Here is a 57671-nt window from a genome sequence, read left to right as displayed (position 1 = left end):
ATTTCCTCCCGGCAGATATCCAAGGTTAAAAATAGCAGCTGAAATTTCCTCATTTAAATATTGATCAAGCTCAGCGTGACTGTCTTTAATTAATTCAACATTCTCTTCCAATTCAGCTTCCTGCAGCAGTTTTTTTGTATTAGCAATGGCTTCTTTTTGAATATCAAAAGAAAAAACTCTCCCCTCTGCCCCAACCAGCTCAGCTAAAAACTTTGTATCATGACCATTGCCAGCTGTAGCATCAAGAGCTTTATCCCCAGATTTAAGTGCTTCCCTTAATAAAAAATGTGAAAAATCAACTGCATTAAATAAATTGTTTGACATAAAAATCACTCTCTCTCATAAAATTTTATTTAAAGCTTTATAAGTCCGAAAAGACTTAAAAAAAATAGTATTCACTACTTAATTTACTATCAAAGTCAATAATCAGCATCAAATTAAATTGACCATCTGCTGAAGTTACTATATACTATTAATTGTGCTTGTGAAAAAGCTATCTGCCCTCATCGTCTAGGGGTCCAGGACACCAGGTTTTCATCCTGGCGGCAGGGGTTCGAATCCCCTTGAGGGTACCATTTAATAACTAAGAAGTAAGATGTCAGAAGTAAGATAGAATTATATTGTTTTCCTATCTCCGACTTCCTAACTCTTATTTCTAATATGGAGGGGTGCCCGAGTGGTTAAAGGGAGCAGACTGTAAATCTGCCGGCGATGCCTACAAAGGTTCAAATCCTTTCCCCTCCACCATTACTTTGAATATTTAAAACACCCGTAAAAACGGGTGTTTTTTTATTTGCTATTTAATTTTACAAAATAAAGAGAAATACTTAATCTCTAAGATTATTAATTCTAATTTCCTGATCTTGATTAATAAACTCTACTTCTGCTATTTCTCCATTTCCAGCCCAGGGACCATAAATTTCTCCATTTATTTCAGCGGTAATGGCATTTCCGTTTCCTATTTTTATATAAAGTCTCTCATCTACTTCAAATTCGCGCTGATCTCCATCCTCTAAAATTCCGCTAAACACGTTTTCTCCATCAAGATCTACAGTAACCCAAACTGTGTCAGTTGCTGAAAAGGCCAGAGTGTTGTCAAAATCAGCATCAGCAGCTTCCTCAACAGAATTGACTGCGTTTTCAGCTTCAGCTATTTCTGCTTCTGTTTGAGAACTTTCTGCTGAAGATTCAGCTTCCATACCAGTGTCAGCATCCTCATTATCTGCTGGAGTTTCCACTTTCGGTTCACTCTCTTCAATATCTGATTCTTCCGAAATGATTATTTCATTGATCTGATTCTGTTCCTGAGAGTTTAAGCCATTCATTTCCTGAAAATTATTCTGGTCAATTATTTCCGTGTTTTCTTCGGTAAGTACTTCTGAGTCAAATGAATCAAACAAATTATCAGTCAGTTCATTTTCAAATGAATCATCATTAAAGATTTCTAATTCAGAAGCTGATTCGTTTTCAGAATTAGCTGCTGACTCCTCTAAATCCTCTTCTTCAGCTGCTGAGGCTGAACCATTATTATTTTCCACTTCTAAAAGTTCTGATTCTTCTTCTATATTCTCCTGAGTTCTGTTCTGCTGGTTAAGTAATCTTATTTCGGAGTTATTAACATACTGATAAGTATAAACTGCCGCAGCACCTAAAAATAATATTAAAAGAATAATAAAAATAATTTTTAATGGATTTTTTTTGTTTTTCTTCTGATTATTACTGGAAACTTTAGTTCCGTTTAAATAATCTTTTTGTAGATTGCTTTCCTTTTCTTCTTTAATATTTAAAATTGGATAATTTTCAAGCAAAGCCTGGTAATTAATATCCACTTCTCTAGCATAACCTTTTATAAAAACTTTTAAATAAACATTTCCAGGAAGTATATCAAAATTATTTTCTTCAATTGCTTCCAGATATTTTTTTCTGATTTTGGTTTCTTCCTGAATATCATCTAAGCTTAAGCCCTTTTCCTGTCTGGCTTTCTTTAACAATGTACCCAGTTCGAGTTCCATTTCTTCCAATTTATTGTCCTCCTTATGCACTAATTGCACTGCTGCAGCTTTTAATATTTATTGGTTAATTTACTTAAAATTCAAAGTAGATAAACACTATTTATTATTATAACATACTTTAGTAATTAATTTAATCTTTTTTAGTGTATTTTTTATTTTATAGCGTAAAAAAACAGAGACAGCATTAGAATACTGTCCCTGTTGAAAGATCACATTTTTTATTTTATTATTTTTCACCTTTATAATATGGCTCACCAGAAGCTGCAGGTGGAATAGATTTACCGAAAAATCCAGCCAGTACAACTAGAGTAAGCACATATGGTATCGCACTAATTAATTCAGATGGGATGAAGGCAAAATCAACTCTAACCGCAATCGCTTCAGCAAAACCAAAGAGCATAGCTGCCCCAAAGGCTCCAAAGGGATGCCATTTACCAAAGATCATTGCTGCCAGAGCAATAAAACCACGGCCAGCTGACATCTCTCTGACAAAGGCACTACCATCACCTATTGAGAGGTGGGCTCCAGCTAAACCGGCTAAAACACCACTAATTAAAACACTAATGAATCTCCATTTATTGACACTGATCCCTAAAGTATCTGCCGCTGCTGGATGTTCTCCAATTGAGCGAATCCTTAAGCCCCAGTGGGTCTTAAAGAAGATAAACCAGACTACTGGTACTAAAATTAAAGCAATATAAGTTATTGGATTAAAGCGAACTCCAAAAAGTCTATAGGCCGGTAATCTGCCAACCATTGGTGAAGTACCTTTAACACCAAATAAGACCTGTAATAAGAAAATTGTAATCCCGGAAGCAAAAATATTAATACCGGTACCAACAACAATCTGATTGGCCTTAAAAGTTACACAGACAAGTGCCAGAATCGCTGCAAAAGCTAGACCAGCTATCATCGAATAAAGCACACCAATCCAGGGGCTGCCAGTGCTGGCACTACCATAAACAGCAGCAAAAGCTCCAATTAATATCATACCTTCTAAAGCAATGTTAACAACTCCGGATCTTTCAGAGAAAATACCTCCCAAAGCAGCCAGAATCAAAGGAGTAGCAAAGCGAAAACTGGCTAAAAATAATGATAGAGAAAATATCTGTTTTAATGTATCCATTATTCAACCCCTCCTTTTGCTTTTCTTTTTGCAAGATAAACTTTAAATACCTGGAGGGCTGCAACAAAGAAAATTACCAGTGCCTGTATCAGCATTACAATTTCAGATGGAATACCTGAAAACTGCATTTCCAGACCACCCTGTGCCAGTGCTCCAAATAAAATACCACCTAAGATGACTCCAATTGGGTGAGTCTGACCGATTAGGGCAACAGCGATTCCTGTGAAACCATAACCAGCGTCCATACCCTGCATAAAACTTAAATGAGTTCCTAAAACTTCTCCGACACCAGCCAGACCTGCAACAGCACCACTGATGAACATAGCAGTAATAATACCTTTACTGGCATTAATCCCACCATATTCTGCTCCATCTGGGTTAAAACCAACTGCTCTCATCTCATAACCGAGAGTTGTTTTAAATAATAAATACCATAAAATAACGGCTGCTATCAATGCCAGAAAAAAGTTAATATGAAGCCTGATTGCAGGCTGAGCAAATAATTCTGCAAATGGCAAATTAGATAACAGTGGATAATCCATAATATTTTTAAAGTTAAACATCGAAGCCGATTCCATTATTCTCGGAGTAGCTGGTCGACCTGTATCTCTAAAAATATTAATACCATAATTAATAGTTAGAGCAATTGCAATGTGATTTAACATAATCGTTGCAATAACCTCGTGAACATCCATTTTAGCCTTTAAAAAGCCCGGCAGACCTCCCCAGAGACCTCCAACAAGCATCCCGGCAATAATAGCAAACGGTAAATGAATAAAAGCCGGTAAAGAAGTAAAATAAAAACCGACAACTCCAGCAGTAAATCCCCCCATTAACAGCTGTCCCTCAGCTCCAATATTAAAGAGTCCAGCTCTAAAAGGAAGAGCTACAGCAAGTCCAGTTAAAATCAGTGGAGTTGAGCGCCATAATGTATTCGCTATTGCACTAAAATTACCAAAAGCCCCTATGTAAAGAGCTGAATAGGCGTCCAGAGGAGATTTATCAGTTAAGAAAATAAATAAAGTACCTACAATTAATGCAATTACTATTGATAATAAAGATAAACCTAAATCAGTTAAAACAGATTTTATTTTTTCTGAATAGTTATTCATTACTCTCACCTCCCGCTTCAGCTTTAGAACCGGTCATTAATTTACCGAGTTCTCTTTCATTTGTCTCTGAAGCTTTTAAAACATCAACAATTTCTCCTTCAAAAATTACTGCAATTCGATCACTTAATGATAATACCTCACTTAATTCTGCTGAAACTAATAAAACTCCGGCTCCATTATCACGCCTGTCTATAATTTGTTTGTGGATAAATTCAATTGAACCAACATCTACTCCGCGAGTAGGCTGAGAAGCAATTAAAAACTCAGGGTCATGTGAAAATTCTCGAGCTACAATCAATTTCTGCTGATTACCACCAGATAGATTTTTAGCCTGGGCTTCCATCCCACCACCGCGAACATCATACTTTTCAATTAAATCCTGTGTATATTGAGCCACATTATCATAATTCATAATTCCGTTTTTAGAAAATGGTTCTAAATCATGATAGCCTAAAATAATATTTTCTTTTAAATCAAAATCCATGATTAGGCCGCGTTTCTGTCTATCTTCCGGAATATGAGCCACTTTTTCCCTTTTAATCTCACGGGCATTATATTTTGTAATATCCTTACCGCGCAGTTCAACTTTACCACTTTCAATTTTTCTAAGCCCGGTTATAGCTTCTACTAATTCTGACTGGCCGTTACCCTCAACACCAGCAATACCTAAAATTTCACCCTTGCGAACTGAAAGTGATATATCCTTAACAACAGGGATATCTCTATTGTCTTTTACATTTAAATTCTCAACATTAAAAATTTCATCACCAGGTTTTGCTTCAGTTTTTTCAACTTCTAATAAAACCTGACGTCCAACCATGAGTTCAGCCACATCTTCCTTTGTGACATCAGCTGTATTTACAGTATCAATACTTTTTCCACTTCTTAAAACAGTAATCCGATCAGAAATGGTTTTAACCTCTTTTAATTTGTGGGTAATAAAAATTATTGTCTTACCCTGCTCTTTTAAAGATCTAAAAATTTCAAATAATTCATCAATTTCCTGAGGAGTTAAAACAGCAGTTGGCTCATCAAAAATTAAAAGCTCTGCTCCCCGATATAAGGTTTTAATAATCTCGACACGCTGCTGCATCCCAACAGAAATATCCTGAATTTTAGCATCAGGGTCAACAAAAAGACCGTATTTATTTGAAATATCCTGAACTTCTTTTTTGGCGGTTTTTTGATCCAACATTAAGCCGCTGCGGGGTTCATTACCGAGGACAATATTTTCTGTTACCGTCAGGGGATCTACCAGCATAAAATGCTGATGGACCATTCCAATTCCTAATTCAATTGCATCCTGAGGCCCGTCTAAATTAATTTTATTACCTTCATAATAAACCTGACCACCATCTGGGTCATAAAGTCCATACAAAACATTCATCAAAGTTGTTTTACCTGCACCATTTTCTCCAACAAGGGCATGGATTTCTCCCTTTTTAATTGATAAATTTACATTATCATTTGCTTTGACACCTGGAAATATTTTAGTTATATTCTGCATATCTAAAATATAATTATCTTCCCTGGCCATGATTATTCCTCCCTAAAATATACTAAAAATTAATTGGGCTCTGCTAGAAAGCAGAGCCCTTTAAGTTAAATATAATTTGTACTAATTATTAAAGGTTATCAGGTCTGCCAGTTTCTCCCCAGTTTTCTACTTCAATTTCGCCATTGATGATCATTTCTTTAATTTCAGCAATGCGATCAGCATAAGGAGAAGTTACATTTTCTTTCATTTCTCTGATAGTTTCTAATCCTTCATCAGTAATAGTTCCATTCTCATGAGCATCTAATACTGGCTGACCAACCTCTGTTAAACTGGTCAGATCAACACCACCATCAGCTAAGGTGAAGTATAAATTGTTGCCACCCTGATAGTTACCTTCTACAACAGACTTTACTGTATCAAATACAGCATTATCTACTTTTTTAAGCATACTTGCTATTACATAACCTGGAGCAACATAGTTCTGATTGGAGTCTACACCAATTGCATAAATATCTTCCTCTTCAGCTGCCTGGAAGACACCAGAACCTGTACCACCAGCAGCGTGATAGATTACATCTGCACCATCATCAATCATACCAAGTGCAATTTCTCTACCTCTTGCTGGATCACCAAAGTCATCAGCATATCTGCTCTGAATTTCGATATCAGGATTAATATATCTTGCTCCCTGATAAAATCCGCCTTCAAAACGATGGATTAGAGCAAAGTCAACTCCACCAACAAAACCAACATTACCACTTTCACTGGTCAGTGCTGCTAGAGCACCAGCTAGGAATGAACCTTCCCACTCAGCAAAGTTAAGGCTTACAATATTTTCAGGAATGTCTTCAAAGAACTGATCAACATGAGCAAATTTTGTGTCAGGATACTCACCAGCAACAGTTGTTAAACTATCTGCCATCTGGAATCCTACACCAATAACCAGATCATAACCTCTGGAAGCAAAACGGCGCAGAGCTGTCTGATCTTCAGAAGGATCTGCTGGCTCAATGTAATCAAAAGAAATTCCTAATTCTTCTTCTGCTCTCTGCAGACCGCGGTAGGCTGCATCGTTGAAAGATAGATCTCCAAGTCCACCGGTAGATAAAACAATACCTACTCTAGTGTCCTGGGCAGCTGCGGGAACCGCTGCAAAGACCACCATCATAACAAAGGCAAAAACAATAGCTAAACTTAAAACTTTTTTCAAAATAATGACCCCCTCATATATTTTTTTAATGGTACCAAAATTTGTGAATTGCAATTATAATATAACATTTTTATCTTATATTTGCAACATAAAACACTTCAATTTTAGTCAATTGTTCCAAAATTAACTATATTAAAAAATTAAATATTTATCTGCTTCTTAAGACTTTAAACTGGAACTGATCACTTCTAAAATAATTTTTAGAATAAAGAAACAATCTTTCCTGATTATCATAATGCATCTGTTCTAAAAGCAGAATCGGACTGTGTTTTTTTACATTTAATTTTTCCATTAATTTATCTTTGGCAGTAACCGGAATGATTTCTGCTACAGCGTATTTGATTTGTAAGTCATATTTATTTTCCAGCAGATCAAATAAAGAATGACTAAAATCATCATCAATATTAATTGGAAAAAGATTGGTATTTAAATAATCAATACAAAAAACAACCGGCTTCTGATCTGCAGTTCTGACCCGCTGCAGTTTTAAAATTTCTTCGTTTTCTTTAATGTTCATTTTAAGAGCAAGATGTTTCTCAATCTTTTCCTTTGAGATCTCTAGAGCTCTTGTTCCCGGGGTGAATCCCTCATTTTTAATTGTATCAGTTACACTAAATAATTCCTCAATACCTCTTTTAAAACGGGGAATCGGTTTAGAAACAAAGGTTCCTACACCCTGACTTTTGATGATTTTTCCTTCCTTTTCCAGAACTCTCAGCGCTTCTCTTAAACTTGCCCTGCTGACATCCAGCTCTTTTGCAAAAGCCGTTTCTGAAGGAAGTTTATCACCTGCCTCATAAATTTCCTGATCAATTAAGTTTTCAATGTGTTCTTTAATTTTTAAATAAAGCGGTCTCTTATCATGTTTTAGTATATCCAAATTCCCAGTCCACCCCTCCTTTCTTCAGACGTCTTACCTGTCTGACAACTAACTAAATAGTATCACAATTCAATTTTTTTGTCAAGATTTTAACTTTTTTGATCTTCGCTTTCAGTTTCTTGATCTTCGTATTCACCATTTAAGATTGCTTCCAGATCATCCTCTTCTACCAGGACCTCACGCGGCTTGCTGCCTGCATAAGGACCAACAATTCCATCTTCTTCCATAGAGTCAATTAGGCGAGCAGCCCTTGAATGGCCGATGTGCAGCCTTCTCTGCAGCATAGAGATTGAAGCTCTGTATTTAACCACCAGTTTAACCGCTTCTTCGTACAATTCATCCTGCTCATCATCAATTGACAATTCAACTTCTTTGATATCATCTTTTTCAATTTTATATTCTGCAGTTGCCTGATTTTTTACAAAAGAAGTGATTTCCGAAATCTCCTGATCCGTCAAGAAAGCACCCTGAATCCTCTGCGGCTTCTGCATTCCCACAGGTGCAAATAACATATCTCCTTTACCGAGCAGTTTTTCTGCCCCTCCCATATCCAAAATCGTCCGGGAATCTGTGGCTGAAGAAACTGCAAATGAGATTCGGCTTGGAATATTAGCTTTAATTAAGCCGGTAATTACATCAACCGAAGGCCTCTGAGTCGCAATTATCAAATGAATCCCGGCTGCTCTTGACATTTGAGCTAAACGGCAGATGTTATCCTCTACCTCATTAGCCGCCACCATCATTAAATCGGAAAGCTCATCAATAATTACTACAATATAGGGCATCTTATCATCCGGATCATCAACCTGCTTATTATAGGACTCAATTCCCCGGCTGCCAGTTTCAGAAAAAAGATCATAGCGATTTTCCATTTCTTCAACTACCAGTTTTAATACATTGGCTGCTTTTTTTGGATCAGTAACAACTGGAGTAATTAAATGAGGCAGTCCCTGATAGATATTTAATTCAACTTTTTTGGGATCAACAAGCAGCAGTTTAACCTCTTCCGGGGTTGCCCGATAGAGAATACTGCTGATCAGGGTATTGATACAGACACTTTTACCGGAACCAGTAGCTCCAGCAACTAATAAATGAGGCATCTTGGCCAGGTTAAAGACAGCTGTATCGCCATCAATTCCCTTACCTAAAGCAAGGGTCAGCTTATCTTCAGCTTTTTGAAATTCTTCGGAGACAATTACATCCCGAAAAGACACAGTAATATCATTGCCGTGAGGGACCTCAATCCCCACTGCTGCTTTACCAGGAATAGGTGCTTCAATCCTGACGTCTCGGGCTGCTAAAGCGAGTGCAATATCATCAGATAAATTAACAATTTTGCTGACCTTTACCCCGGTAGCTGGCTGGATCTCATAGCGGGTAATTGTTGGTCCGTGATTAACATTAATTACTTTAGCTTCAACTCCAAAACTGCTTAAAGTTTCTTCTAATAACTCACTTTTATTTGCCAGTTTAACCTTCTTCTTTCCCGAATCATTTAATAAAGAGATTCCAGGCAGTGTATAATCACCGTGTTTTTCTCCCTGATCTTTAACATCTTTAGATTGATCTTTGGTAATATCAAAATCCTCAGTAATTTCCTTTTCTTCTGCTGAGGCTGCTGTTTTTTCTTTTTGTTTATTTTTGGATTTTTTAGCTTTAGGATTTTGCTTCTTTTCAGCTTTAGTATTACTTTGAGTCATACTGGGACTAAGAGAGGCCGATTCTGCTAATTCTTTATCTTCATTTTCTTCTGCAAGAGTTTCTGCTGCAGCAGCTGAGCGTTTTTTCTCTTTTCTTTTCTTGTTTTTTCTTTCAGCTTTTTTAGCTCTGGCTTCTTTGATTCTGGCAAAAAGATTCAATCTGCCAAAAGAAAGATTACTAAAAAAACTTTTAATTTTTTCATTTAAATTTAAAACTGCTTCTTTAAAAGCAAAAATCTGAGCTTTTGTTTTTTGAAAAATATTATGTAAAAATAAATCAAATAACAAAAGAATTCCAATTAACAATAAAACGGATAAAATGATATAGCTGCCCCGGACAGCAAATAATTCAGTTAAAAGATAACTGATAGCACTGCCGATGATACCGCCAGCTGCATTCTGAGGTGTATTAAGAAAAAATCCTCCGCCTTCACTTAAGTTAATAATAGAAATAATTGCAATAAATGAAATAAGAAGGCCTAAAAATCTACCGGAAAATTTAATCTTTTTTGATCTAATCAGCTGAATCCCCCAGTAAACAAATAAAAGAGGCAGAATATAACTGCCGCTTCCCACCATAAAATAATAGGCGCTGCTGATATAATTGCCGAGCAAACCCGCTGATCTGCTGAAAATAGCAAAATAGCTGATCGCAGCAAAGGTAATTAAAAAGAGACCCAGAATTTCATTTTTTCTTTTTTCAATTCTAGAATCATTTTTTTGCTTACTCATCTCTGCCCCTCCTTAAGTCTAAGAAATAAAATTGATAATAATAACTGCTGCAGCTGCCAGCCAGCAATAATAACTAAAATAATCCAGCTTTTTTTCTGCCAGCACCTTCAGTAAAATTTTGATTGCCAGATAACCTGAAATCACTGCGGAGAAAAACCCAAGTAAAACTATCTTTAGCTCAAGCTTAAAACTACCGCTTTCTACTACATTTAAAAACTGTAAAAAGCCGGCACCACCTATGACGGGAATCGACATCAAAAATGAAAATCTGGCTGCTGCTTCTCGATTTAAACCCTGAAATAAAGAAGCTGCAATTGTTGTCCCGGAGCGAGAAATACCGGGGATAATTGCACCGCCCTGTGCCAGGCCAACTAATAAGGGCTGCCAGAACTTCAGCTCTTCCACTTCTTTTTCTCCTCCATCAATTTTTTCAGTGACATATAAAATAAGACCGGTCACAATTAACATCAAAGCCGTTAAATAAGCATTTGAAAAGAGTCTTTCAAAAAAATCTTCAAATAAAACTCCGATGATACCAGTCGGTATAATTGCCAGAAGTATGTAAAAAGTTTCTTTTCGCTTTTCTTTTTTTAATAACAGCATATCTTTAATATCCTGCCAGAAAATAATAAAAATTGGGATCAGGGTCCCGATATGTAAAATTACATTAAATAAAATTTGTTCTTCCTGAATCTCAAAAAAATGCTGCGCAATTACTAAATGTCCGGAACTGCTGACCGGAATGAATTCTGTTAAACCCTGGATTAGACCCAGGAAAACTGCCTGAAAACTATTCAATTTTTATTCCTCCTCTTCTATTTCTATATTATAGCACATTTAGAAACATATGTTCAAATTTAAAACCAGCTGTTTTTACACAGCTGGTTAATTTAATCTTAGTTTCTATACTTCCATAATTACAGGTAAAATCATTGGATTTCTTTTTATTTTCTGATAGATATAATTGTTTAATGAATTGCGGATTGTATTTTTGAGCACTGACCATTCTGTTACATTATTTTCTTCACAGTCTTTTAGTGCATCCTCAACTCTCTTAGTTGCAGCTTCAATCAATTCTTCTGATTCTCTGATATAAACAAAGCCTCTGGTAATAATATCTGGACCTACCAGGATATTGCCGTGTTTATCAATAGTTACAACTACAATTATTATCCCATCTTCAGACAATAACTTTCTATCTCTTAAGACAATATTACCGACATCTCCAATACCCAGGCCATCAATTAATACATCACCTGACTGAACATTGTAGTCTTTTTCGACCTTATCTTCAGTGAATTTAATCTTATCCCCAATATCGGAAATATAGATATTATCACGTGGTATGCCAACTTTTTCTGCCAGATCTGCATGTTTGTATAGATGTCTGTATTCACCGTGTACCGGCACAAAATATTTCGGTTTAACCAGATTAAGCATTAACTTCAACTCTTCCTGACTGGCATGACCGGAAACATGAACACCAGAAACATCTTCATAAATTACATTAGCTCCACGGCGGTAAAGTTTGTTGATAGTTTGACCAACAAATTTTTCATTACCGGGAATTGCAGAAGCAGAAATCATAACTGTATCTCCTTCTTTGATGTTGATGTGGTAATGGTCACCACGAGACATTCTGGTTAGAGCTGCATAAGGCTCACCCTGACTTCCTGTTGTTAATAAAGTTACTTTATTGTCAGGAAGATCTCCAATATCTCTAATATCAACTATCATATCCTCAGGTATCTGTAAATAACCAAGTCTGCGGGCTATATCAACATTATTCAGCATACTGCGGCCGGAAAAAGCAATTTTTCGATTATATTTAAAAGCTGCGTCAACCACCTGCTGAACCCGGTGAATATTGGAAGCGAAGGTAGCAATAATTATTCTTTCGCGCGAACCTCTAAATATTTCATCAATTGTTTCTCCAACAACTTTTTCGGAAAGAGTATAGCCTTCACGCTCAACATTAGTACTATCAGAAAATAGAGCTAATACTCCTTCTTTACTGTCACCAAGTTCCGCCAGTCTGTGAAAATCTGCAACTTCTCCATCAATAGGAGTCTGATCAAATTTGAAATCACTGGCATAAACAATTGATCCCAGCGGAGTTTCGATAGCAAGTGCACAGGTATCAGCGATACTGTGATTTACTCTTACAAATTCCACACCAAAATTACCAACCTGATACTGTTTACCTGGATGAACAACCTTTAGTCTTGTATCTTTTAAAAGTCTGTGCTCCTTTAAATTACCTTCTAAAAGACCAAGAGTTAACTTTGTACCATAAATAGGAACATTAATCTCCTTTAATAAATACGGCAGTCCACCTATATGATCTAAATGTCCATGTGTTAAAACAATTCCATTAATCTTATCTTTATTCTTAATCACATAGTCATAATCAGGAATCACCAGGTCTATTCCAAGTAAGTCATTTTCTGGAAATTTAACACCCGAATCAATTATCAACATTTCATCGTCAATTTCCAGAACCCACATATTCTTTCCAATTTCTCCGACTCCACCTAAGTTGGTCATTGAAACATTATTTATTTTATTGTTATCACTCATTTAAAAAACAAAACACCTCCATAGTATTTTAAAACAAATCAAAAACTAAATTCTACAACAACTCTAAACATTTGACTTCTTAACTTACATATTTATTTTTTTATTAATCATACTCAACTAAATTTACACAAAAAAAATACTTAATTCTGCCTGTAACTTAAAATATAATAGAAACCCGTCCAAAGCGTTAATACTATTATACATAGAATTTTAATAAAAAACAAGCAGAATTAAGCTTTTATAATTTTAAGAAAATCTCTTTATATTCTAAACCAGATCATTTTCCACTAAATATTCAGCAATCTGGACAGCATTTAAAGCAGCACCTTTGCGCAGATTATTTGCTGTCAGCCAGAGGTTGATCCCATTCTCTACAGAATTATCTCTTCTAATTCTGCCGACTAATACATTATCATTATTTTCAGTATCAATCTGCAGTGGATACTCTTCTTTTGCAGGATTATCAATTACGTCTACATTTTTTGTCTGACTAAATAATTCTTTAACAGCTTCTATTTTGAAATCATTCTGCAGTTCAATATTTAAAGACTCTCCGTGACCAAAAATTACAGGTATGCGAACACAGGTCGCTGTTACCGGTAAATCAGGGTCATGTAAAATTTTATGGGTCTCATTTACCATCTTCATCTCTTCTTTGGTATAGTCATTATCTAAAAAGACATCAATCTGGGGAATCGCATTAAAGGCAATCTGATGGTTAAACTTTTCATTTTTTATTTCTTCCTGATTTAAATAAGCCTTGGTCTGTTCTATCAGCTCATCAACTGCTTTTTTTCCGGCTCCAGACACCGCCTGATAGGTATTAATAACCAGCCTTTTTAAGCCATATTTTTCAGCAAGCGGCTTTAAGAGCATTACCATCTGAATTGTAGAACAGTTTGGATTGGCAATAATCTGCTGATGGTCCTTTAAATCCTCTCCGTTAACTTCCGGTACAACTAGAGGAGAGTCTGGGTCCATTCTAAAGGCATTACTGTTATCGACCACAATCCCTCCTGCCTTTTTTACCTGAGGAGCTACCTCTTTAGAAACCCCACTCCCGGCAGAAAATAGGGCAATATCTATTCCCTCAAAAGTACCTTCTTTTACAGATTCTACAGTTAATTCTCTATCTTCAAATTGGATTTTTTTACCCTCTGAACGCTCAGATGCAATCACCTTTAGCTGATCAATTGGAAAATTTCGCTGACTTAAAGTCTTAAGCATTTCTCTACCTACTAAACCTGTTGCTCCTACTACTGCTACATTATACTTTCTCATAAATTTCTTCTCCTTTCTCTACTACGGGGCGCCCAAAGTAATTTGTACCCCAGACACCAATTATGATTAAAACTGCTCCCACTACTTGAAATTTAAAAAACGGCTCATTTCTAAATACAACTCCGGCAATAATAGAAACAACTGTGGTCAGATTGGCAAATACAGCTGATTCTGCTGCCGTGATTTTAGAAAGAGTGTAATTCATCATAAAAAACGCAACTACCGAAGAAAATACACCTAAATAAACAACTGCAATTAAAACATCAGTATTTGTCAGCAGATTTAAATAACTGCCCAGGGCAAAGTCTTTTCTAAAAATTGCAATTAAGTTAAAAAACAGAGCGCCAAAACCCATCATTACATATGTAATTTCTACCGGCTTAAACTCCAGCGAAAGCTGTCTGGAAATAATATTATAAAAACCAGCAGCTATAACTGCTCCACCCAGAAGAACTAAACCTAAATAATTACCGTCAATTGGTGCTGTACCTCGATTAAAGATAATAAAAAAGACTCCCCCAACTGAGAGGGCTACAAATAAGCTCTGAATCAGGGTAGGCCTTTCATTGAGAAATACTGCCGCCAGAATTGTAACAGCTACTGGAATTAAGGCAATCATCATTCCAGCTTCAGATGAAGTTGTATAAAGCATACCTGTGGTTTCACAGATAAAATAAATTCCGGGCTGAAATAAGGCCAGTAAAAATAATTTCTTTAAGTTTTTACCCCTCAAATTGATATTTATTATACCAGCAATTCTCAAAATACTCAAGGTAATAAAGGCAATTGCAAAACGAAAACCAAGTAAGTGGAATGGAGACATCAGCTCCAGTCCCTCCTTGGTAAACAAAAATGAGAAGCCAAATATTGAACTAAAGACCAGACCGGCAAGATGAGGAAAATATTTTCTCAATTTGATCATTTAATTGCCTCAGTTCTTCGGCGGCCAGGGACCATAGTACTGATAATACTGAGTCTCTACCCCACCATTATATAATTTTCTTCTTTTGCTGGCCTCTTTACCAAATAATTCTTCAAATTTAGAATGAGAGGTGATTATATAATAGGACCAGGTCTCTAAAGCTCTAAACTTTTCTCCCATTTCTCGATAAAGCTCTTCGACTTCTTCTTTTTCTCCCATTCTTTCTCCATAGGGAGGGTTAGTAATTACATAACCATATTTACGGTTGGTAGAAAAGTCCGCAAACTTTTGTTCCTGGAAGTGAATTATATCTTCTACCCCTGCCTGTTTGGCATGATAGCGGGCAATACTGATTGCTTCCGGGTCCTGATCATAACCCATAATCAACCGTGGCTCTACATTGATCTTTTTAGCTTTTTTAGCTTCAACACGAGCCCGGGGCCATTCAAAGTCCTCAAAAACAGGCCACTTTTCGGAATTAAATTTCCTTTTTAAGCCTGGAGCCTGATTTTTGGCCATCATAGCTGCTTCGATTAAAATTGTTCCTGAACCACAGAAGGGATCAATTAAAATTCTATCTTTATCCCAGCGGCTTAAATAAACCATCCCGGCAGCAATAGTCTCCTGAATCGGAGCTTTAACTGAAAGCTCACGATAACCTCTTTTGTGCAGTCCGGTACCTGAAGTATCAATTGTTAAAATTGCTCGATCTTTATATAAAGCCAGCTCAATCGGATAAAGCGGACCATCTTCATCAAACCATTCTCTTTGGTATTCCGCTTTCAGCCTGTCTACTACAGCTTTTTTTGTAACTGACTGACAGGTAGGAACACTGCTCAACTGTGAATCAATGGACTTGGCACTGACAGGGAATTCTGCATTTTCAGGCAGCCACCCGGGCCAGTCCAAACTTCTGACACCATCATAAAGTTCATCAAAGTCACGGGCTTTAAAATCTCCTACTTTCAAAAGAACTCTTTCCGCAGTTCGCAGCCATAAATTGGCTCTGGGAATTGCCTGCAGATCGGCCTCAAAAGTGATTCTTCCATTTTTAACTTCTGTAATCTCATAACCTAAATCATTTATTTCTTTTTTTACCAGGGCTTCCATTCCAAAAGTACTGGTCGCCATAAGTTCTATTTTATCCAAAAAAATTCTCTCCTTTTTTAACCACTATTTACTTCTATTAACCTCTTTATTTACTTTAAATTGTTTTAAAAAATCTTATTTACTTTAAATTTACTCCTGCCTTTTTTAATTCTTTTTTTAGCTTCTGCAGCTCTTCTGGATTTACTGCTCTAGTACCAGCCAGAATAATATTGGTTTTAAAACCATTTTTAACACTATCCTGAGCAGTATATTTAACACAGTAATCAAAGGCTAAGCCTACTATATCAACTTCATCTATCTCAAGTGATTTTAATAGTCCGGCCAGTCCCAGGTCTGTACCATCATTATCCTGAAAGGCTGAATAACTATCAACCTCTTTATCTGTACCCTTGCGCAGTATATAGTCAAAGTTGACTGTTTTAATTTCAGAATTAAATTCTGCTCCCTCAGTCTGCTGTACACAGTGATCCGGCCATAAGACAGGACCCAGTCCCTGCTCATCACTATAAGGAGTAAATGGATCCTTTCCATGATTGGAAGCAAAGCTGAGGTGTGAAGTGGGGTGCCAGTCCTGTGAGCCAACAATTAGCTGATATTTATCTGACTCTAAAAGTTCATTGACTTTGGGATTAATCTCAGAAGCATTAGGCACAGCCAGAGCACCATCTTCATAAAAGTCATTCTGCAAATCAACAGCCAGTAATGCTTTAGCCATTTTAATCACCTCTTTACAGATTTTCCAGCTTAAGCTTAAAATTTTGCTTAGCTTAAATTCATCTTTAAATAAATTAATTAGAAACGTATTTCAAAATCACTAAAATCATCAGCTTTTTCTGTTTCAGCTTCAAAATTATCAACCCGAGCAAATGAAGGACCTTTTTTTAATTTAGCGAGCATTTGATCAACATTACTCTCTTTTCCCTGGACTTTAGCTTCTACTCTACCATCTGCCAGGTTTTTAACCCAGCCTTTTATATTCAAAGCAGCTGCCTGACTGCGGGTAAAAGCTCTAAAACCAACTCCCTGAACTCTACCTGAAATAAATACATGTTTTTGAATTTTTTCTGCAGCCATCTTAATCCACCTCCATTTGTTTATATTATACATAGTATTATAATATCTGGCAAATTTCTTTTTCTTAAAAAAACGGGCCACCTCTCTTATAAAGAAATGACCCGCCTCTTATTTGATATATATTATTAAATTAACTCATAGTTAAATTAATAATATCAGCTATTTCTTAACCTAAATACTGATTGACCCTCAAGGCTGCTTTAGAACCCTCAGCTGCTGAAATAATAATCTGCTTATCTATAATATTTGTTACATCACCTGCAGCCCAGATACCTTCAACACCTGTTTCATTTCTCTCATTGATTATAATTTCTTTCTGTTTATTGGTTTCTACTCGACTGCTGACAAAATCACTGTTGGCTACCAGTCCTATTTCTATAAACAGACCATTAACATCCAGCTCTTTGGTTGACTCATTACTTATATTTTTAATTACAATAGATTCCAGTTTATCCTCGCCAATGATCTGATCGACGGTAGTTGAAGTGTGGACAGTAATCTTCTCACTGGCATTTACTCTATCCTGCAGGTATTCATCCCCCATCAATTTATCCTGAAGCTCAATCAAATCAACCTCACAGCCAATTTTGGCAAGATCTAAAGCAGCTTCCAGGCCGGAATTTCCTCCACCAACAACTGCCACTGGCTGACCTTTGTAAAGAAAAGCATCACAGCTGGCACAGTAGTGGACTCCCTTACCTGTTAGTACATATTCCTGCTTCATACCTAAATGTCTCTTCTGAGCTCCAGTAGCAACAATCACAGATTTAGTTGCATATTCTTTGCCGTTATCTGTTTTAACAATTTTACCAGGCTGACCGTCTGCTACCTCAACTGCTTCTTCACCAATAACTGTCTCTACCTCGTATTTTGCTATATGGTCCCAAAAATCATAAATCAGCTCAGCTCCAGTTGTATCTGCTTTACCAAGATAATTATCAATTTCATTAGTAGTAATTACCTGACCACCTATATCCTTGGTTAATAAAAGTAGATCTATACCTTTGCGGGCTGCGTATAATGCTGCATTTAAAGCTGCCGGGCCTGCTCCCAGAATAATCAGTTCCCATTCTTTTTGAGAAAGATCTTTAGTATCTTTTCCGATCAAGGCATTAAATTCACCCTTATTTTCCAGAGCAATTATATCATCATAGCCCCCCAGGCTCTGATCATTGATTATAATTTGAGGTACAGTTTTATTTCCAGTTCTCTCCTGCATCACCTCATAGTTGTTCCCTTCATTAATATCAATCTCAGTAAAACTTAAGCCCTTACTTTTTAAAAAAGCTTTGGCCTTTTTGCAGTATGGACACCAATCTTTAGAATAAACTTCAATTTTTAACTCATTTGACATAATAAATTCCCCCTAATGCTATTCTTATTTGACATAAGTTGTAGTGGATGTTAACATAAATATGGTTGTTAAACGAAAAAGAAATTAAATATTTAATTTGAGGTGAATATTAATGGCAACAGTAATGGAACATGCAGAAGAACTTGCAGAGGCAATTGTAGGCTCACAGGAATTTCAGGATTTAAAAGAGAAAGAAGAAGTTATGGTTGAAGATGAAGATGCAAAGTCAATGCTCGATAATTTAAACGCTAAGTACCAGCAGGTGCAGATGATGCAGCAGAATGGTCAGGAAGTTAGCGATGAGCAGAAGCAGGAATTACAGATGATGGAACAAAAAATGAAGCAGAATGATAAAATCTCTGAATTCTATGAAGCTCAAAATCACTTTAATCAGCTGATGAACTCTGTTAATCAGGTAATCACTCAAAAACTTCAGGGTAATGAAGAAGACGCTGAGTAAAAAAACATTTTAGAAAAAGTGCAATTTAATTTGCAAATTAGAACCGCAGTCAGCTGGCTGCGGTTTTTTTCTGTTTAATTTATACTATTTCCTGCCTTATAAGCTGTTGAAAATGCAATCTGCAGGTTATACCCTCCGGTCATTGCTGCCAGATCTATAACCTCTCCTGCAAAATATAAACCATCAATCAACCTGGATTCCATTGTTTTCGGATCAATCTCTTCGGTGCTAATTCCACCTCTTGTAACTATTGCCCGTTCAAATCCCTTTTTTGCTTTAATATTTAATTTTAAATTCTTCAATAATTGTATCAGTTCTTCCCGTTCAGCTGCAGTAATCTGGTTTACTGTTTTCTTATAATCTATTGAAGACCGCTCAATAATTAAAGGAATCATTTTTTGGGGCAGCAGATCTCCCAGACTGTTGCCGAAATATTTATTGGCATATTTGTCAAAGTCTCTAAGAATTCTCTGATCCAGTGTCTGATAATCAAGTGCTGGTTTTAAATCAATTGCCAGCTGGTATTTTTCAGGATCATCATCTATAAGCATTGAGGCTGAAATAACAATTGGCCCATCTAAGTAGCTGCTTCTGATTTCTAAATCTCCAAACTGGCTGAAGATTTCTTTGCCTGCTTTTAGTAGTTTGAGCTCTACATACTTTAATTTTAGACCTTTAGCCTGATAAATCCAGTCTTCCTTTGTTTTTAAACCACAGAGTCCGGGCTCCGGTTTAATAATCTGGTGGCCTAAAGCTTGAGCCAGTTTAAATCCGCTGCCGTCAGAGCCAGTCTGAGGATAGGAACTGCCGCCTGCTGCTAAAATCACTCTGTCAGCTTTAAGCTGGCCCTGATATTTTAACTTTACTCCCTGAACTCTTTTGTCTTTTGTTAAGATCGCCTGTACTTCATCCTGAATTATTTCAACCTCAGCTTTAAATAACTCTTTCTGCAGAACTTTTAAAACATCCTGTGAGCGGTTCGACTCTGGAAAAACTCTATCTCCTCTTTCTATCTTTAAAGGCAGTCCCAGACCTTCAAAAAAATAATAGAGTCTGTAGGCATCAAATTCAGCCAGAGAGCTGTACATAAATTCCGGATTATCAATTATATTCTTAATATGCTGATTTAAATCCGAATAATTTGTCAGGTTACAACGGCCTTTACCGGTAATCAAAAGTTTTTTACCCAAATTTTTATTTTTTTCAATTAAGCTAACTTTATTTCCTTTTCTGGCAGCCTGCAGTGCAGCCATCATTCCTGCCGGGCCACCTCCAATTACAATAAGATCTGTCAAAACAAAACTTCCTTTCCCTTCTTAAAGATTATTTTTAACCGCTTCTTTGATTCTATCCAGTCCTTCTTTTAATCTCTCGCGGGGACAGGCAAGATTTAAGCGCATATGCATTGAGCCTGCATCTCCAAACCAGCGGCCTGGATTAAGCCCCACCTTTGCCTTTTTATTCATAAATTCAATTAGCTGCTCATCATTTTCAAAACCAAGTTCTGAACAGTCCAGCCAGACTAAATAAGTACCTTCCGCCTCAACAGCTTTAATTTGAGGCAGCCTTTCCTGAAGATATTCCTTTAAGAAATTATAATTTGACTCTAAATACTTAAGCTGTGCTTCCAGCCACTCTTCCCCCTGATTATAGGCAGTTTTTAAAGCAAGTAGACCAAAGGGGCTGTTGCCGGTTCCAAAACCTTCTTTTGCCTTATTATAGGCCTGACGCAGCTTTTTAGATTCAATGATCGTATAAGATGTATGCAGACCTGCAATATTAAAAGTTTTGCTGGCAGCCATAAAAGAAACAACCTTCTGTCGGTAGTCTTTAAACTCTTCCCGGGCCAGCAGCAGTTTAAGTACCGGCTGATGCTTATAGCCTGGATAAATAAGGTCAGAATGAATTTCATCACTTAAAAGATAAATATCTTCTTTTTTAAGCAGACGCAGCAGTTTAAGCAGCTCATCTTCCTGCCAGACCCGACCAACTGGATTGTGAGGGCTGCAGAAGATCATTGCTCTTACCCGCTCTCCCTTTTCTTTTGCTTTTTTAATTTCAAGTTTTAAGTTAGCTAAGTCCATCTGATAATGATTATCTTCTTTTATTAATTCATTTTTAATAGGTCGGCAGTTATTGGCCTTTACGGCTCCAAAAAAGGGCCTGTATACAGGCGGCTGAATAATTACAGCATCGTTTTCTTCTGTAATAGCCTTTAAAGTAAAGTTAATTGCAGGTACTACTCCTGTATCAAAGAGCAGCCACTCTCTGTCGATTTTGAGCTCAAATCTTTTTTGCAGCCAGTCTTCTACTGCCTGGTAGATGCTCTGATCAGCAAAACTGTAGCCGAAAATTCCCGCTTCAGCTCGCTCAATTAATTTCTGCTTAACTGCCGGAGCTGTCTGCCAGTCAGAATCTGCCACCCAGAGTGGTAAAACATCTTCGCTGCCAAAAATTTCTGCTCGCTTATCCCATTTGGCAGCCATAGTATTTTCTCTATTTTCTAATTTTGAAAAGTTAAAGTTTTGCAAAGTAACTCCTCCTGTCTAATTTTCCTGATAAAATAAAGTCATTACTTTTATCATCTCTTTCTGATCATTACTGCCGCCCAGCTCGCGACTGGAGTGCATTGCCAGCAGGGGATTTCCTAAATCTATACTCTTTATTCCCAGCTGAGTTGCTGCTATAGGTCCAATTGTTGAGCCTCCGCGCTTATCACTGCGGTTGGTATAAAGCTGATAGGGAATCTCATTTTTCTCCATCAGATCAATTAAAACTCCAGCTGTACTGGCATTAGTTGTATATTTCAAATTAGCATTATATTTAATTACCGGCCCCTGATTAAGTAAAGTTCTGTTATTTTGATCATATTCTTCACTGAAGTTAGGATGAACTGCATGGGCCATATCAGCAGAGATTAAAAAGGACTTTTCGATAATCCTGTAATAATCTTCTCTTTTAGCTCCCAGATTATAGATTACCCGCTCAATCAAATTGCCGGCAAAGGGAGAATCAGCTCCCTGGGGTGTATGACTGCCTATTTCCTCATTATCATAAAAAACAGCCATCTGTGTCCAGTCCTCTGTTTTAGAGCTTAAGAGGGCCTCTAAGGAAGCATGAACCATTGCCAGATTGTCCTGGCGGCCGGCAGCAATAAATTCATCTTTAGGACCTAAAAACTGCGCTTTTTGGGTTGGATAAAGATAGAGCTCAGCTTCCAGGATTTCTTCTGCCCTGTAATCGGATAATTGGGCTATTAAATCCTTCAGCTTTAATTCAGCTTCTGAATCAGAATCTCCTCCACTCTCCTTAGAGTCTAAATTTTGAGTAATTAGTGCCCGCAGACCTTTCTTTTTATCAATTTTCCCTTTTTGATTAACATCTTTATTAAGGTGAATTGGCAGATTGGGAACCACAGCCAGATTTTTTTCCAGGTCAATTAATTCTTCTTTCAGTTCAAAAGAATCTTTGGATTTGAGCACAATTTTTCCAGCCAGAGACAGTTCTCTATCATACCAGGTATTTAAAATGGGGCCTCCATAAATTTCAGTATTTAAAACATACTGCCCCTCACTGTTAATTATCGGGTCTGGTTTAACTTTTAAAGTCGGACTGTCAGTGTGAGAAGAAATAATTCTGAAACCCTGATTCAGGAAGTCTTTTCCGGTTATAAATGCTATTAGAGCAGAGTCATTACGGCTGACAAAATATTTTTCTCCCTCTTTTAATTTCCATTTCTGAGCCGGATCAAGCTGCTTAAAGCCTGCCCCTTTTAGTCTTTTCTCCACTTCAGCTGCTGCATGAAAAGCAGTCGGTGAATTATTAATAAATTCTATCAGTTCTACTGCATCTTTATTCATCTCTTTTCACCCCGGCAATATCAATAATTGCCTTAGCATAAATAGCAGCACTTTTAACCAGATCATCAATACCAATATGTTCATCTTTTTGATGTGCCAGCTCAGGCTGTCCCGGAAATAGCGGACCAAAAGCTACTCCTTTTTTAACTTTACGGGCATAGGTTCCACCACCAATTGCTATTGGCTCACTGTCATCACCGGTAAATTCCTGATAGGCTGCCATTAGCTTTTTAATAAAAGGATCATCTTTGGCTACAAACAGAGGTTTAGCATCTCGCAGTAATTCAACAGCAATTAAATCAGTGAGCTCAGTTTTGATATCACTGACTACTTTCTCAGCACTTGATTTAACCGGGTAGCGGATATTGACTATAAATTGGATTTTACTCTGATCACCTTTAATAATTCCGGTATTAAAAGTTAAAGCTGTCGGGACATCATCCTGATCTTTACAGCCAATTGAAGCACCATCATATTCCAGACCTATTTTATTTTTATAGAAACTGAAAAAGTCTCTAACACCAGCAGCCACAAAGGGAAGTTCAGCTAAGATATCAATTAAATAAGAAATCGCATTTTTGCCATCTTCTGGCATACTGCCGTGAGCAGAAATACCGTGATAGCCCAGTATTATATTATTATTTTCTGCTTTAATTTCCAATTCATCCTGATCATATTCAAGCTCCTTCAGCAGCTCCTTAAGTTCTTCCTTTTCGATACCGCTAATAACTGCTTCTGCATAATCGGGAACCATATTGGTTGCATTGCCGCCCTTAATTTCTATTAACTTTATTCCTTCTTTAGCCGCTTTTTCCTCGATTTCTGCTGAAAATTTAAGATCCAAAATTCCTTTTTCAGCATGAATGGCCGGAAAAGTGGCATCGGGACTGAAGGCCAGATCTGGCATTTTTTCCTTCTTAAAATAGTAATCAAGAGAAGCCATACCGGATTCCTCATTTGTACCGAGAATTAATCTTACTTTTTTATTTAATTTAACTCCCAGCTCCTGCACAATTTTCATTCCATAAAGCGCAGCTACTGCCGGTCCCTTGTCATCAATAGTTCCTCTTCCATAAATTTTACCATCGTGAATTTCGGCAGCATAAGGTGGGTAGGTCCAGTCACTACCCTCTGGTACCACATCTAAGTGGCAGAGCAGGCCAAGAATTTCCTCTCCCTCACCCATCTCTACATGAGCTGCCTGATTGTCGATGTTTTTTGTCTTAAAACCTAAGTTCTCAGAAATCTCTACTGCTTTAGCCAGAGCCTGATAGACATTCTTACCATAAGGGAAGTCTCCTTCGGCTTCTGCCTCAACACTCGGTATTCTAACCAGCTCCTGAGTACTTAATATCATATTATCTCTTAAAAATTCTGCTCTTTCTCTAATTTTATCTTTCATATTTGAGTTTAATAGTCTTAACTATTAAACTTTCACCTCCTGCAGTTTAAATTTATTTTCTAAATAATATTCTATCACTTTTATTTATGAATTTAAAATAATATTCTTTGAAATTCAATGTCTGGTGTAATATGATGAAAGAAAAGACAATAATGGGGGTCGTAAAATTGAAATTAGATAAAATCAAAAAATCAACCACAATTAATCCTCTGGGAAGAGAAATTAAATATGGTTTTAATAATCAAGAAGAAAGTACAGCCGTACTTTTGCTCCACGGTTTTGGGGGTAAAAGCAGCAACTGGAATTATATCGCCAAAAAAATTTATCAGGAACTTGACTTACCAGTCTATGTTCCGAGACTACCCGGACACGCAACCAATAGATCAGATTTTTTAAACAGCAGTGCCGAGCAGTGGCTCCGTAAGTCTGTAGACAGCTATTTTTATCTAAAAAGTGATTATCAAAATATCTACCTGGCTGGTCTTTCCATGGGTGGACTGCTGGCAGCACTTGTAGCTTCAAATTTTGAAGTGGAAAAATTATCACTGGTAGCTCCAGCCTTTTATACAGCCAATAAAAATATTGCCTTTGCTCCATACCTTAAATATTTTGTTAAAAAACTGGATAATGATTTTCAAATTAATCAGGCTGATTTATCAGCAGAAGAAATTGACTACCACAACAATTACAGCTTTAATTACTATCCTGAGGCTCTGGCTGAATTATATAAGTTAATGAAAAAGGGAAGAAAGGCTGTTCCTAAAATTAAATCTCCAACCCAGCTGATCCTTTCCAGTAATGATGAACAGGTAGCCACTGATCAGATCAAGGATTTTTTAAATAAAAAAATGGGACAATTTTTAGTAGACCAAAAGATCTATCAAAAATCACCCCATGTAATAACCAACGATCTTGAAAAAGAAAGATGTGCCAGTGATATTATAAATTTCTTCAGCAAATAAAAATTTCTTTTACTTGAAGTTGATAATCATAAATGAATAATTCTGTTAAAATTGACTGAGCATTAAACTAATTCCTGCAGCTGTTTTAAGTACTTTTTAAACTTAGCAGCTGCATTTTCTATAGCAGTTGATTTTTCCATATCAACTCCAGCTTTTTTCAGGATGTTGAGAGGATAGTCACTGCCTCCTGCCTTTAAAAACTCTAAATAATTAGCCGCTGCCTCTGGCCCTTCAGTCTGAATCTTTTCGGCCAGAGCTGCTGCTGCGGAATAACCGGTAGCATATTTATAGACATAGAAATTATAGTAGAAATGAGGGATTCTGGCCCACTCATAATCCAGCTTTTCGTCAATAACCAGCGCTTCACCAAAATATTTCTGGTTTAAATTCCTGTACATTCCCTTCATTGTCTGGGAGGTTAAACTTTCTCCTGCCTCTACCCTTTCGTGAATCTTCTTTTCAAACTCAGCAAACATGGTCTGTCTGTAGACTGTACCTCTAAAGCCTTCTAAAAAGTAGTTTAATAGATAGAGTTTTTCCTCGCTGCTTTCTGCGTTTTCCAGCATATAATCTAAAAGCAGATTCTCATTTAAAGTTGAAGCTACTTCAGCTACAAAAATCTTATAATCAGCATATAAATAGGGCTGGTTTTTATTAGAGTAGTAGCTGTGCATGGCATGTCCCATCTCATGAATTAAAGTAAAGAGATTGCTGATATCCTGAGTATAGTTCATCAGAATATAGGGGTGAACTCCATAACAGCCGCTGGAATAGGCTCCTGAGCGCTTACCCTTATTTTCATAGACATCAATCCAGCCTGAGTTAAAGCCCTCTTCGACTGTTTTAATATAATTCTCACCAAGTGGCTTTACCGCTTTTTTAATAATGTCTTTTGTTTCTTCATATTTAAATTTGAGATCAATTTCTTTGATTAAAGGAGTATAAGTGTCATAAATATGGAGCTCATCCAGCTCCAGCAGATCTTTTTTCAGCTCCATGTACTGATGCAGCGGCTTCAGATTATTAGAAACAGTATCGATTAAATTATTATAGACATCTGTACTTATATTATCACTATCAAGAGCAGATTCTAAGGCACTGTCATATTTTCTGGCCCGGGCATAAAAAATATCTCCCTTAACCGAGCTGTCAAGCACTGCTGCAAAAGTGTTTTCCAGTTTTTGATATTCCCCGTGCATTCCTTCAAAGGCGTCTTCTCTAACTCTTCGATCTTCATTTTTTAATAGATCTATATATCTGCCGTGAGTCAGACGCAGCTCTTCCCCGTTTTCATCTTTAATCAGTGGGAATTGAAGATCTGCATTATTCAGCATGCTGAATATATTTTCTGAACTCTGAGTAACCTCACCGGCTAAAGCCAGAATCTTTTCCTCTTTGGCAGAAAGATAATGTTCTTTCTGTCTTAAAATATTATCAAAAAAGTGATTAAAAAATTCAAGCTCCTGATTTTCTTTTTTATACTGTGCAAGTTTTTCTTCTCCCAGCTGAATAATTGCAGGCACCATAAATGAAGTTGAATTCGATAATTTGTTATAGCACATCATTGCCTTATTTTTATAATTTTGATATTTTTCCTGCTGGGTGTTTTGATCATATTTCATATGTGCATAAGCATATAACCGGGCAGTTTTTTCTTCAATTTTGATAATTTTATTTAAGGCAGCAAGTAACTTATCTGCACTATCTGTAAAATCTGCTTTTAATTTTTCAATATTTTTAACTTCTGCAAGCACTTTTTCCAGTTCGTTTTCAAAACTCTGATCGTCAGCATAAATATCATTTAAATTCCATTTGTATTTATCATCAATTTCTTCTCTTTGCTTTAATTCTTTAGACAAAAGAAATCTTCCTTTCTAAATGTTTACTTTTATTATTTTCGTGTTTCAAAAGCCATTCTTTGCGCCAGACTCCACCGCGATAACCTTTAGTGCCTCCGTTTAAAGCAACTACTCGATGGCAGGGGATAATTACTGCAATCGGGTTTCGCGAACTGGCATGTCTAACTGCTTTTGCTGCTCCAGGATTTCCGATTGCTGCAGCCAGTTCTTGATAAGAAAAAGTTTTGCCGTAGGGAATTTTTTGAATAAACTTCCAGACCTTCAGTTCAAAATGACTTCCGTTGAGCTGAATAGGAATATCAAATACATTCCTCTGACCCATAAAATATTGATTTAACTGGTCAAAAATCAGATTGTAAATCTTTAAAATTTCCGGATCTTCATAAAAATTCTTCTGACAGTTGTTTTTTACTTCTCTCAGGTGGTCATCAAACTCAATTTTTAATAAAGCCTGATTATTAAATTCTATTTTTAAAATACCTATTGGCGAGGGATAATATGTATGGTAGCTGTCTTTAGTCAAAATATTCACCCCTTATATATTTCAAATCAGATGGAGTCTTAAAGCGCTCTAGATAATCTGCTGCCAGAATAATCATCTCTTTCCGACTCATTATTCTATCTTCAACAAAAATTTCTTTTAAAGCAGCGGGTATTAATTCCAATTCTTCAGCTCTCTTTAAATAATTTTCCTGGTCCATTTCTAGAACCCGCTGACTTTCAGCTGCCAGCAGCAGTTTTAAAGCAGCGGTTGTACTTAGCTTCTGCTTTTTACTTAAGGTTTCTAAACTGCCGGGCACCCATTCATAAAGAATTTCTGCCTCTTTTTTTTGCATAATTTTTAAAACAATAGCTGTAAATTCTTTTTCGGTTGGTGGGATATTCAGTTTGAAATTATTATTATAACCACCAATGGTAATTCCCCAGGAAAGAAGTTTTTCCAGACTCTGAAGGAGCTTTTTATCTTTGATAATTGGAGCTTCTGCAGGATAATTACTAAGTTCAATATTCAACCGAGACCGAATCTTATCCAGACTTGCTTGATCTTCAGCAAGTTCAAGCAGAGATTTATCTTTATTTAAAGCTTCTGCAGCAGTAACTGCAGCTGCTTCAGCAGTGTTCATCCCTACTGGTAAAACTCTACTGCTGGCTGCTGCCAGTGAACTATAACCACTGCTCCGCCCAACTATCATTAAATTTTTGTTTTTACGGGCAATTAATGACCTGAGAGGTATCCCGTAATACTCAGGGTTAAAAAGTACAAAGCCAGGATAATCATGAGCAGCTGCCTGATAATCAAGTGGATAAGAAGCTAAAGTAATGGTATCAGGAAAAATTTTCTGCCGGAATAAGTCTCCTGCTTTTAACTGATATTCTGTTAAAAAATGTCTGCTTTCTCTTCGATAGAGTTCTGGTGGTAGTTTATCTAAACTGGCTCCCGAAAACCCCTCTAGATTTCGCTGAAGATAGGACAAAATCAATTCCGCTTCTTCTGCAGCCTTCTTCTTTGCCTGCTGGAGAGAAGACTCCGAAAGGGGATCAACATTAAAAAGCAGCAGAGCATTGATATAGGCGTCATAGCCACCATTATTCTCGATAAAAACTATATTTAAGCCCCGCAGTCTTAAATTATCAGCCTGAGGCCGATAGCTTTTGCCAAAGTTAGAAAAGCCCCAGGCATGATCATCTCGAAAATGACTTGCCTGATATTTATTATTTCTAACAGCCTGCTTTAATAGAGCCGGTTTAACATCTGAAAATCTTAAAATCTGAGTAGAAGCCATCCAGCTATTTTTTAAATTCATATCAGCTGTACCCAGAAAAAATTCCTCACCAGCTGCAGCTGCCAGGTCACCATCCTGAGAGGCGTCAATATAATAATCAGCAGTTAAGTTATATAGTTGATTATCTTTTTTTACTTTTATAGATTCAATATTTTTATTTTTGGTTTTAACCTGCTGCAGCTCGACAGAATTTATAACCTGTATATTTTCTTCTGCAGCCAGCATTTCCGAAAATGCTGTTTCTGCTTTTTGAGGAGAAAAAGAGATAGCTGAACCAACTTTTTGATGCCAGCGGTTAAATAAACCCTGATTTATATTATTAGATTTCTGATCATAATTTAAATCAAGGAAATTTAAGGCGGCATAAGTCATCAGGCCGCCTGGTTTTTCTCTGGTCATTACCAGAGTGACTTTTTTACCTTCTTCTGCAGCAGCAACAGCTGCAATTACTCCTTCTGGTTCAGCTGAATAAATCAAAATTTCACTGTTGATTTCTTCTGCGGCAGAGTTCACAGGCAGAAAAGTTACCGCCAGTATTAGGATAATAAATATATTCAAAAATATTTTTCGCTTTTTCAGCATCTCTTTTCTCCTCTATTGATTGCTCAATTAATTAGAATTTAGCATTACCTGGTGTACGAGGGAATGAAATAACATCTCTAATATTCTGCATTCCAGATAAATACATCAGCAGTCTTTCAAAACCAAGGCCAAAACCAGAATGGGGAACTGAACCATATTTTCTGATATCTAAAAACCAATCATATTTTTCCAGGTCCATGTTCATCTCTTCCATTCTACTTTTTAACTTATCGTATCTTTCTTCCCGCTGACTGCCCCCAACAATCTCGCCGACTCCTGGCACCAGACAGTCCACTGCAGCAACTGTTTTACCATCATCATTCTGACGCATATAAAAAGCTTTAATTTCTTTTGGATAATCTTTAACCATTATTGGCTTTTTAAAATGTTCTTCTGTCAGGTATCTTTCGTGCTCAGACTGCAGATCGACACCCCAGCTGACCGGATATTCAAAATCCTGATCACTGTTTTCTAAAATTTCAATTGCCTCAGTATAAGTGATCCGGCCAAAATCAGCCTCAATAATATTTTCGATCATTTCGCGGCGGCCCTCATCAATCCACTGGTTAAAGAAGTCCATTTCTTCCTCGGCTTCTTCCAGGGCAAATTTAAATAAATTTTTAATAAAATCTTCCATTAAAGTCATCATCTCATCTAAATTACAGAAAGCCATCTCCGGCTCAATCATCCAGAATTCGGAAGCGTGGCGGGATGTATTAGAATTTTCTGCTCTAAAAGTTGGTCCAAAAGTATAAACATCTCCCAGAGCTGTAGCCAGAAGTTCTGCCTCCAGCTGCCCACTAACCGTAAGACCGGTCTCCTGAGTAAAGAAATCCTGAGAATAATCAATTTCACCTTTTTCGGTGCGGGGAAGATTTTCAAAATCAAGTGTGGATACCTTAAAAACTTCTCCTGCCCCTTCTGCATCTCCGGAGGTGATAATTGGAGTATGGATGTATTTAAAGTCTTTATTATAAAAATAGTTATGAACTGCATAAGACATTTTGCTGCGGAAGCGGTTAACCACACCAAAAGTATTAGTTCTTGCCCGCAGATGAGCAATTTCTCTTAAAAATTCAAAGCTGTGTCTTTTTTTCTGTAGAATAAAATCTTCCGGTGCTTCACCAATAACTTCAATTTCTTCGGCCTTCATCTCTACATCCTGTTCTCTACCTTCAACTTTATCTATATAACCTTTTACTTTAATGCTGGCACCAGTATTTATCTCAGCCAGCGGATGAGCATCAGGATCTAAAATAACTAACTGCAGATTCTTAAGTGCACTTCCATCATTAATCTCTATAAAGGCAATATTTTTTGAAACTCTTTTAGTTCTCACCCAGCCCATGACAATAACATCCTGGTAGCTGTCGATCTTATCTTCAAGTATATCTTTTATTTTTTTTCTTTCAAAATAATTCATTTTAAAAATTTCCTCCCCAATATTCTATTAAAACTATTTGATTTAAAATCCACATCTTTTTTGATTAATTTCTATTATTATAACTTCTCGCAAGCAGAGCGAAATCCTTTAAGAAATAATTAAAAATTATTTTAATTTCAAACTAAAAGCACTTAAAAGCCCGGAGTATAAACCCCGGGCCCTAATTATTTTTTAATTATTCTTCTAATTTCATTGGCTCACCACAGCATACTAGTTCGCCTCCACCAGCTTCTTTAACCTCAACCACATTACCACAAATTTCACAGCGATAAACTTCGCCTTTTTTCTTTACATTCATCTTTTAGCCTCCTCACAGTATAATTAGAATAATAAAATTTGAGCAGTAAGTAAATTCTATCTTAAAAACTGCCTGTTTTAATTATACGCGAAAATTTAAGTTTTTGCAATATTTAATTATTTATCTGATCCAGCTTAAATTCCTTATGTAAAACATTTAAAGCCCTATCTGCTTCTTCTTTTTTTATTAAACAGGAAATTTTAATCTCAGAGGTTGTAATCATCTCAATATTAATATTATTTTCCCCAAATGAGCTGAACATTCTGGCTGCTATCCCTGGAGTTGACTGCATTCCTGCTCCAACAATAGAAATTTTTGCAACATCTCTATCGATTGTATAGTTATCAAATTTAAGTTTTTCCTTTATTTTTTCCAGGACCTTAACTGCCAATTTTTCCTGCTCCTGATTAATAGTAAAGGTAATATCATTTAGTTCATCCCGCTGCAGGTTCTGAATAATCATATCAACATTGACTCCTGCATCAGCTAAAGCCTTAAACATTTTACCTGCTATCCCCGGCTCATCCGGTACTCTCTCAACTGTAATTTTTATTTCTCCTAAATCACTCGCTGCTCCAACTACATTTTTTTTACCTTCCATACTCTCATCTCCTCTAACAATTGTCCCCATGGTTTTATTAAAACTTGAGGCAATATATAAGTCTAAATTATAATTATTTGCCAGCTCAACTGCTCTTGGATGAAGGACATTAGCACCCAAATTTGCAAGTTCCAGCATTTCTTCATATGAAATCGAGTCGAGCTTACTGGCATTTTCTACTATTCTGGGGTCAGCAGTATAAACTCCATCAACATCAGAATAAATTTCACAGCGGTCAGCATTCATAGCTGCTGCCACAGCTACAGTTGTAGTATCGGAACCTCCTCGACCTAAGGTTGTAAAATCCTGATTATCATTTACCCCCTGAAAACCAGCAACAATTACAATTTTATTTTCTGCTAGTTCTTTTCTCAAACGAGTGGTATCTACATCTGTAATCATCGCCTGATTATGTTTTTCATTAGTTTTAATTTTCATCTGACTGCCGGTTAAAGAGATTGCCGGGTAACCAAGAGAATGAATTGCCATGGTTAATAGGGCAATTGAAACCTGCTCCCCTGTAGTTAAAAGCATATCTACTTCTCTTGGGTCAGGGTCATCAGTGATGTCTCCCATTAGATCTATTAAATGGTCTGTAGTATCTCCCATTGCTGAAACCACTACTACCATTTGATTGCCTTCCTCATACCCCTCGATTACTCTTCTGGCAACATTTTTAATTAATTCAGGATTTGCTACTGAACTTCCTCCATATTTTTGTACAATTAATGACAACTGTTTCACCTTCCTATTGTTAATGATAAAATTATTATTCTGTTTTAACTGCTATTACATTATTAACAGTTAGAACTCCTTCTAGATTCTCGACTTCTTTTAGTAGTTCTTCTAAATCTTTTTCTTTGATTTTTTTAGTAATGATTATGACGGGCAGCAGTGGAGTTTCAGTTAAATTATCATGTAAAATTAAATCTGCCAGATTTTTTTCTGAAAAAATATCTTTGATTTTTTCAATTATCTGTTTATCTTTTTCAAGCTGCAGTCTGACATAAAAGTTGTTTGCCTGCTGCTGATAAAGGTCATCTAGATTAATTTTATTTGCTCTTAAGGCTTCTAAATCAAAATTAATATCATTTTGAGAGCTGATGATTTCGGCAGCACTTATTAAATCCTGGCTGAATAGATTGGAAGCAGCTGACTCATTATTTTCGGCTTTAATAAAGGTTCTAGAATTATAATTAGAAAACAACTCTATTCCATTACTGTTATCATTTAACGAAGAGAAAAAAGAGTTCTCAGGAACTAAATTTGGTCTAACTCCAAAATATATTTTCTCATCCTGCTTCTTAATAGTAGAAATTAATTTTATTTTATAACCGAGCTCTGCTGCATAGATCAGGTCATAACTTGTAATACCTTTTATCCCTTTGGCTTGAACCTGAGAAGGATCAAGAGCTGTGTTGTAAATCAAATCTGCCAGCAAAATACTTTTATTTAAACTATCCCGACCGCTTAAATCAAATTCAGGATTTTCTTCAGTATAGCTCAATTCCTTTGCCTGTTCAACTGTTTCTTTCATGCTTACAGTATTTTTTTCCATCTCAGATAAAATGAAATTGGTAGTTGCATTTAAAACCCCATTGATTTCTTTAACTTCATCCAGAGAATAGAAATTATTGAGCAGAGTTTTTAAAGGTAGGGGCGAAAATACGGCAGAAAAAAACACCCTGGTTCTAAACTTCTTCTCAGCCTCTTTGATCAACAGATAATTTTCTGCCAGAACCTTATGGTTACTTGTAATTACCTGTTTTTTATTTTTTAAGGCCTGAAGCAGATAATCCGCAGTTTCAAATTTACGGCTTAATTCTATGATTATATCAACTTCTTTGTTTTTTACCAGCTGCTGATAATTATCAGTAACTTTTAAATCGACATCCCGGGCTGCCAAAAAAGCTTTGACTTCATTTTCTGGAGAATCATTAAAAATATATGTAATTTCAAACTTCTGAGCAGCCTTTTTTTCTATTTTATTTTTATTTTCTATGAAAAAATCAAAAAAACCCTCTAAAGAGTCTGTTTGATTGGCGATCAGGGCCAGTTTAAGCATTCTGAGATATCTCCTCTTTTAAATACTGATATAAACTCTGATTACAGGCTTTTACTATAAAAGAATCTGTTCTGATAGAATTGGACTCAAATACCTTTTTCATGTTTTCGGCAATCTGAGCAGAATTCTGCCGGGCACAGGCTAAAATTGTTGGTCCAGCACCACTCAGCGCTGCTCCATAAGCACCACTGCTGTAGGCTGCTTCAAGTACCTGGTCAAAGCCTTTAATTAGTTTTTTTCTGTACGGCTGATGCAGTTGATCCTCCATCGCAGTTTTTAAAAGCTTATAATCTCTATTAATAAAGGCTGCTGTCAGCAGACCAACTCGGCTGAGGTTATTAATTGCACTCGGATAATCTATTTCTGCTGGTAAAACCTGCCTCAAATTTTCAGTTTTCAGCTCAAAGTCCGGTACTACCAGAATAAAATCAAGTTCCTGCTCCACATCTATTTTATAATAATCATAGTTATTATTGCAATAAAAATTTACTGTTAGCCCACCAACCAGAGCCGGAACAACATTATCTGGATGTTTTTCTAACTCAACAGCAAGCTGGATAAAATCATTTTCACTGATTAATTTACCTGATACTACTGCTGCTGCAGCCAGGCCTCCAATAATAGCCGAAGAACTGCTGCCGAGACCTCTGGCCAGGGGAGTATGCATTTTCTCAACTATTTCAGCACCTCTTAAATCCTCAGCAATAAAGTTAAAATATTTTTTATAGGCCAGGGCTATCAGATTATCTTCAGCGGCAATTTTTATTTCTTTATTTTTATTTTGATCGATAATTTTAATTTTTAACTGCTCGTCTTCTCTTTTTTCAATCTCAAAATCATTATATAAACTTAAAGCAAGCCCCAGAGTATCATAACCGGGGCCTAAGTTTGCTGTAGTTGCCGGCACTTTTATTTTAGGCATATTAATTATCCTTTCCTAATTCTTTTTGATCCCGGTATGGCCAAAGCCGCCTTCTCCTCGCTGACTTTCACTTAAACTCTCTACTTCATTCCACTCTATTGTATTAACCTGCTGAATTATCAGCTGGGCTATTCTATCATTAAAATTGACATTAAAGTCTTCAGTCCCATGGTTAATTAAAATAACTCCAACTTCTCCGCGATAACCGGAATCAATTACTCCATCAGCATTTAAAACTGTAACACCTTTTTTTAAAGCTAGACCACTGCGCGGATATACAAAAGCTGCATAACCTCTGGGAACAGCAATTTTAAGACCTGTTTTTATTAATTTGTATTCTCCACTTTTGATTGTTAGTTCTTCTGCTGCATGCAGATCCAGACCGGCATCTTCGCCAAAATGCTGGTATTTTGGTAATTCAATATCCTTATTGACCTTTTCTACTTTAATTTCCATTAGCATCATCCTTTATTTTGTATTGTAAACCAGTTTGAGAACTTATCTGATAGTTATCATTATAAATTAGATCTTCTATTTTGACAAATTGATAATCCTGCTTTAGAGTTGGAATGATTTCACTTAGTATCTCTACAATATTCTCTGAATTATTATGAAAAAGTAGGATATCTCCTGAGTTAATATTCTTTATAACCCGCTCAACTATATATTCTCGGCCGGGATCCATCCAGTCATGAGAATCAAGGCTCCACTGAACCACCTGATAGCCAAGTTCTCTTGCTGTTTTGATTACTAAGTCATTATACTCACCATAGGGTGGTCTAAAAAGTTTAAGTCCAGTTTCAGAGTTTTGATACTGCTTAATTATTGCCTCAGTTTTCTGAAGCTCTTCTATTATTTCATTTTTAGTTAAATTATTAAAATGAGAATGGCTGTAGGAATGATTATAAATCTGATGTCCAGCAGCTAAAATTTTCTGAACTAGATCTGGATTATTCTGCAGCCAGATGCCGGCAAAGAAAAATGAAACACTAATATCTTCTTTTTTAAACAGTTCCAGCAGAGCTTCAGTCTGATTGCTGCCCCAGGCTCCATCAACTGTGAGAGTAATTTTATGATCATTTCTATCTACCTGATAAATTGGAACCAGTCTTCGGGAGCTGTAATTGCTCCTAAAGTTATTTTGAGCCAGAACAGAACTACTGGAAAATATTATTATTATTATTATAAAAAAATAAGCCAGCTTCTTTTTAAAAAGCTGGAAAGTTTCGGCTGAACAAGATAGCAAAATCTTCACCCCTATTCTACAAAAACATGATCGCCAATTTTAGTTATTACTCTTCTACCTTCAAAAAAACTAACTCGAGTAGCTGTTCGAGGGTTGTAAAAATAAAGAGCTCCATTTGTTGGATCACTGCCGTTTAGTGCCTCTCTTGCTGCTCTATAAGCAGTCTGATTTGGTGTCAGATTAATCTGACCATCGCTAACTGCCGAAAACTGCCCTCCCTGATATATAACCTGGGCAAAGGTATTTGGGAATTGACGGCTTAAGACTCGATTAATGATTACAGCAGCCACAGCAACCTGACCAACATAGGGTTCTCCCCTGGATTCACCATAGATAGCTCGAGCTAAAAGATCAAGCTCCTGTTTGCTGACCCTGTGGTTCAATATCTGATGAGAAGTTAAATTATGAATCGGAAGTCTAATTTTTTCTCCACTGCGCAAATAACTATTATCTTTATCGTTAAGGGCTAAAATTGTCCCAATGGTAGTACTAAAATCTCTCGCCAGATCATAAAGAGTGTCACCGGGTCCAACATAATAATCTATAATTTTATCCTCTGGTATCTTGTCAATATCAGGGGCCTGATGACCGGGGTTAATTCTGGCAGCATAGTGAGTATTAATCGAAAAAGAAAGTTCTTCTTTGCGAGTTTTGAAATCACTAAATAGTGTCTCTGTTTCTTTTTGATCCTTCTTAACTAGCTTCTTAGGGATAACCAGTTCATCACCCATTTTAATATCTGCCAGATTAGAAATGTTATTTTCAGCTTTTAACTGCTCTATCTCAACATCATAATCAGCAGCAATCTCAGAAAGTGTATCACCCTGCTGAATGACATAGATTAAACTTAGACTGGGAGCAGCATTAACAGCAGTAGAAAATATAAGGATAGCGGCTAAAATTAAAAAGTATTTTGTAAATATTTTTGTATTAGTCATATTTTAAACTCCATTATTCTCTAATTTTTTTATAATTTCTTTTTGATTGATTTCGAAGACCGGACATCCTGTCGGAATTGAATCTAAAAACTTCTGTCCATAAGATCTACTTTTAACTCTCCGGTCAAATAGAATAATATAACCAGAATCTTTTTTGGAGCGGATTAATCTTCCAAAACCCTGCCTGAACTTAATTACCGCCTGAGGTAGAGCAAGATTATAGAAAGGGTTAAGACCTTTTGCTTTTAAGAGATCTTCTTTTGCCTGATACAGCGGCTCACCAGGAACAGGAAATGGAAGTTTAACCATCACCAGATATTTCAGCAGATCCCCAGGTAAATCTACTCCTTCCCAGAAGCTTGAAGTCCCAAAAATTATTGTTTTATATTCACTGTGAAATTCCTGCATAATATAATTTCGGGATAATTTTGACTGTGACAATATTCTAATCCCCATCTCTTCCAGCTCTGCTTTTAAGTTGTTATAACAGTAGCTGAGCATACGATAGGAGGTAAATAAAACCATCGTTGAGCCCTGAGTTTTAGAAATAATTTCTTTGAGGCTGACCACAAGTTCCTTAAGAAAACTTTTACTGCCTGGATCTGGAAAATCCACTGGAATCAAAAGTTCTGCCTGTTTTGAATAATCAAAAGGTGATTCCACCTTAAGCTCTTCCGCTTTAGATATCCCGGTTTCGCGGTAAAAATAATCAAAAGAGCCGGCAGCTGTAATTGTAGCAGAAGTAAAGATGATATTCGTTAATTTTGACCAAATCATATCCGGCAGAAATTTTCCAGCATCAATCGGAGCTGATTTCTGCACAGTCTGTTCAGAGCCTCTATAGTAGCTCGACTCCAGCCAGAAAACATAATCATCATCTTCAGCCTTTAAATTGAATTCTATACGTTTTATTAAATCCTGACAGCGATTTAAACTGGATTTGATTTTCATTTCACTCTCATCTGTCTCTGCTTCCAGACCAAGATATAAATTTTCGTAAATGATCTGCAGAAAAGAAAAATCGTTTTTTAAATAAGCAGCCAGATCCTGGGCAGTCTGATAGAATTCCTGCCATTTAGGATTGCTTTTTAATTTATCATCAACTGTAATCTTTTTATCCTTATAATCAGAAATCAAATCCTTGAGTTCATTAAAATACTGAGGAATTAAATCTCTTATTTTTTGGGTTGTAGGAATTATTCTTTTATCTAAAATTTCCCGCAGCCTTTTTTGATCAGAATCAACAGTAAAGGCAATATCTTCTCTAATTTCTGACAGTAATGATTTTTTGTCTCCACTCAGTCTTTTAAGCCAGTTATCCAGCAGGGGCTGATAAAGCGGGTAGCCCAGATGATCAGTTGCAATTTCGCCAATATTGTGAGCCTCATCAATAATTAGATGATTAAAATTGGGTAAAATACCTCGGTCAACAGAACCTGTATCCTCTTTTACTCTTGCATCAGACAATAAAAGATGGTGATTGACAATTAAAATATCAGCCTTATATATTTTCTTTCTGGCCTGCATAAAAAAGCAGTTAGCATAAAAGGGGCAGGATGTCTTTAAACAGAGATCACTTTCGGCAGCAATCTGATTCCAGACCTTATTTTTCAGCTGAAAATTAATTTCGCTTTTTTCTCCACTTTCAGTCTGCTTTTTCCACTCATTTAGCTCGCTAAAAATTTTCTCGTCTATTTCAAGCTCGTTGTTATCAAAATTCTTTTTAAAATTTTTGAATTTCCTCAGGCAGAGATAATTATTTCTCCCTTTAACTAAAACTGCATTAAAATCAAAATCAAGCACCCGCTGTAAGGTAACTAAATCTTTATTAATCAGCTGTTCCTGAAGATTAATTGTATTTGTCGAAACCACTATTCTAGCCTGATTTAAATCATTATAAAAAAGAGCAGGTATTAAATAGGCAAAAGATTTTCCAGTCCCGGTACCAGCCTCAATGAAATCAAATTGGTGCTGATTAAATGAATCGATAATTTTTTCAGCTGTAAGCAGCTGTTCTTTTCTTTCCGAAAAACCTTTTAATTCACCGGCTAATTTCCCCTCTTTTTTAAAATAACTTAAAACTTCCTCTTTATCTAATTTTTTCTTTTCTTTTTTTGTTCCTGCTTCAACTACAACATAAATTTGATCAGCCTGATTATTTATAATCGCAAAACCAATTTCTCTGGCTGCCATTTTTGCTGCCAGTCTAATATCAGCTGCAGAAGGTGTCAGGTCTCCAGAAGGATGATTGTGAATAACCATTTCTCCAGCCATTAAATTATTAATAACTGCAGGTGCCGAATAACTGTTGCCTCTGGCCAGCACTTCAAACTCTTCAATGATATTTTTATTATTTAATTGAGCTCTAATAAAAATTTCATTCCCAGCTGCTGTCTCTATTTCTTTTTTTATTTCTTTGCCAACTTCTAATAACATTTCAGCACTAGCAGACAACTTTAGTCCTCCCTTAATTCTTTTAATAAAATAAGATCATCATCTCTATCTTTATCAAACTGAGGTGTTTCCAGAATAAATACCTTATCCTTTAATTGAGGATGGTTAATTAATCTTTTAAAAGCTTCACTACCAATTTTGCCTTCTCCAATATGAGCATGCTCATCTTTATTTGTACAGCAGTCATATTTGGAATCATTGAGGTGAATTACTTTCAACTTATTAAGTCCAATCAGCTCATTAAAATCACTAATTAGTTCTTCTAAACCAGATTTTTCTTTTAGATTATATCTGGCTGTAAAAGCATGACAGCTGTCAATACAAATTCCCAATCTTTCAGGATAATCGACCCGGTCAATAATTTCTTTTAGCTGATTAAAGTCTGCACCAATACCTGTACCGGCACCGGCAGTATTTTCTAAAAGAATCATAGTCTCTGATTTTACTTCAGCTAAAATTTCATTTAAAGCCTCTGCAATTCTCGCAATTCCTTTTTTCATTCCGGATCCTGTATGGCTGCCTGGATGAAAAATCAGGTATTCAGCTCCGAGTCTGTCACAGCGCTGATATTCAGACTTAAGAGCTGAAATTGATTTTTCCCATAATTCATCTTTTGGAGATGCCGGATTGATCAGGTAAGCAGCATGAACTACAACTGGATTAATCTTATATTTTTTTCTTTCCGCCCTGAATTCTTCTGCTTCTGCTGCATCAACTTCGCGCATTTTCCAGCCGCGAGGATTCTTAACAAAAATCTGCATTGAATTACAGCCAATATCAGCAGCTCTTTTAAAAGCTTTATCAAGGCCGCCAGCTATAGAAACATGTTTACCTAAAATCATTTAAAAGTCATCTCCATTTATTTATAATTCAGCTTTATTTCAGCTTACTCTTTATCTTCCAGTTCTTTTTTAGCATCTTTTAGAGATAAATTAATTCTATCCTGATTATCTATTTCAATAACTTTTACAGGAATTTCATCTCCTACAGAAAGCATATCTCCAACTTCTTTTACATGGTGATCAGCTAATTTGGAAATGTGCACTAAACCTTCTTTGTTAGGCAGAATTTCTACAAAGGCACCAAAGTTCATGATTCGCTTAACCTTACCCTGATAGATTTTTCCTACCTCTACTTCTTCAGTCAGGCGCTCAATCATTTCTTTTGCTTTCTGTCCACCTTCCTGATCCTCTGTCATAATTTTAACCAGACCGTCATCTTCAATATCAATATCGGCTCCAGTTTCATCAATAATCTTATTGATCATCTTACCACCAGGACCGATAACAAATCTGATCTTTTCTGGATCAATGTTCATGGTAATGATTGCAGGAGCATTTTCGGATAATTCTGGACGAGGTTCTGGTATTACATCCAGCATTTTACCCATAATATGCATTCTACCTTTTTTAGCTTTTTCTAATGCTTCTTTTAAGACTTCAGAAGATAGACCTTTTAATTTCATATCCATCTGTAAGGCTGTAATTCCATCTTTAGTTCCAGCAACTTTAAAGTCCATATCACCATGGAAGTCTTCAAAACCCTGAATATCAGATAAAACAACAATCTCATCATCTTTTTTCATTAGTCCCATAGCAATACCTGCAACAGGTGCTTTGATTGGAACACCAGCAGCCATTAAGGCTAAACTACTACCACAGATACTTGCCTGAGATGAAGATCCATTAGACTCAAGAACCTCAGATACAATTCTGATTGTATAAGGGAAATCTTCTTCAGATGGAATAACAGGCAGTAAAGCTTTTTCACCTAAAGTACCGTGTCCAATTTCTCTTCTTCCTGGTGAGCGCATTGGAGATGTTTCACCAACACAGAAAGATGGGAAGTTGTAGTGGTGCATATAGCGTTTGGTCTCATTTTCACCGAGTCCAAATATAGTTTGCTCATCTCTGGCTGATCCTAAAGTTAAAACACTTAAAGCCTGTGTTTCACCTCTGGTGAAAATTCCAGAACCGTGAGCTCTTGGTACAAAATCAACTTCTGCCCAGATAGGTCTGATTTCATCATAATCTCTGCCATCAGGACGAACTCCATCATCAATGATTAAGCTCTTAACAGACTTTTTAATCATTTTTTCAAAAGCTAATTCAAGCTGATCATTAATCTCTTCATCTTCATCAGGATTAATTGCAGTTTTAAGCTCTTCCTTCAACTCATCCAGCCTCTTATTTCTCGGCTTCTTATCCTGAATCTGAATTGCTTCTTTCATTTTTTCTCCAAGAATTTGGTCAACCTGTTCCTGAATCTCATCGTCTACAGTTGGAGATTCAAAAGGCATCTTTTCTTTACCTGCTTCTTCTCTGATATCTTCCTGCAGAGCGATAAACTTTTTAATCTCTTCATGGGCAGCATCCATTGCTTCTAAGATCTTTTCTTCACTTACCTCATTAGCACTGGCTTCTACCATCATAATAGCATCTTTGCTTCCTGCTACTACCAGATCAAGGTCACTATTTTCTCTTTCCTCTTCATTTGGATTGATAACAATTTCTCCATCAACTAAACCAACTTTTACTCCTCCGATTGGCCCAGCGAAAGGAATATCAGATAAAGTTAGAGCAACAGAAGCTCCGTTTAAAGCAAGTACTTCTGGATCATGATCATCATCTACAGATAAAATAGTAGCAACTATCTGTACATCGCGTCTGTAACCATCTGGAAATAATGGTCTGATAGAGCGGTCAATTACTCTAGCAGCTAAAGTAGCTTCATCTCTAGGTCTTCCTTCTCTTCTCATAACACTTCCAGGAATCTGACCGATTGCATAAACTCTTTCCTCATAGTTAACCATTAAGGGAAAATAGTTCATTCCTGGTCTTGGATCATCCATAGTTGCTGTAACTAAAACCTGTGAGTCACCACAGCGGACTACTACTGATCCGTTGGCCTGTTTGGCCACCTTACCGGTCTGTAAATTAAATTCGTCACCGGCATAATCAATTGTCCATTCTTTCATATTTTTTCCTCCTTATTCAAATAAAGAGCGGGGATTGCCCCGCTCTTTTAGTATGCATTATTAACCGCGAATTCCTAATTTGGAAATAAGTTCACGATAACGCAGAACATCATTATTTTGTAAGTATCTTAATAACTTTCTTCTTTTACCAACCATCTTTAAAAGACCTCTTCGTGAATGATGATCATTCTTGTGGTCTTTTAAGTGTTCAGTTAACTCAGCAATTCTTGCAGTTAAAAGAGCAACCTGGACTTCAGTAGAACCAGTATCACCTTCTTCTAACTGATATTCCTTAATAATATCTTGCTTTTCTTCTTTACTTAACATAAAAAATTCACCTCCTGTGAAATTAATTCGCCACAGGCCAAGAAGACGTCGGAGAGTCGAAATCCTAGCCAGCGGTAATTTAAAACTTTCTTTATAATTTTAACATAAAAGCTCGCGTGTGTAAAGAATATCTTGCTCCATCTGCTCAATTAATTCTTCTGTATTTTTAAAATCTATTTCACTTCTAATAAAATCAATAATATCTACACACAATCTCTCACCATAAAGATTATCCTCAAAATCTAAGATATAGACTTCAAAAGAAATCTTTTGATTATTAAAAGTAGGATTATAACCCAGATTAGCTGCACCAATATATACCTGATCCTGATGGTGAACTTTAACAGCATATACTCCTTCGGGGGGGAGAGCGTAATTAGTTTCCAGACTTAAATTTGCTGTTGGAAAACCCAATTTTCTACCTCTTTTTTTTCCGTGCACCACCTGACCACAGATTTGATATGGGCGTCCGAGCAATTTTTTGGCTTTTTTAATTCTACCCTTTTTAAGCAGATTCCTGATTCTTGTACTTGAAATCCGATCATCACTGGCGTGGAGCTGAGAAATAATCTTTGCCTGATAACCGTGCAGTTCTCCCATCTTTTTTAGAATTTCAACATTACCTTCATTTTTATAAGCAAAGCGAAAATCATCGCCAACAACCACCGTATTTACTTTAATTTTATTGAGCAGAATATTATTAATAAACTCTTCCGCCCGCATTTTTGCAAACTGCTGGGTAAATTTCTGTTCAAAATAATAATCAACACCCATTTCCTCCAGAACAGAAATTTTCTGCTGGCGTGAGACTATAGATGGTGGTGGGGTTTTACCAGGAATAATCTCCAGGGGATGAGGATGAAAAGATAAAACTGCAGCCGGGTAATTATTATTTTTTGCTTCTTTAATCGCCTGATTAATAATCAGCTGGTGGCCTTTATGTAAACCATCAAACGCTCCAATGGCAAGACAGGTATTTCGGTCTTTAAATTTATTATATTTATCACTTGTTATAACCTGCATATTATTTCCTCCAAAACTAGATAAAAACTTTATGTGGTTGATAGATATGATAATCATCTTCAAGCTGATGCTGGCTAATTGCTAGAAATTCACCAGATTCCGAAAAAAGAAGAAAATATTCGCCCACAGCAAGCTCAATATCAGATTCCACAAAATTTTCTTTGATTAGATAATTTCCATTTTCAGCCCGCTGATATTCTTCATCTTTAATAGTATAGCGGGGTAAATTAAGCGGTTCATAAGACTTAAGCAGGATTTCCTGACCCTGATTTTCAATCTCTTCGTAGCTGACAGAATCTTCAAGCTTAAAAGGCCCGGACTTTGTTCGGAGCAGAAAAGTCATCACAGCATTGGTATTTAATTTGTCCCCAATATCCCTCACAAGTGAGCGAATATAAGTTCCCCTGGAAACTTCAGCGCGAAAACGAATTAAGGGCAGATTAATTTCAAGGAGCTCCAGGTCAAATATTTCTATCTCTCTGCTTTCTCTTTCTACCACAATTCCTCTCCGGGCAAGCTGATAGAGTCTTTTGCCCTGATAATGAAGAGCCGAATACATCGGTGGAACCTGCTGCTGTTTGCCTTTAAAGCTCATAACAGCTGCCTTCACTTCGTCCTCTGAAAGATGATTCCAGTTTACATCTTCTCTGATAACTTCACCTTCTAAATCAAGGGAATCAGTTCTGGAACCCAGCTTCAGCTCACAAATATATTCTTTGCGGCTGTCATCAAGAAAGGGAATTGTTTTTGTAGCCTTACCGAAACAGACTCCTAAAACTCCGGCGGCTGCAGGATCTAAAGTTCCCGTATGGCCGGCCTTTTTTTCATCCAGCAGCCAGCGCAGACTTTTAATTAAGGCAAATGAAGAAATCCCGGGCGGTTTCAAAATATTAGCAGTACCGTTAAACATATTTTTTCGCTGCCTCAACCACAGAATCGATTGTCTCTTCTAAAGTCTTTTCGACTGTTGCTCCGGCAGCCCTTGGATGACCACCGCCGTCAAATTCGGCCGCCAGTTTATTGACTTCTGCATAAAAGTTGGAACGAAGACTTACTTTGATTTCTTTTTCTTCTTCCTCAGTAAATAAAATTCCAATTTCAACTTCTTCTATATCTCTGGCCAGACTGACCAGACCTTCAGTATAGTCAGTCTCAGCTTCATGCATCATCTGGCGGCTGACATAAAGCCAGGCAATTTTCCCGTCTTCGCTTCGGTTAAGGGTAGCCAGTGCCAGCCCCTTTAAAATTAGAGCCCTGTAGCTTAAACTGCCAAATACTTTCTTGTTAATTTTATAAATATCCACACCAGCATCCATCAGTTCAGCCAGAATTCTTAAAACTCTGGAACTTGTATTTTCATAGCGAAGAGCTCCGGTGTCAGTTATTATTGCCGTAGCGAGGGGTTCGGCAATATTTAAAGGTAGATCTTCCCCTATGATTTCAGCAGCAAAATTATAAACAATCTCACCAACAGCAGCCCGATCAGCTTCTACAAGATTAATTTTACCAAAAAGACTGTTGTCTTCATGGTGATCAATATTTATAATATACTGAGCTGAATCTATTAATTCCTGGTCCAAATCCACTCTTTCTAAAGTACCTGAATCCAGGGTGATTAATATAAATTCTTCTGCTTTCATCTCTTCTTTTAATTTCTCTGAATCAGTATAAAAGAAATCCTCTTTAACTCCCAGAAAAGAAAAAGGAGCCAGAGTATCTCGATTCAGATAGGCTCTGGCTGTTTTCATTTCCCTTTTTAGTAATCGGGTTAAAGCAGTCACTGATCCGATACTGTCACCATCAGCTCCAACATGGCCGACGACTAGAAAATTATCATTTTCATTTATAATTTTAATGATTTCTTTAATTTCTTTCTGCATCAGAGTCAGACTCCTTTATCTCTCCTGATTCTTTAAGATCTTTAATTATTTCAGAAATATGAACTCCATTTTCAATAGAATCATCATAACGGAAAATAATCTCAGGTGTATGATGAATTTTAATTCTTTCACCGACAAGTTTGCGTACAAAACCCTGAGCCTGCTGCAGACCTTCCAGGGTTTCTTCCTTTTCTTTATCAGTTCCATAAACACTGATAAAGACTTTAGCATGTCTTAAATCACCACTCACCTCAACATCAGTCACAGAGACAAAACCAATTCTTGGGTCTTTCATTTCTCTTAAGACAATTTGACTGATTTCTTCTTTCAACAATTCTCCAACTCTTATTGCTCTTTTATTTGTCACTTTACCTCACCTCTATAAGGATCTTTTAATCTCCTTATAAGTATAGAATTCAATGATATCTCCAACTTTGATATCATTATAATTTTCGATTCCAATTCCACATTCATAACCAGATTTAACTTCTCTTACATCATTTTCGAATCTCTTGAGAGAAGAAATTGTTCCTTCGTGAATAACTACTCCATCTCTAATTAAACGAGCATCGTAGTTGCGGTTCACATGACCATCTGTAATATATGCACCAGCAATTATGCCGACATCAGGCACCTTAAAGGTATCTCTAACTTCTGCTCTACCGGTGACTTCTTCTCTTAACTCAGGATCGAGCAGTCCGGCCATCGCATCTTTGATATCTTCTAGAGCTTTATAAATTACTCTATAAGTTCTAATATCAACCTTTTCTTTTTCAGCAGCTTTTAAAGCATTATTATCAGGTCTTACATTAAATCCAATAATGATAGCATTAGAAGCACTGGCCAGGTTAACATCAGTTTCATTAACTCCACCAACACCAGTATGAATTACATTAACAGTAACTTCATCTGTACCAAGTCTCAACAGTGAAGCTTTAAGTGCCTCAATTGATCCCTGTACATCTGCCTTAATAATAATATTAAGTTCTTTAACTTCACCTTCCTGGATCTGCTTGTACAGATCATCTAAGGAAACCTTAGCATCAGATTTTAGCTCAGCCTGTCTTTTTTCATCCTGACGGTCAGAAGCAACATCTCTAGCCTGTCTTTCGTCTTCTAAAACCTGAACAAAATCTCCAGCATCAGGCACCTCATTAAATCCAAGTACCTCAACCGCTGATGATGGTCCGGCTTCATCCAGGGAATCACCATATTCATTGAACATTGCTCTAACACGACCGGAGGTTAAACCAGCAAGTAGTGGATCTCCAACCTTTAGAGTTCCATTCTTAACCAGCACAGTTGCTACAGGCCCCCTGCCTTTATCAAGCTCAGCTTCAATAACTATACCTTCAGCCAGACGGTTAGGATTGGCCTTTAATTCTTCCATCTCTGAAACCAGGATGATCATTTCTAAAAGTTCACCTATATTCTGTTTCTGCAGTGCAGAAACATTAACACAAATTGTATTTCCACCCCAGTCTTCAGGAACAAGGCCATATTCTGTTAGCTCCTGCTTAACCCGTTCCGGCTGAGCATTCGCCTTATCAATTTTATTAATTGCTACAATGATCGGAATTCCAGCTGCCTTAGCGTGGTTGATTGCCTCTTCAGTCTGGGGCATAATTCCATCATCAGCTGCTACAACTAAAATTGCAATATCAGTAATCTGGGCTCCTCTTGCTCTCATAGCTGTAAAAGCTTCGTGACCTGGTGTATCAATAAAGGTAATTTTCTTGTTATCTACCTCAGCCTGATAGGCACCTATATGCTGGGTGATTCCACCAGCTTCACTTCCGGCCACTCTACTTTCTCTAATTACATCTAAGAGAGTAGTTTTCCCGTGGTCAACATGACCCATTACTGTGACAATAGGAGGTCTAACTTCTAAGTCTTCCTCTCTATCTTCAATTTCTGGTCCAACTCTTAAAGAAGCTTTTTCTTCTTCCTCAGACTTGAACTTAATTTTAACACCAATTTCTTCAGCCAGTAACTCCAGAGTATCTTCATCTAAACTCTGATTTACACTGGCCATTACTCCCATGTTCATTAATTCGACAATTAAATTATTAGGAGCCTGACCAATCTCTTCAGCAAATTCTTTAACTGTAATCGGGGTTTCGATTTCTACTGCATCTTCCTCAATTTCCTCTGCTTCATTTTCCTCAGCTTCTGCTTCTACTTCAGATTCAGCCTGTTCAGCTGCTTCTGCAGCTTTTTCTGCCTCTTCTTTGCTTTTTTCAGCTTCAGCTTTAACAGCTTCCTTATGTGCTTCTTTGTTTTCTTCAGCAGTATTATCACCTGCATACATACCCTTTACAAGTTCTGCTGTTTCGTCAGTTATCGTACTCATATGACTTGATACATCAATATCAAGATCATTTAATAATTCAATTACTTCCTTACTATCCATATCCAGCTCATGAGCCAGATTATATACTCTAATTTTTGCCATACTTGCACCTCCAAAATATTCTGCTGTTAGTTAATCATGTTTAATCTCCTCCGAAATTTTTTCATAAATTTCATCAGAAATATCTTTCCTAAGTGCCTTTTTCAAAACACCTTTTTCTACTGCTTTATCTAAACAATCCATATTAGGACAGAGGTAAGCACCTCGACCAGGGGTTCTCCCACCTGGATCAACTAAAATATCTCCTTTATTATTTACCACTCTTAAAAGTTCAATCTTGTCTCTTCTGGCACCACAACCTACACATTGACGAATAGGACTTCTACTCTGCAATCTCAATCCTCCTTAAGATTTTTGGTTTATTTGATAAATTTAATCCAGTTTTTCAAGCTCTTCAGCATCTTCTTCAGCTTGAATGTCAACTTGATTATCAGATTCAGCCTCTTCAGCTGTTTTTTCAGTCACTGTTTCAGTTTTATCCAATTCAGTATCTTTTTCTGTTTCTTCAAATTCATCTAAACTTTCTGCAAGCTCAGCAGCACTCTGTTCTATTTCTTCAATGTTTTCAGGTTCTGCTTCAATTTCAGACTCTTTTTTAATATCAACTTTCCAGCCGGTTAATTTTGCAGCCAGACGAGCATTCTGTCCTTCTTTTCCAATTGCCAGCGAAAGTTGAAAGTCTGGAACTACCACTTCAGCAATTTTATCAGACTTATTAATATTGACACTTACTACCTCAGCCGGATTTAAAGCATTAGCAACAAATACCTCAGGATTATCATCCCACTTTACAATATCAATTTTTTCGTTATTTAACTGATCCACAACTGCCTGAACCCTCATACCTTTTGGGCCAACACAGGCTCCAACAGGATCAACCTGACTGTCAGAACTGCTTACTGCCATTTTTGAACGCTGACCGGCTTCTCTGGCCACAGCTTTTATTTCTACAAGTCCCTGGAAAATTTCTGGAACTTCAATCTCAAAAAGCCTTTTTAAAAGACCAGGATGAGTTCTGGAAACCAGAATTCTTGGACCTTTATTTGTAGTACTTACTTCAACTACATAAAGCTTAATTCTTTCACCGATTTCATATCTTTCACCAGCAATCTGCTCAGAAGGCGGCAGTAAAGCTTCTGTCTTACCCATATCAATCAGGATATTATCATTATGAAAACGCTGAATTGTACCTGTTATCAGGTCATCTTCTTTTTCCTTATATTGATCAAAAATTACATCTCTTTCTGCTTCTCTGATCCTCTGCATTACAACCTGTTTTGCTGTCTGGGCTGCAATTCTACCAAAGTTTGCAGGTGTAACCTCAATCTCAACAATGTCTCCAATATCATACTTACTGTCTATATTTTCAGCTTCAGTTAAAGATATCTCACTATTTTTATTTTCAACTTCTTCCACAACTTCTTTGCGAGAATAGACTTTAACTTCTCCAGCTTCTGCAGAAATTTCAATTCTAACATTATCTTTAGAACCAAAATCCTTTTTATAAGCAGAAACTAAAGCTGTTTCAATGGCCTCCAATAATACATCTTTAGATATACCTTTATCTTTTTCTATATCATCCAGGGCCTGAATGAATTCTACATTCATATTTTTCCCCCCTCAATTTTAAATTTCAAAAGTTAAATTAGCTCTTGCTACCAGACTGTAGTCAATCGATATTTCCTGATCATCATCTAAAATTAATGTGATTTGATCATCTGCAAATTCCTTTAAAGTTCCTATGAATTCTTTTTCACCATTAATTTTTTTGAAAGTTTTAACTGCGATTAATTCTCCCCTAAAACGTTCAAAATCCTCTTCCGTTTTAAGAGGTCTTTCCAGCCCGGGTGATGAAACCTCTAATATATAACTTTTATCGATTGGATCTTCTTCATCCAGAATTATACTCAAGGATCTGCTGACCTTTTCACATTCTTCTATAGTTAAATCACCATCTTTATTTTCTAGAAAAATACGTAAAACCCAATCACTACCTTCTTTTAAAAACTCAACATCAATCAGATTTAAATCTTCACTATGGGCAATAGGAAGCACAAAATCGGTTACTGTTTCAGCAACTTTTCCCAAATAAAACACCCCTCTTCCTTAAATATTTAATTTTATTTTTCTCAAAAATTACCTAAACTATAATAAAAGAGTGGGAAGACATCCCCACTCCTAAAATCAACATTAGTATTTATCAGAACTCTTTCCTCTATAATTCTATCACAGCTTATTTAGACTTGCAAGTTTTAAATGGTACCGGGTACTTGGAAACTCTTGGAAAATATTGAAACTATCATTTAAACAATCAGCATCCGAAGATCAACCGAACAGTACCAGGTCCAAAACGGCCGTTTTGGACCTGGTACCAAAGGTTTTAAAACAGAGACAGCTGATTTCGTTCCGGCATTCCCTCCAGTGAGCCGTGCTCTCTTAAAACTTCAATTACCGTAGAAGTTAGAGAAGTTCGGTTTGATAACTCTTCGATCGAAGTAAAATCTGATTTTTGCCTTTCAAGAACAACACTTTCGGCAGCACTTCCACCCAGCCCCTGGAGGCTGATTAGTGGTGCTAAAAGTTTATTCTCCTCTTTTTTAATAAAGCGGTCAGTTTCAGATTCATAGATATCAACCGGCAAAAACTCAATTCCTCTCATCATAGCTTCCAGTACAATTCTTAAAACAGTAAGGGTTCCACTTTCTTTCGCTGTCATATCATTACCTAGAGCTTCCAGCTCTTCAATCTTATTAACTACCCTTTCTCTGCCATTACAGGCAAGCTGGGCATCAAAATCATCAGCTTTAATTGAGAAATAAGCAGTATAAAAGGCAGCAGGATGGTGAACTTTAAAATAAGCAATTCTGTAAGCCATTGTTACATAGGCGGCAGCATGTGCCTTGGGGAACATGTATTTAATCTTTTTACAGGAATCAATATACCAGTCAGGCACATTATTTTCCCGCATTGCCTGCTCTTCTTCTTCAGTCAGCCCTTTACCTTTACGAACATGCTCCATAATCCAGAAAGCTGTTGAAGGCTCAACCCCACGCTGAAGTAAATAGTTCATAATATCATCTCGAACTGAGATAACTTCTGCCAGTTCTGCTTTGCCATCTCTAATTAAATCCTGAGCATTATTTAACCAGACATCAGTACCGTGAGAAAGTCCACTTATCCGAACCAGTTCTGCAAAAGTGGTCGGTCTGGTATCTCTGAGCATCTGCTGAACAAAAGAAGTACCAAACTCAGGTATTCCTAAAGTACCAATATCAGTTCCTAGCAGTTCTGGGTCAACACCTAAAATTTCTGTATCAGAAAAAATGCTCATTGTATCCGGATCATCGAGGGGAATATCCTGAGGTTCAATCCCTGTCATATCCTGCAGCAGTCTTAGTGAAGTCGGATCATCGTGCCCGAGTAAATCGAGCTTTAAAATCCGGCCACTGATCGAATGGTAGTCAAAGTGAGTAGTTCTAATATCAGTATCCTGATCATTAGCCGGATGCTGAATCGGGCTGAAATCAAATATTTCGTTGGCCTTGGGAACAATCATCAGCCCCCCTGGATGCTGTCCGGTAGTCCTGCGAACTCCAGTACAGCCGGCTACCAGTCGATCAATTTCTGCTCTTTTGACCTCCATACCTTTATCATCAAGATAATTTTTGACAAAACCAAAAGCAGTACGGTCTGCAATTGTAGAAATTGTACCTGCTTTATATACATAGTCTCTACCAAAGAATTCTTCTGTATACTTATGAATCTTACCCTGGTATTCACCAGAAAAGTTTAAATCGATATCAGGTACCTTGTCTCCTTTAAAGCCCATAAAGACTTCAAATGGTATATCAAAACCATCTTTTATATATTCAGTTCCACAGTGGGGACAGACTTTATCGGGTAAATCAACTCCGGTTCCAATTGAGCCGTCAGTAATAAATTCATGTTTGGAGCACTGAGGACAGCGGTAGTGTGGCGGCAGCGGGTTAACCTCTGTAATTTCGGTCATAGTTGCCACAAAAGAAGAACCAACAGAGCCTCGCGACCCTACCAGATATCCATCTTCAAGTGATTTTTTAACCAATTTATGGGCGATTAAATAAATAACCGCAAAACCATTTTCAATAATTGAAGAAAGCTCCTTTTCCAGCCTGTCAATCACTAATTGAGGCAGCTCTTCTCCGTAAAATTCGTGGGCCCGCTCATAGGACATCTGGCGAATTTCAGCCTCTGCTCCTTCAATTTCTGGAGTAAATAGACCGTCAGGTATTGGTTTGATCTTATCGATCTTAGCAGCGATTTTATTGGGGTTTTCAACTACAATTTCTCTTGCTGTTTCCTCGCCAAAATAGGCAAATTCATTGAGCATTTCTTCAGTAGTTCGATAATAAATTGGCGGCTGCTGATCAGCATCATTAAAACCCTGACCTGTCTGTAAGATTTCTCTAAAAATACTGTCTTTAGGATCCAAAAAATGAGCATCTGTGGTTGCTACAACAGGTTTATTTAATTCCTGACCGAGCTGATAAATTTTACGGTTAATTTCTTTGAGATCATCTCTGGAATTTACCTTATCTGGAATTAAAAATTGATTATTGCCCAGAGGCTGCAGTTCAAGATAATCATAGAGTTTTGCTATTTTTTTGATTTCATTTCGCGGCCTGTTGTTTACAAATGCTTTATATATCTGACCTGCCTCACAGGCCGAACCGATAATCAGTCCCTCTCTGTGCTGAAGAAGTACACTCTTTAAAATTCTTGGTTTTTTATAAAAATTATTTAAATGAGAAATTGAAATCAACTTATATAGATTTTTAAGTCCCTTTTTATTCTCAGCCAAAATCACAGCATGAAAAGGACGCAAATCCTTCCAGTCTATTTTAGAAATATAACTGTTAATCTGATTTAAATTGTCAGAACCATCAGCCTTAATAATTTCCAGAAGCTTAGATAGCACTTCTGCTGTTGCAGCTGCATCATCCAGAGCTCGGTGGTGGTTTTCTAAATCAACACCAAAATATTTGGCAAGTGTGTTCAGCTTATGATTTTTGCTGTCTTTAACCAAAGCTCTTGCCAGCCCCAGAGTATCAAGTACTGTATAGTCATCTTTTTTGATTTCTAATTTTTCGAGTGCTGTGCGAATGAAACCATAATCAAAATCTGCATTATGAGCTACCAGTACACCATCTCCAGCAAAATCAACAAAATCATTAATTACAGTTTTTAGATCAGGAGCATCAGCAACCATTCTATCATTTATTCCTGTAATTTCAGTAATCTTAGCAGGAATTTTTACTCCCGGATTGATAAATGATTTAAATTCATCAATTTTTTCTCCATTTTTTATCTTCACAGCACCAATTTCAATTATTTCGTGCTGGGAAGGATTTAAACCGGTGGTCTCTAAATCAAAAACAATAAATTCTGTCTGATCTATAGCTGAAGGATAGGGATTGTTAATGATTGGCTCACCATCATCAACCAGATAGGCTTCAACACCATAGATGATTTTTACGCCATGTTTTTCCCCGGCCGAATAAGCATCAGGAAAAGCCTGAACAACTCCATGATCTGTGATCGCAATTGCCTGATGGCCCCAGTCTCCAGCCCTTTTTACTACATCTTTAACATTAATAACAGAATCCATGGCGCTCATCTGAGTGTGCAGGTGAAGTTCAACTCTTTTTTCTTCAGCCTGATCCTGTCGTTTTTCTTTTTCTACAGGTACCAGATCATTAAACATAATCCCCCATTCTTTACTGTAGGGGTCAAAAGTCACTTTACCTCTGATTTTTAAGTGCTGTCCTTTAGCTAAACCATCTAAAAAATCATCTTTTTCGTCAGTAAAAGTTTTAGCAGAAATAGAGCTGTCATAGTCTGTAATCTTTAAAATATAAAGATAGCTTCCCTTTCGTGTTTGGCGGACATCTATATCAAATAAATCTGCCTCTACAATAACAGAAGGGATTTCAGTATCTAAATCGACTAGATCATGAGTTTTTTGTCCTCTGATTACCCGTCCATAGCGGTCTTTATTTTTTCTGCTTTTGCGTTTAGAAGATCCTGAACCTCCCTTTGAGTAGTTTTGAGATGGAGGAGCAGTTCTTTCTGAACGCTGCTTAAACTTAGTCGGATCAGCCTTTTCTTCTATTTCAGGTAAGAAATCTCCATTATGGATACTGACTTTTTTTATTTCCCCAATATATTTGCTAATATTATTTTCCAGAAAACTAATAACCTTTGGCTGAGCCAGCTTTTTCTGGGCCATTTTTGTTTCTACTTTAATTTTTAATTCCTGCTCTTCTAAAAAAAGCTGAGCTCTTTTTAACCAGTTATTAGAAAAAGAAAAGTAGACCTCAAAATTTTTAATTATTTGAGGCCAGATCAAAAACAGCTCTTCTTCTAATGATAAATCAGTTACCATTTTTAACTGAAAATCATTTTTGTTGAAAGCTATTTTCTTTTTTATTTCAGATTCTGCCGCAGCAGAATGCTCATTATCTGCAATACAATAGATAGTCTTTTCTTCCTGGTTATATACTAAATATCTATATAGATTTGAATTTTCTCTTAAGATTACTGCCTTTGTCATTAAATACTCCTTCCAGATGAAAAATCAAAACTTAAGAGATCTCTGCAAACAGCTTTTCGACCTCTGCTTCCAGATTATCAAGTTCAATTTCTAATTTACTATTATTCTCTCTGATCATTGCTTCTACCACACCATTTTCTAAAGAACGAGAACCAATTGTTAGCCGTAGCGGAATTCCAATCAATTCAGAATCATTGAATTTAACTCCAGCTCTCTCATCACGATCATCAATTAAAACTTCCCATCCCTGAGCTTTTAAATTCTGATATATTTCTTCCGATTTTTCCTGAACCAGGTCGTCATTACCGAGAGGAAGTATAATTATCTGATAGGGAGCAATTGCCTTCGGCCACTTAATTCCATACTGATCATTGTTCTGCTCAATTGCCGCCGCAACCAGTCGGGTAATACCAATTCCGTAACTTCCCATTACTATTGGCTGTGCTTTTCCATTTTCATCAAGATAATTGGCACCCATATTTTCACTGTATTTAGTTCCCAGTTTAAAAATATGGCCAACTTCAATTCCATCTTTGATATTTAACTTACCCTGGTCACATTTTGGGCATCTCTCTCCACCTCTTACTGAACGAAGATCTGTAAATGCCTCTACTTCAAAATCTCTACCGGCTTTAACATTTTTTAGGTGGTAATCTTTTTCATTTGCTCCAACTATTGCTCCCGACATATTTTTAAGACGCTGATCGGCAACAATTCTTACTTTATTCAGATCTACAGGACCAATAAATCCGGCAGTACTGTTAAAGAGTTCTGCAAATTCTTCCTCTTCAGCTGCCCGCAGTTCATTTGCCTGCAGATAATTTGTTAATTTAATTTCATTTAATTCATCTTCTCCAGAAACAAGAGCTAAAACAGCCTCCCCATCAGCCACCATAGCAACTGCCTTAATCATTTTAGCAGCAGGAACTTCAAGATATTCCTCCAGTTCACTAATAGTTTTTATCTCAGGAGTATGTATTTTTTCTACTTCTGCTTCAACCTCAAAGTCTATATCAGTTTTTTTAGAAGTAGCCCTTTCTACATTGGCTGCATAGTCACAGTGGCTGCAGAAAGCTATCTCATCTTCACCGGAATCAGCCAGCACCATAAATTCGTGAGAATCTTTTCCTCCCATTGCACCGGTATCTGCTTCAACTGCTACAGCTTCCAGGCCGCATTCTGCAAAAATTCGCTCATAAGCATCAAACATTGCCTGATAACTTTTGTCCAGACCCTGATAGTCAATATCAAGACTGTAGGCATCTTTCATTATAAATTCTCGACCCCTCATCACACCAAAACGGGGTCTGATTTCATCTCTAACTTTAGTCTGAATCTGATATAAGTTTAAAGGCAGGTCTTTATATGATCTAACTTCATCTCGGACCAGGTCTGTAACAACTTCCTCGTGAGTTGGTCCCAGACAGTATTCCCGGGCCTTACGATCATTAAACTTGATCATCAAAGGTCCAAATTTATCCCAGCGTTTAGAATCCTTCCAGATTTCAGAAGTCTGCATGATAGGCAGCAGAACTTCCTGGGCTTCACTCATATCCATATGCTTTCTGGTGATTTTTTCTATTTTTTTGATCACCCGATAACCTAAAGGTAGATAGGAATAAATTCCTGAAGAATGTTTTCTCATCATTCCTGCTCTTAACATTAATTTATGACTGATAACCTCAGCTTCTGCAGGATCTTCCTTTAAAGTTGGTAAATATAATTTTGACATGCGCATCCTAATCACTCCTATTTCTAATCTATAGATATTATTTATTTTTTAGCAGCTGTCTAATTAAAATAACTTAAAGTTTATTAATTTCTTTCATCAATTCTTCTAATAATTGATCTTCTTTTACTTTTTTGATAATCTTTCCTTCTTTAAAGATCAAACCTTCTTCTATTCCACCAGCAACCCCAATATCGGCTTCTTTTGCCTCACCCGGACCATTAACCGCACAGCCCATTACTGCAACGGTAATTTCCTTATCGATTTTCATCAGCTCTTTTTCAACTTTTTCTGCGAGAGCAATCAAGTCAATATTGGTTCGGCCGCAGGTAGGACAGGAAATAATTTCTACTCCCTTTTTTCTGAGCTCAAGTGATTTTAAAATCTGCCAGCCGACTCTTACTTCCTCAACAGGATCACCGGTCAATGAAACCCTCAGTGTATCACCATAACCCTGAGTTAGCAGCGCTGCAATTCCTGCAGCTGATTTAATCGTTCCCCGCCAGGGTGTTCCCGATTCTGTAATCCCAATATGGAAGGGATAGTCAACTTTCTCAGCCATCAATCTATAAGCCTCAATTGTTGTCGGAATATGGCTTGATTTTAGTGAAATTACTATATCCTTAAAATTATTTTCTTCCAGAATTTTTACATTTCTTAAAGCACTTTCAACCATCGCCTCAGCAGTTGGCCCACCGTATTTTTGCAGCAGTTCTTTTTCAATTGAGCCGGAGTTACTGCCAACTCTGATTGGAATCTGCTTTTCTTTACAGGCAAGTGCAACTTCCTTAACCCGCTGATCACTTCCTATATTACCCGGGTTAATCCGCAGTGCATCCACTCCATTTTCAACCGCCATTAAAGCCAGCCGGTAGTCAAAATGTATGTCAGCAACGAGTGGTATATTTATTTCTGCTTTTATTTTCTCAAGTGCCTGAGCAGCTTTTTGATCCGGTACAGCGACTCGAATAATCTCACAGCCAACTGCCTCCAGCTTTTTAATCTGGTCTACAGTCGCCTCAACATTTTCAGTTTTAGTGTTACACATAGACTGTACAGAAACCGGTGATTCTCCACCAACCGGCTGCTCAGCAAAATTAACAAGCCTGGTCTTTCTTCTATTATACATAATTCACCTCTTAATAATTAAGCTTAATTAAATAAAATGATTGCACTGCGAAAAGTCTAAAATAATTCAAAAAATAAAAATCTTAAAAATTAAATACTGGTATTAGGACATCTGTCCGGTGATATCTAAAGAA

48 protein-coding genes and 2 tRNA genes (1 of these 50 running past the window's edge) are annotated in these 57671 nt (G+C 36.8%); 4 read left to right on the top strand and 46 right to left on the bottom strand.

The features are described 5' to 3' along the window. A protein-coding gene (locus tag C8C76_RS02635) for a class I SAM-dependent methyltransferase (RefSeq protein ID WP_108138393.1) crosses the window boundary here: on the bottom strand, nt 1-324 show its 5' portion. 246 nt of this gene lie to the left of the window's left edge; the window shows 324 of its 570 coding nt (coding positions 1-324); its start codon is at nt 322-324; its stop codon lies beyond the left edge, outside the window. Nucleotides 325-499: 175 nt separating this feature from the next. On the opposite strand from C8C76_RS02635, the gene C8C76_RS02630 reads away from it, so the two are divergent. Together C8C76_RS02630 and C8C76_RS02625 are read left to right on the top strand one after the other, a co-directional pair. After that, nucleotides 500-575 (top strand) — tRNA-Glu (locus C8C76_RS02630). Nucleotides 576-662: 87 nt separating this feature from the next. Further along, nucleotides 663-747, top strand: a tRNA-Tyr gene (locus C8C76_RS02625). A gap of 80 nt (nt 748-827) precedes the next feature. On the opposite strand, the gene C8C76_RS02620 is transcribed toward C8C76_RS02625, so the two are convergent. The 15 genes from C8C76_RS02620 to C8C76_RS02550 form a co-directional block, all read right to left on the bottom strand. After that, on the bottom strand, nt 828-2012 hold the full coding sequence (locus C8C76_RS02620) for a helix-turn-helix domain-containing protein (RefSeq protein WP_243733970.1): 1185 nt from the start codon (nt 2010-2012) through the stop codon (nt 828-830). Nucleotides 2013-2238: 226 nt separating this feature from the next. Then, nucleotides 2239-3138 (bottom strand): ABC transporter permease, encoded by a 900-nt coding sequence (locus C8C76_RS02615; protein ID WP_108138389.1) that lies wholly within the window; start codon nt 3136-3138, stop codon nt 2239-2241. Further along, nucleotides 3138-4250: an ABC transporter permease gene (locus C8C76_RS02610; protein WP_108138387.1), complete on the bottom strand. Its 1113-nt coding sequence runs from the start codon at nt 4248-4250 to the stop codon at nt 3138-3140. Before C8C76_RS02610 ends, C8C76_RS02615 begins: the two co-directional genes overlap by 1 nt. Continuing rightward, on the bottom strand, nt 4243-5787 hold the full coding sequence (locus tag C8C76_RS02605) for an ABC transporter ATP-binding protein (protein ID WP_108138385.1): 1545 nt from the start codon (nt 5785-5787) through the stop codon (nt 4243-4245). The genes C8C76_RS02610 and C8C76_RS02605 overlap by 8 nt, the downstream gene beginning before the upstream one ends. 88 nt (nt 5788-5875) lie before the next feature. Beyond that, nucleotides 5876-6958, bottom strand: coding sequence for a BMP family lipoprotein (locus C8C76_RS02600; RefSeq protein ID WP_108138383.1), 1083 nt, complete (start codon nt 6956-6958; stop codon nt 5876-5878). A gap of 148 nt (nt 6959-7106) precedes the next feature. Continuing rightward, a complete protein-coding gene (locus C8C76_RS02595) occupies nt 7107-7838 on the bottom strand; it encodes a GntR family transcriptional regulator (RefSeq protein WP_108138381.1) in 732 nt (243 codons plus the stop codon). An 89-nt stretch (nt 7839-7927) separates the two neighbouring features. Then, on the bottom strand, nt 7928-10270 hold the full coding sequence (locus C8C76_RS02590; RefSeq protein ID WP_108138379.1) for an FtsK/SpoIIIE family DNA translocase: 2343 nt from the start codon (nt 10268-10270) through the stop codon (nt 7928-7930). A gap of 18 nt (nt 10271-10288) precedes the next feature. Beyond that, nucleotides 10289-11068 (bottom strand): undecaprenyl-diphosphate phosphatase, encoded by a 780-nt coding sequence (locus tag C8C76_RS02585; protein WP_108138377.1) that lies wholly within the window; start codon nt 11066-11068, stop codon nt 10289-10291. Nucleotides 11069-11173: 105 nt separating this feature from the next. Beyond that, nucleotides 11174-12850 (bottom strand): ribonuclease J, encoded by a 1677-nt coding sequence (locus C8C76_RS02580; RefSeq protein ID WP_108138376.1) that lies wholly within the window; start codon nt 12848-12850, stop codon nt 11174-11176. Nucleotides 12851-13117: 267 nt separating this feature from the next. Further along, complete coding sequence (locus C8C76_RS02575; protein ID WP_108138374.1) at nt 13118-14131, bottom strand: aspartate-semialdehyde dehydrogenase; 1014 nt, start codon at nt 14129-14131, stop codon at nt 13118-13120. Then, nucleotides 14118-15053, bottom strand: coding sequence for a DMT family transporter (locus tag C8C76_RS02570; RefSeq protein WP_108138372.1), 936 nt, complete (start codon nt 15051-15053; stop codon nt 14118-14120). Before C8C76_RS02570 ends, C8C76_RS02575 begins: the two co-directional genes overlap by 14 nt. Nucleotides 15054-15062: 9 nt before the next feature. Next, nucleotides 15063-16202: a THUMP domain-containing class I SAM-dependent RNA methyltransferase gene (locus tag C8C76_RS02565; RefSeq protein ID WP_108138370.1), complete on the bottom strand. Its 1140-nt coding sequence runs from the start codon at nt 16200-16202 to the stop codon at nt 15063-15065. Nucleotides 16203-16281: 79 nt separating this feature from the next. Further along, nucleotides 16282-16878: a bifunctional nicotinamidase/pyrazinamidase gene (gene pncA / locus C8C76_RS02560; protein ID WP_108138368.1), complete on the bottom strand. Its 597-nt coding sequence runs from the start codon at nt 16876-16878 to the stop codon at nt 16282-16284. A 77-nt stretch (nt 16879-16955) separates the two neighbouring features. Further along, nucleotides 16956-17237: an acylphosphatase gene (locus C8C76_RS02555; RefSeq protein WP_108138366.1), complete on the bottom strand. Its 282-nt coding sequence runs from the start codon at nt 17235-17237 to the stop codon at nt 16956-16958. Nucleotides 17238-17403: 166 nt separating this feature from the next. After that, on the bottom strand, nt 17404-18591 hold the full coding sequence (locus C8C76_RS02550) for an FAD-dependent oxidoreductase (protein WP_108138364.1): 1188 nt from the start codon (nt 18589-18591) through the stop codon (nt 17404-17406). Between the two features lie 112 nt (nt 18592-18703). Between C8C76_RS02550 and C8C76_RS02545 the strand changes: the two genes are divergently transcribed. After that, nucleotides 18704-19051 carry a YlbF family regulator gene (locus C8C76_RS02545; protein ID WP_108138362.1) on the top strand — a complete coding sequence of 116 codons (348 nt, stop codon included), beginning with the start codon at nt 18704-18706 and terminating at the stop codon, nt 19049-19051. A gap of 74 nt (nt 19052-19125) precedes the next feature. On the opposite strand, the gene C8C76_RS02540 is transcribed toward C8C76_RS02545, so the two are convergent. From C8C76_RS02540 to pepV, 4 genes are read right to left on the bottom strand one after another with little or no spacing between them, the layout of a single operon-like run. After that, entirely contained in the window at nt 19126-20346 is a 1221-nt protein-coding gene (locus C8C76_RS02540) for an NAD(P)/FAD-dependent oxidoreductase (protein WP_108138360.1), read from the bottom strand. A gap of 21 nt (nt 20347-20367) precedes the next feature. Next, nucleotides 20368-21582: a MalY/PatB family protein gene (locus C8C76_RS02535; protein WP_108138358.1), complete on the bottom strand. Its 1215-nt coding sequence runs from the start codon at nt 21580-21582 to the stop codon at nt 20368-20370. A 15-nt stretch (nt 21583-21597) separates the two neighbouring features. Then, entirely contained in the window at nt 21598-22911 is a 1314-nt protein-coding gene (locus C8C76_RS02530; protein WP_108138356.1) for a M18 family aminopeptidase, read from the bottom strand. Then, nucleotides 22904-24313, bottom strand: a complete 1410-nt coding sequence (gene pepV, locus C8C76_RS02525) for a dipeptidase PepV (protein WP_108138354.1) — start codon at nt 24311-24313, stop codon at nt 22904-22906. Before pepV ends, C8C76_RS02530 begins: the two co-directional genes overlap by 8 nt. Before the next feature lie 167 nt (nt 24314-24480). Here pepV and C8C76_RS02520 point away from each other — a divergent pair, with 167 nt between their 5' ends. Then, nucleotides 24481-25275: an alpha/beta hydrolase gene (locus tag C8C76_RS02520; protein ID WP_108138352.1), complete on the top strand. Its 795-nt coding sequence runs from the start codon at nt 24481-24483 to the stop codon at nt 25273-25275. 62 nt (nt 25276-25337) lie between these two features. On the opposite strand, the gene pepF is transcribed toward C8C76_RS02520, so the two are convergent. The 26 genes from pepF to ispG all read right to left on the bottom strand — a co-directional run bounded on the left by pepF (nt 25338) and on the right by ispG (nt 57538). Continuing rightward, nucleotides 25338-27134, bottom strand: a complete 1797-nt coding sequence (pepF, locus tag C8C76_RS02515) for an oligoendopeptidase F (RefSeq protein WP_108138350.1) — start codon at nt 27132-27134, stop codon at nt 25338-25340. Further along, nucleotides 27127-27657 carry a methylated-DNA--[protein]-cysteine S-methyltransferase gene (locus C8C76_RS02510; RefSeq protein WP_108138348.1) on the bottom strand — a complete coding sequence of 177 codons (531 nt, stop codon included), beginning with the start codon at nt 27655-27657 and terminating at the stop codon, nt 27127-27129. Before C8C76_RS02510 ends, pepF begins: the two co-directional genes overlap by 8 nt. Next, on the bottom strand, nt 27650-29500 hold the full coding sequence (locus tag C8C76_RS02505; RefSeq protein ID WP_108138346.1) for an FAD-dependent oxidoreductase: 1851 nt from the start codon (nt 29498-29500) through the stop codon (nt 27650-27652). The genes C8C76_RS02510 and C8C76_RS02505 overlap by 8 nt, the downstream gene beginning before the upstream one ends. Before the next feature lie 31 nt (nt 29501-29531). Then, nucleotides 29532-30923, bottom strand: a complete 1392-nt coding sequence (asnS, locus tag C8C76_RS02500; protein ID WP_108138344.1) for an asparagine--tRNA ligase — start codon at nt 30921-30923, stop codon at nt 29532-29534. Nucleotides 30924-31119: 196 nt separating this feature from the next. After that, complete coding sequence (locus tag C8C76_RS02495; protein ID WP_076543520.1) at nt 31120-31242, bottom strand: desulfoferrodoxin FeS4 iron-binding domain-containing protein; 123 nt, start codon at nt 31240-31242, stop codon at nt 31120-31122. A 112-nt stretch (nt 31243-31354) separates the two neighbouring features. Beyond that, on the bottom strand, nt 31355-32578 hold the full coding sequence (locus tag C8C76_RS02490; protein ID WP_108138342.1) for an aspartate kinase: 1224 nt from the start codon (nt 32576-32578) through the stop codon (nt 31355-31357). Between the two features lie 34 nt (nt 32579-32612). Beyond that, entirely contained in the window at nt 32613-33908 is a 1296-nt protein-coding gene (locus C8C76_RS02485) for a homoserine dehydrogenase (RefSeq protein WP_108138340.1), read from the bottom strand. Further along, nucleotides 33901-34830, bottom strand: coding sequence for a homoserine kinase (gene thrB, locus C8C76_RS02480; protein WP_108138338.1), 930 nt, complete (start codon nt 34828-34830; stop codon nt 33901-33903). Before thrB ends, C8C76_RS02485 begins: the two co-directional genes overlap by 8 nt. Nucleotides 34831-34845: 15 nt before the next feature. After that, on the bottom strand, nt 34846-35286 hold the full coding sequence (gene dut, locus C8C76_RS02475; RefSeq protein ID WP_108138336.1) for a dUTP diphosphatase: 441 nt from the start codon (nt 35284-35286) through the stop codon (nt 34846-34848). Beyond that, nucleotides 35276-36076 (bottom strand): polysaccharide deacetylase family protein, encoded by an 801-nt coding sequence (locus C8C76_RS02470; protein ID WP_258222408.1) that lies wholly within the window; start codon nt 36074-36076, stop codon nt 35276-35278. The genes dut and C8C76_RS02470 overlap by 11 nt, the downstream gene beginning before the upstream one ends. Before the next feature lie 11 nt (nt 36077-36087). Continuing rightward, on the bottom strand, nt 36088-37014 hold the full coding sequence (locus C8C76_RS02465; protein ID WP_108138334.1) for a cell wall hydrolase: 927 nt from the start codon (nt 37012-37014) through the stop codon (nt 36088-36090). Between the two features lie 3 nt (nt 37015-37017). Beyond that, on the bottom strand, nt 37018-39468 hold the full coding sequence (locus tag C8C76_RS02460; RefSeq protein ID WP_108138332.1) for a helicase C-terminal domain-containing protein: 2451 nt from the start codon (nt 39466-39468) through the stop codon (nt 37018-37020). 2 nt (nt 39469-39470) lie between these two features. Beyond that, nucleotides 39471-40310, bottom strand: a complete 840-nt coding sequence (locus C8C76_RS02455) for a deoxyribonuclease IV (RefSeq protein WP_108138330.1) — start codon at nt 40308-40310, stop codon at nt 39471-39473. A gap of 44 nt (nt 40311-40354) precedes the next feature. After that, complete coding sequence (locus tag C8C76_RS02450) at nt 40355-42445, bottom strand: polyribonucleotide nucleotidyltransferase (RefSeq protein WP_108138328.1); 2091 nt, start codon at nt 42443-42445, stop codon at nt 40355-40357. A gap of 60 nt (nt 42446-42505) precedes the next feature. Beyond that, nucleotides 42506-42772 (bottom strand): 30S ribosomal protein S15, encoded by a 267-nt coding sequence (gene rpsO, locus C8C76_RS02445; RefSeq protein ID WP_108138326.1) that lies wholly within the window; start codon nt 42770-42772, stop codon nt 42506-42508. Nucleotides 42773-42871: 99 nt separating this feature from the next. Then, nucleotides 42872-43795 (bottom strand): bifunctional riboflavin kinase/FAD synthetase, encoded by a 924-nt coding sequence (locus C8C76_RS02440; RefSeq protein WP_108138325.1) that lies wholly within the window; start codon nt 43793-43795, stop codon nt 42872-42874. 16 nt (nt 43796-43811) lie between these two features. Continuing rightward, nucleotides 43812-44705: a tRNA pseudouridine(55) synthase TruB gene (gene truB, locus C8C76_RS02435; protein WP_108138323.1), complete on the bottom strand. Its 894-nt coding sequence runs from the start codon at nt 44703-44705 to the stop codon at nt 43812-43814. Next, complete coding sequence (locus tag C8C76_RS02430) at nt 44698-45675, bottom strand: DHH family phosphoesterase (RefSeq protein ID WP_108138321.1); 978 nt, start codon at nt 45673-45675, stop codon at nt 44698-44700. The genes truB and C8C76_RS02430 overlap by 8 nt, the downstream gene beginning before the upstream one ends. After that, nucleotides 45659-46042 (bottom strand): 30S ribosome-binding factor RbfA, encoded by a 384-nt coding sequence (gene rbfA, locus C8C76_RS02425; protein WP_108138319.1) that lies wholly within the window; start codon nt 46040-46042, stop codon nt 45659-45661. Before rbfA ends, C8C76_RS02430 begins: the two co-directional genes overlap by 17 nt. Before the next feature lie 12 nt (nt 46043-46054). Continuing rightward, nucleotides 46055-48130, bottom strand: coding sequence for a translation initiation factor IF-2 (gene infB / locus C8C76_RS02420; RefSeq protein ID WP_108138317.1), 2076 nt, complete (start codon nt 48128-48130; stop codon nt 46055-46057). Between the two features lie 30 nt (nt 48131-48160). Next, a complete protein-coding gene (rnpM, locus tag C8C76_RS02415) occupies nt 48161-48421 on the bottom strand; it encodes an RNase P modulator RnpM (protein WP_108138315.1) in 261 nt (86 codons plus the stop codon). Nucleotides 48422-48460: 39 nt separating this feature from the next. Further along, the gene (gene nusA / locus C8C76_RS02410) at nt 48461-49696 is read right to left on the bottom strand and encodes a transcription termination factor NusA (RefSeq protein ID WP_108138313.1); all 1236 of its coding nucleotides are present in this window, start codon (nt 49694-49696) and stop codon (nt 48461-48463) included. A gap of 18 nt (nt 49697-49714) precedes the next feature. Continuing rightward, nucleotides 49715-50185 carry a ribosome maturation factor RimP gene (gene rimP / locus C8C76_RS02405; RefSeq protein ID WP_108138311.1) on the bottom strand — a complete coding sequence of 157 codons (471 nt, stop codon included), beginning with the start codon at nt 50183-50185 and terminating at the stop codon, nt 49715-49717. Nucleotides 50186-50468: 283 nt separating this feature from the next. Beyond that, nucleotides 50469-54680, bottom strand: coding sequence for a PolC-type DNA polymerase III (locus tag C8C76_RS02400; protein WP_108138309.1), 4212 nt, complete (start codon nt 54678-54680; stop codon nt 50469-50471). Nucleotides 54681-54711: 31 nt separating this feature from the next. Next, nucleotides 54712-56418 carry a proline--tRNA ligase gene (locus C8C76_RS02395; RefSeq protein WP_108138307.1) on the bottom strand — a complete coding sequence of 569 codons (1707 nt, stop codon included), beginning with the start codon at nt 56416-56418 and terminating at the stop codon, nt 54712-54714. Nucleotides 56419-56485: 67 nt separating this feature from the next. Beyond that, entirely contained in the window at nt 56486-57538 is a 1053-nt protein-coding gene (gene ispG / locus C8C76_RS02390) for a flavodoxin-dependent (E)-4-hydroxy-3-methylbut-2-enyl-diphosphate synthase (RefSeq protein ID WP_108138305.1), read from the bottom strand. Nucleotides 57539-57671: the final 133 nt, after the last annotated feature.

The organism is Halanaerobium saccharolyticum (genome assembly GCF_003053565.1).
GTDB classification, from domain to species: Bacteria; Bacillota; Halanaerobiia; order Halanaerobiales; family Halanaerobiaceae; genus Halanaerobium; species Halanaerobium saccharolyticum_B.
Note: the sequence above shows the minus strand (reverse complement) of the source record. Positions and strands in the feature narration are given on the sequence as shown.

Excerpts from the sequence above, each read along its gene's own strand:
- C8C76_RS02555 (WP_108138366.1), bottom strand. The coding sequence starts at position 17,237 with ATGGCTGCAGAAAAAATTCAAAAACATGTATTTATTTCAGGTAGAGTT.
- C8C76_RS02495 (WP_076543520.1), bottom strand. The coding sequence starts at position 31,242 with ATGAATGTAAAGAAAAAAGGCGAAGTTTATCGCTGTGAAATTTGTGGT.
- rpsO (WP_108138326.1), bottom strand. The coding sequence starts at position 42,772 with ATGTTAAGTAAAGAAGAAAAGCAAGATATTATTAAGGAATATCAGTTA.
- C8C76_RS02450 (WP_108138328.1), bottom strand. The coding sequence starts at position 42,445 with ATGAAAGAATGGACAATTGATTATGCCGGTGACGAATTTAATTTACAG.
- C8C76_RS02545 (WP_108138362.1), top strand. The coding sequence starts at position 18,704 with ATGGCAACAGTAATGGAACATGCAGAAGAACTTGCAGAGGCAATTGTA.
- C8C76_RS02395 (WP_108138307.1), bottom strand. The coding sequence starts at position 56,418 with ATGCGCATGTCAAAATTATATTTACCAACTTTAAAGGAAGATCCTGCA.
- C8C76_RS02400 (WP_108138309.1), bottom strand. The coding sequence starts at position 54,680 with ATGACAAAGGCAGTAATCTTAAGAGAAAATTCAAATCTATATAGATAT.
- truB (WP_108138323.1), bottom strand. The coding sequence starts at position 44,705 with ATGTTTAACGGTACTGCTAATATTTTGAAACCGCCCGGGATTTCTTCA.
- C8C76_RS02620 (WP_243733970.1), bottom strand. The coding sequence starts at position 2,012 with ATGGAACTCGAACTGGGTACATTGTTAAAGAAAGCCAGACAGGAAAAG.
- C8C76_RS02570 (WP_108138372.1), bottom strand. The coding sequence starts at position 15,053 with ATGATCAAATTGAGAAAATATTTTCCTCATCTTGCCGGTCTGGTCTTT.
- asnS (WP_108138344.1), bottom strand. The coding sequence starts at position 30,923 with ATGAATTATTTTGAAAGAAAAAAAATAAAAGATATACTTGAAGATAAG.
- C8C76_RS02615 (WP_108138389.1), bottom strand. The coding sequence starts at position 3,138 with ATGGATACATTAAAACAGATATTTTCTCTATCATTATTTTTAGCCAGT.
- C8C76_RS02505 (WP_108138346.1), bottom strand. The coding sequence starts at position 29,500 with ATGCTGAAAAAGCGAAAAATATTTTTGAATATATTTATTATCCTAATA.
- dut (WP_108138336.1), bottom strand. The coding sequence starts at position 35,286 with ATGGAAATTAAAGTAGAAAAGGTCAATAAGGATATTGAATTACCAAAA.
- pncA (WP_108138368.1), bottom strand. The coding sequence starts at position 16,878 with ATGGCTAAAGCATTACTGGCTGTTGATTTGCAGAATGACTTTTATGAA.
- C8C76_RS02605 (WP_108138385.1), bottom strand. The coding sequence starts at position 5,787 with ATGGCCAGGGAAGATAATTATATTTTAGATATGCAGAATATAACTAAA.
- infB (WP_108138317.1), bottom strand. The coding sequence starts at position 48,130 with ATGGCAAAAATTAGAGTATATAATCTGGCTCATGAGCTGGATATGGAT.
- pepV (WP_108138354.1), bottom strand. The coding sequence starts at position 24,313 with ATGAAAGATAAAATTAGAGAAAGAGCAGAATTTTTAAGAGATAATATG.
- C8C76_RS02485 (WP_108138340.1), bottom strand. The coding sequence starts at position 33,908 with ATGCTTAAACTGGCCCTGATCGCCAATCAAACAGACTCTTTAGAGGGT.
- C8C76_RS02440 (WP_108138325.1), bottom strand. The coding sequence starts at position 43,795 with ATGCAGGTTATAACAAGTGATAAATATAATAAATTTAAAGACCGAAAT.
- C8C76_RS02430 (WP_108138321.1), bottom strand. The coding sequence starts at position 45,675 with ATGCAGAAAGAAATTAAAGAAATCATTAAAATTATAAATGAAAATGAT.
- C8C76_RS02575 (WP_108138374.1), bottom strand. The coding sequence starts at position 14,131 with ATGAGAAAGTATAATGTAGCAGTAGTAGGAGCAACAGGTTTAGTAGGT.
- C8C76_RS02530 (WP_108138356.1), bottom strand. The coding sequence starts at position 22,911 with ATGAATAAAGATGCAGTAGAACTGATAGAATTTATTAATAATTCACCG.
- thrB (WP_108138338.1), bottom strand. The coding sequence starts at position 34,830 with ATGCCTAAAATAAAAGTGCCGGCAACTACAGCAAACTTAGGCCCCGGT.
- C8C76_RS02465 (WP_108138334.1), bottom strand. The coding sequence starts at position 37,014 with ATGACTAATACAAAAATATTTACAAAATACTTTTTAATTTTAGCCGCT.
- C8C76_RS02590 (WP_108138379.1), bottom strand. The coding sequence starts at position 10,270 with ATGAGTAAGCAAAAAAATGATTCTAGAATTGAAAAAAGAAAAAATGAA.
- C8C76_RS02455 (WP_108138330.1), bottom strand. The coding sequence starts at position 40,310 with ATGATTTTAGGTAAACATGTTTCTATAGCTGGCGGCCTTGATAAAGCT.
- C8C76_RS02550 (WP_108138364.1), bottom strand. The coding sequence starts at position 18,591 with ATGTCAAATGAGTTAAAAATTGAAGTTTATTCTAAAGATTGGTGTCCA.
- nusA (WP_108138313.1), bottom strand. The coding sequence starts at position 49,696 with ATGAATGTAGAATTCATTCAGGCCCTGGATGATATAGAAAAAGATAAA.
- ispG (WP_108138305.1), bottom strand. The coding sequence starts at position 57,538 with ATGTATAATAGAAGAAAGACCAGGCTTGTTAATTTTGCTGAGCAGCCG.
- C8C76_RS02580 (WP_108138376.1), bottom strand. The coding sequence starts at position 12,850 with ATGAGTGATAACAATAAAATAAATAATGTTTCAATGACCAACTTAGGT.
- C8C76_RS02610 (WP_108138387.1), bottom strand. The coding sequence starts at position 4,250 with ATGAATAACTATTCAGAAAAAATAAAATCTGTTTTAACTGATTTAGGT.